The organism is Nocardioides sp. PD653-B2 (genome assembly GCF_002117935.1).
Classification (GTDB): Bacteria; Actinomycetota; Actinomycetes; order Propionibacteriales; family Nocardioidaceae; genus Nocardioides.
The window spans coordinates 1-50,227 of sequence record NZ_BDJE01000029.1 but is presented as its reverse complement, the minus strand read 5'-3'; the positions used below and the strand labels follow the sequence as shown (position 1 = coordinate 50,227).

The following is a 50,227-nucleotide window of genomic DNA, read 5'->3' as shown; positions in this document are numbered from 1 at the left end:
CTCGAAACCCCGGGGACCCAGACAGGCGCATGGGCTGCGGGGGTTTCGAGACGGTTGCTGCGCAACCTCCTCAACCACCGATGCTCTCTCGAAACCCCTGTGGACAAAGGCGAAACACTGTTACCAGACCGTGACCCCAGACCCCCGATATCCACAGGAAGTCAGGGCCTGACTGTCGGTGGTCCCTGGTTGAGTGATGCGTATGGCGACCAGCACGCACAACCCACCACGACACGTGATCTCCCGTGCCGTGGTGTCGATGCGAGCCCAGGTCGCCGACCTCACCGACGCCAGCGTCTGGTCGATGGACCGCGACGAAACCGCATCAACTCTCGTGGCCTGCACCGAGCTCGAAGCCATGGTCACCGAGCTGAAGCTCCGCGTCGCCGCGCACGCCGACGAAGCCGCCGTGGGCGAGTCCTCCGGTGCGACCTCAACCGCGGTGTGGTGGGCGCACGCCACCAACCAGACCCGGCGCGACGCGATCCGGCAGATGGGTCTCGCCGCCGCGTTGAGTGCTGGTCACGAACCGGTCCGGGTCGCTCTCGCCGCCGGTGATCTCGTGGTGGAGCAGGCGCAGGTCATCGTGGCCGCGGTCGAGCAGCTCCCCGCCGACCTCGACACCGGGTTGGTCGAGCAGGCGGAGCGTCACCTGGTCGCCGAAGCCGCCCACCACGACGCGAGGACGCTGCGGATCCTGGGGCGGCGGCTGTTCGAGGTCATCGCCCCCGAGGAGGCCGACGAACGCGAAGCGAAACTGCTGGAACGCGAAGAACGCGCGGCCCAGGAGTCGCTCCGGTTCACGATGGCCGAGGACGGCCACGGACGGGTGCACGGCCGGTTCACCCTCGACGCCCTCACCGGCGCCATGCTCAAGAAAGCACTCCTCGCGATCGCCGCACCCAAGCACCAAGCCACCCAGGGCCCCCTCGGTGAGCGACGACCGGGACCTGAACGCATGGGCCGGGCGTTCGCCGAGCTCATCCAGCGCTACCCCGTCGACCAGCTCCCGAACACGGGCGGCCTCAACGCCACCGTGGTCGTGACCATGACCCTCGAGACCCTGGAGGGCCGCCTGCAGGCCGCCCACCTGGACACCGGCGAACACCTCTCCCCCGGACTCGCCCGACGCCTGGCCTGCGAAGCCGGCATCATCCCCGCCGTCCTCGGCGGACCCTCCGAGGTGTTGGACGTCGGCCGCAAGACCCGCTTCCACACCACCCCCATGCGCATCGCCATGGCCCTCCGAGACCAGGGCTGCACCGCCACCGGCTGCGACTGGCCACCCGGACTCTGCCACGCCCACCACGACCACCCCTGGTCGAAGGGCGGAGGCACCAGCGCCAAGGACGGCAGGCTGCTGTGCCCCAAACACCACACCCGCGCCCACGACCCGTCGTTCACCACCACCCAGCAACCAGACGGGAAGATCAGCTTCACCCGACGCATATAGGCCGACCTACCGCCGCCCCGTTGCCGGCCTGTCGGCGCGCCACCCGAGGCCGCCTGCAGCCCACCGGGAGCGGTCAGGAGTTCCAGTGCCGCAGGACCGGCGACTCGCGCTCGTAGGCGAGGACGGAGATGGTGGCGGTGTCCAGCTGGAGGTGCCGGCCGCTGACGACCTCCAGGCCGAGCCACCGGGCGGCGAGCGCCCGCAGGGAGTGGCCGTGGCCGAAGGCGAGGGTCGCGCCCTCGACCGCGTGCACGCGCTCGATGACCCGGTCGAGGCGGGCGGAGACCTGCTCGGCCGTCTCGCCTCCGGGCGTCGGGTGCGTCCAGATCGTCCAGCCCGGGTCGGTCTCGCGGATCTCGTCGGTCGTGATGCCCTCGTAGTCGCCGTAGGCCCACTCGGCGAGGTCGTCGTCGACCTCCGCGTCGGGGTAGCCGGTCAGCTCCGCCGTACGGCGGGCCCGCAGCCGGGGGCTGGTCAGCACCAGCGCGAAGTGCTCGCCGGCGAGCCGCTCGCGCAGGGCGACCGCGACCTCCTCACCCTCGGGCAGCAGCGGGACGTCGGTGGTCGAGGTGTGCCGGCCGTCGGCGCTCCACCGGGTCTTGCCGTGCCGGACCAGCCAGAGCTCGTTCACCCCGCCATTCAAACAGCAGCCCGTGCTCAGTCGTCGGCGAGGACGACCACCCGGTCGCCGGGCAGCACCCGGAACGTCTCCGACTTGGCCGGGTTCACGCGGACGCCGAACGACACGTCGCCCTCCGCGAGCGACTCGGACTTGTAGCCGATCGCGGTCTCGTTGCGCCGGATCGCGCCGGCCACGATCGTCGCGAAGCTGACCTCGGCGCCCGGCTCGACGTACCACTCGGCGGGGCGCAGGTAGATCTCGCTCCCCTCGTTGCCGAGCAGCTGGCCGAACACCGCCTCGAGGCGGTGGTCCTCGGAGAGCTGGGTGACCAGCAGGCTGACGATCTCGCCGCTGACGACCACGTCGTCGACGTGGGCGACCTGGGCCAGCACCCGGTTGCGGTCGTCGAGCATCTCGCTGACGACCGGCGTCGGTGAGTCGTAGCGGGACAAGATGTCGCGCACGTGCAGGAGCGTCACCAACGTGCGGGCGTCGGCCGCCTGCGGCTCGAGGTCGTCGGAGTAGCAGAGCACGATCACCTGGTCGAGGCCTGCGAGCACGTGCTCCTCGAGCGTGGCCCGGTCGGTCGTCGGACCCGGCGCGACGGTGACCTCGAGGTTGCGCAGGCCGGGCACGGCCGGGACGCCGAACGACGTGAGCACGGTGAGGCTCGATCCCGGGGGCGCGTAGTGGTCGAGCTCACGGAGCACGATCGGCGCCCGCTCGTTCCAGCCGATCAGCAGTGCCTGGGTCGGGTGCTCCTCCTCCCCGGCCCCGGTCCCGAGCTGGTCGAGGTCGGGCACGGTCACGGAGTTCGGCTCGCCGGCCAGCGCCGAGTCGTCCTCGGCGACCACGATGAGCGTGTGCCCGTCGATCCGGGTGTCGGGCAGCGGGTTGAGCTCGGGTCCGTCCGGCGAGATCAGGCCGATGACCGAGGCCTCCTCGAAGGCCTGCAACACCTCGCCGTACGTCTTGCCGTCCAGGGAGTGCTCTTCGAGGAAGTAGATCTCGTCGCCGTCGTAGTCGAACAGCTCGGTGTAGACGGCCGCGGCGCCCGACTGGCGCGAGGTCTGTACGACGAGCTTGGCCACCGTCTCCCGGATGTCGAGCAGCACCGTCCGGTCGGCTCCGACCAGGCGGGCGGCCTCGAGGTTCGTGGGGTTGCGGATCTCGGCGACGATGCGGGGCGTCTCGGCGCCGCCGTGCGTCAGCGCGAGCAGGGTCTTGATGACCTCGCTGTCGGGGTCCTGGGAGCCCTCCGGGGCGAGCAGGATCACCGAGCGGGCGCTCTGGTGGCTGCTCAGCGCGAGGTCGTCGAGATCCATCGGCGAGCCGGACCGGCAGATGACGCGGGTGCCGCGGAAGTCGTCGACCTTGGCCCGCAGGTCCTCCTCCATCTCGACCTTGTCGCGGTCGGCGAGGATCACGACCACCGGCTTGCGGCGGCTCTCGTTGGCGACGGTCAGCTCGCGCACGATCGTGAAGATCGAGTCCGACCACCCGAGGATCACGGTGTGGTCCTTCTCGAGGACGATCGACCGGCCGCGCCGCAGGTCGGCGAGCTTGGTGTCGATGCCCGCTGCGATCACACCGATCAGGGCGCTGACGACGAACAGGCCGCCGATGGTCAGCACCAGCATGGTGAGCTTGAAGTCCCAGCCGCCGCCGTCGCCGCCGATCGTGCCCGGGTCGAGAGCGTGCAGCAGGTTGCCGAACATCGACGTCCCGAAGTCGCCCTGCTGCTGCTTGTTGAGGCCGAAGAGCGTGACGATGACCGAGAAGACCAGGATCAGCACCAGCGTGACGACACACAGCCAGGCGATCAGCGCCGGCGTCCCCCGCGCCATGCTGTTGTCGAAGCGGTAGCGCAGGCGGTCGCCCAGCCCGGACTTCGGCGTCGTGGCCGGCCGAACAGGGCCGGACCCCGCCGTCTTCGGCTGAGCCATCGCCTTCGCCGTCCGCTGCCGCATCTGCTGGCCCGTGCGTGCCATCGTCCCCTACTCTCCGCGCGACGCTCGCGCTGGGTGAATGCTCCCGCACGGCGGCCACCGGGACACGGCTTTTGGACGGACCGGAGCCCGACCCGGGGCACCCGTGCCACGATGCCGCCCATGGACATCTCCCGGGCCCGCGTCGCCGTGGCGGCCGGCTTCCTCACCCAGGGACTGATCCTCCTCAGCCTGACGACCCGGCTGCCGGAGTTCACCGACAAGTGGGACCTCTCCGACGCCACCCTGTCGCTGATCCTCCTGATGATGATCCTGCTCGCCGGCGCCGGTTCGGTGGCCGCCGAGGCACTCGCCAAGCGCCGCGACAGCGCCTCGCTGCTGCGCGCCGGCCTGGTGGTCGTCGCGATCGGCGTCCCGGTGCTCTGCACCGCACAGTCCGCTGCGATGTTCGTGGCCGGGATCGGCGTCTACGGCTTCGGCCTGGGCGTCGTCGACGCCACCACCAACATGCAGGCGGTCGCGCTCGAGCACCGGTACGACCGCCCGATCCTGCCGTCCTTCCACGGCGCCTGGACTCTCGGCGGCGTGATCGGCGCCAGCGTCACCCTCGCCACCACCGACCTGCCCCTGGCGGCGACCGCCGCGGTCGCGGTGATCCCCCTGGCCGTCGCCTTCGGGCCGCTGCTCCCGCGCGACCACGGCCCGACGGAGCTGGCCACGCAGGTCGCCGTGCCGTGGCGTCCGATCCTGCTGGTCGGCCTCGGGATGGTGCTCTTCTACATGGTCGACACGGCCGTCCAGACCTGGGGACCGCTGTTCCTCGACCACACCTTCGCCACCCCCGAGCGATACGTCGCGCTCGCGGCCCTGCCCTACCTCCTGGCCAGCGGGCTGGTCCGGATGGCCGGCGACGGCATCGTGGCGCGGTACGGCGCGGTCCCCGTGCTGCGGGTCGGCGCCCTGATGGGCGCCGCGGCCCTCGCCGTCGTGGTCTTCTCCCCCACCTGGCAGGTCGCGGTCGTGGGCTTCACGGTCCTCGGCGCCGGCGTCGCGGTGGTCGCGCCGCTGAGCTTCTCCGCGGCCGCGAAGATCGCGGGCGGCGAGGGGTTCGACCCGGCTGTGCGGCAGGCGCGGGTCGACGCGGTCATCGCCCGCTTCAACCAGTTCAACTACGTCGGCGCGCTGCTCGGCTCGGTGCTCACCGGCCTGGTCGGCTCGGGCTCGCTGCGGATCGGCTTCGCCGTACCGATGATCCTGGTGCTCGGCATCATCCCGCTCGCCCCCGCCTTCGCGGCCAAGGTCGGGGTCGGTGCACCCCGGCCGTCAGCCTCCTGACCGGCCGGACGCACACCCGGAGCAGGACTCCGGCCGGTGACGTCCCTCGGGACCAGCCCGGACGAACAGGTCTCGCACGCTCGCTGGTGCTCGCTGCCCGAGCACCGACCTAGGTCTGGGGGCCGCTCCAGTTCTTGTCCGGCTGCGGCACCGGGCGGCCGGGCTGCTCGCCGCCGCGCGACTCGAGGTAGCTGTTCTTCGGCACCATCACCTTGCGCCGGAAGATGCACACGACCTTGCCGTCCTGGTTGTAGCCGATGGTCTCGACGTACACGACGCCCCGGTCGTCCTTGCTCTTGCTCTCGGTCTTGTCGAGCACGGTGGTCTCGCCGTAGAGCGTGTCGCCGTGGAACGTCGGCGCCACGTGGCGCAGCGACTCGACCTCGAGGTTGGCGATCGCCTTGCCGGAGATGTCGGGCACCGACATGCCGAGCAGGATCGAGTAGACGTAGTTCCCGACCACGACGTTCTTCCCGAACTGCGTGGTCTCCTCGGCGTAGTTCGCGTCGAGGTGCAGGGGGTGGTGGTTCATCGTGAGCAGGCAGAACAGGTGGTCGTCGTACTCGGTGACCGTCTTGCCGGGCCAGTGCTTGTACGTCGCGCCGACCTCGAACTCTTCATAGCTTCGACCGAATTGCATGCGCCCATGCTGCCCGTACTCACGTGGGACCGGAACCGGCACGCACCCAATCGGGTGCGTGCCATTTGTCACGACCCGCCGCCGCCGGCCTTCCGGCGGTGCAGCTTCGGTGCCCCACCGACGACCTCGGAACCGTGGGCCTTCTCCTTGAGCGGGCCGTCCTCGTGGACGCCCTTCTCCCGGGAGTTCTTCCGGTCGAGGGCCTCGCGCATCTTCGCCTTGAGGTCGTCGTTGGCGTTCGATTCGGTCATCGTTCCTCCTGGTGCGGTCGAACGGGGACAGTCCACCCAGCCTTGCACGCCGGACAACCGATCCGCCACGCAGTTCGTCCGCAGGGCCCTCAGCTCGGCACGTTCGGCGTCGGGCTGCCCGTGGGGGTGGGCGTCGGGGTCGGCGTCGGGGTGGGCGTCGGCGTGGTCGGGCAGTCCGGCGGCGTGATCACCGGCGGCAGCTCGGCCTGGGTGATGATCATCGGGTGGTCCGTCGACTTGCGGACCTTCGCGCTGCGGAAGGCCTCGTAGCCGGTGAAGGTCGTCTCGGGCGAGCCGAAGATCCAGTCGATGTACGTCGGCCGGGTCGGACCGCAGCTGCCGCCCTCGTTGTAGCCGCCGTTCGCCGCGAGCATGTCGGTCCCGGCCGTCATCCGGCAGAAGTACTCGTCGCGCTCGTTCATGTCACCGGTGACGAAGACCGGCAGCCCGCTCGAGGTCCGCAGGCGGTTGACCATGGCGATCTCGAGGTCGGTGGCCTGGTCGCGCCACTTCTCCGCCTTGCCACGAGCGTCGGCGGGGTTGTGGAAGGACGAGTAGTAGACCTGCTGGCCGGTCTGGATGTTGCGCAGCAGGACGACCGGCATCCGCAGGATCGTGCCGTGGAAGTACGGGATCTTGACCCAGCTGCCGCTCACCAGCTCCCACTGGTCGAGGCGCCAGGCGACCGAGTTGCGCATGCCCTTCTTGCCCCAGAGCAGCCCGGGGTAGGTGCCGAACTCGTCGCCGAGCTCGGCGACGAAGGTCTGGTACTGCGGGTACTGGAACTCCTGAAGCCCGATCACGTCGACGCTCTTGGCCTGGATCACCTGGGTCAGCCACTTCATCCGCTGCGCGCCGGTGGCCCAGCCGTGCTTGTTGCCACCCGCGTCGGTGTGGTCGGCACCGAGCACGTTGAGCGAGCTCGCGGTGAACCGGGTGGGGACGCCGGGCGTGGTCGGTGGCGGTGTCGTCGTCGGGGAGGGCGACGTGCCGGCCTTGCCCTCCGCCAGGCGCGCTCCGTCGTCGGGTGAGCCGCTGCCGGCGAGGCGCAGGGCACCGGCGCCGAGGACGATGCCCAGGAGCAGGGCCGCGACGACGGTCAGGCGGGCACGGGAACGGGGGTCGGACAGCATCGGGTCCTCCGGGGAAGGCGGCGATGGCACCCGACCACCACCTGTGGTGACAGGAGCACTCTAGCGTCACTCCCGTCACACACGCCCCATTCCCGGAGGCGCGCGCGTCAGCCGGCGGGCCTCAGCGGAGCTGGTAGTCCTTCAGCAGGCTGCGGCCGATGATCATCTTCTGGATGTCGGAGGTGCCCTCGCCGATGAGCATGAACGCCGCCTCGCGGTAGAGGCGCTCGATCTCGTACTCCTTGGAGTAGCCGTAGCCGCCGTGGATCCGGAAGGAGTCCTGGACCACCTCGTTGCAGTACTCCGCGGCCACCATCTTCGCCATCCCGGCCTCGACGTCGTTGCGCTCGCCGCGGTCCTTGATCCGCGCCGCGCGCACCATCATCGCGTGGGAGGTCTCGACCTTGGTCGCCATCTCCGCGAGCCGGAAGAGGATCGCCTGGTGCTCGGCGATCGGCTTGCCGAAGGTCTCGCGCTGCTGGGCGTAGGCGATACCGAGCTCGAAGGCGCGGTTGGCGATGCCGACCGCGCGGGCCGCCACGTTGACGCGGCCGACCTCGACGCCGTCCATCATCTGGTAGAAGCCCTTGCCCGGCTCACCGCCGAGGATCTGCTCGGCGGAGATCTGGTGGCCCTCGAAGACGGCCTCGGTCGTGTCGACGCCCTTGTAGCCCATCTTGTCGATCTTGCCGGGGATGGTCAGGCCCGGCGCGGTCTCGCCGTACCCGACCTCCTTCTCCACCAGGAAGGTCGTCATGTTCTTGTAGACCGAGTCGGCGCCCTCGTCGGTCTTGACCAGCACCGCGATCAGGTTCGACGTGCCACCGTTGGTCAGCCACATCTTCTGGCCGTCGATCGTGTAGTTGCCGTCGTCGCCCTTCACGGCCTTGGTCCGGATGGCCGCGACGTCGGAGCCCAGCGACGGCTCCGACATCGAGAAGGAGCCCCGGATCTCGCCGGTCGCCATCTTCGGGAGGTACTTCTGCTTCTGCTCCTCCGTGCCGTGCTGCATCAGCATGTACGCCACGATGAAGTGGGTGTTGATCACGCCCGAGACGCTCATCCAGCCGCGCGCGATCTCCTCGACGCACAAGGCGTAGGTCAGCAGCGACTCCCCCAGGCCGTCGTACTCCTCGGGGATCATCAGCCCGAAGATGCCCAGCTCCTTGAGCCCGTCGACGATCTCCTGCGGATACTCGTCCGCGTGCTCCAGCTCGGTCGCGACCGGCAGGATCTTCTCCTCGACGAAGGTCCGCACCGCCTTCAGGATCTCGCTCTGGTCCTCGCTCAGGCCCTCGGTCTCACACAGGCGACCCATGACGTCCTCTCGATCGGCGGCATCCCGCTCCCGCAGGAGCGAACTCGCCAGTAACTTACTTGGTCCTGCGGCTCTTCGAGTACGTGAGATCGCGCACGGCGTGCGCGAGCCCGCGGACGGCGGCCTCCAGCTGCTGCTCGACCGAGACCGCGGCGGGCTGGACACCGGCCACGGGGTACGACGTCAGCTCGTCGAGGTCACCCACCACCGGGCAGCCGAGCCTGCGCAGGGCCGCGATCTGGGCGGCGGAGCGTTCGTAGACCCACGGCTCGTCGAGCCCGAGGGTCGGCTCGTCGGCGCGGTGCCGGGCCATCCCCTGCTTGGCGAGCACCCGCTTCACCTTCTGGTGGTAGGCGCTCCGGGCGAGCGGGTCTCCGGCGAGCTCCTCGTTGAGGGCGCGCAGGACCATCGTCGAGGCGAGCCCCAGCGAGGGGTTGGCGGGCACGTCCTGGCTGCACGACGCCGGGTCGACGCCGAGCAGACCGGCGTACCGGTTCCAGAGCAGGTCGCGCGGGGCGCCCTTCGGCGGGGCCGTCAGGACCACGACGTTCTCCGCGCCGACGACGTCGGCCCAGCGCCGGGCCATGGACGCGACTCCCTGCTGGCGCCAGAAGGAGTCACCGACCGGGTCGCCGCGCTTCTGGGCGCGCACCGCGCGCAGGTAGTCCTCCCAGGTGGTCTTGCCGCCGTTTTGGACCGACTCCTGCCACATGCTCGGGATGGTCCGGGCCAGGTCGCGGGCCGTGAACACCACGGTGACCCGGCTCTCGCCCAGCGAGGCGACGATCTGCTCGATCTTGGTGGCCTTGCGGGCGCCGAAGAACTCGACCGAGAAGAGCGCGGTCTGCGGCCACTCCTCGATCTCACGGACGATCCGCGACCAGGGCCCGTCGGGCGACAGGGCGGGCTGCTTCTCCCCGCCGTGCTCGATCGCGTCCTGGGCGGCGGTGATCTGGTCGCGCCACCGACGACCCACGAAGCTGACGCCCTGGGCGCGCAGCGGCTCGCGGTTGGCCGACACGACGTTCTGCAGGAAGGTCGTGCCGGACTTCATCGTCCCGACGTGCAGGACCACCCGCTCGGCCACGCGATCAGTCGCTCTCCCAGTACGCGCCCGAGAACCTCAGCGGGTCGGGCTGCGTCGCGCGAGCCCCGGTCCGCGCCGCGGGGGCCGTCTGCTCGCAGTTCGGCGGGGTCGGGTAGTAGCCCGGACCGGGGCTGGCGCCGACCGGCCGGGACCGCTGGTTCCAGATGAAGTCGAAGTTCTTGTTCCACTGCTTGACCAGGTTGGGGCCCTGCGCCCGCAGGATCAGCTCGTCGCCGCTGATGCCCGACGGGGTCCAGTTGCTCGAGCCGGTGAAGACGTACGACGCGGAGCGGTCGTCGCCGTAGTGGCCGGAGATCGTCAGGTACTTCTGGTGGCTGTACATGTCGACCTCGTGCAGCTCGTCGCAGTCGGTGTTGTAGCCGTCGGCGTGCCGAGGGGCCTCGCCACGGGGCGTGCTGCGGCCGAGGACGTCCTTCATGCCGGAGCCGCCCAGTGCCCACATCACCCGGACGTCGCAGCCCTGGGCGTAGAGGTTGCGCAGCCGGCGCGCGATGTAGGTGCCGCGCTCGCCGTTCCAGGAGTGCATCGAGACCCGGATCTTGGTCCGGCCGGAGGTGCCGGTGCCGTCGTTGGCCCCCTGGCACTGGACCGGGCGCAGGATGTCCATCATCGGGTCGTTCTTGATCGTGTTGCGGGGGTGCGGCATGACCCAGAGCTGGTAACCCGGGATCTCCTTGTGCTCGTAGGGCCGGACGGCCTGCTTGTCCTTCTTCAGCTCCCAGAAGAGCTTGAGCATCATCCGGTAGTAGTCCGGGTCGTCGGCCTTGATCAGCAGGTCGTTGAACTGGTGGATCGCGGCGTTGCCGGTGAGGTTCGCCGACCCGGTCATCACGACGTCCTTCGCGCCACCCGTGTGCTCGAAGAGGTAGATCTTGTCGTGCAGGACGCCCTGGTGGCTGCGGCAGCCGGTCTTGCAGGTGTAGTCCCAGCTCTGGTGGCCGCGGTTGGTGCCGAGCCCGCGCTTCAGCATCTTCATCGCGGTCGTGTACTGGTGGTCGTTGTGCAGGACCTGCACCTGGACGCCGCGCTTGTGAGCGTTGAGGAGGGCCTGGGCGACGTTCACGCGGTCGAACGAGTAGACCGCGATCTGGATCTTCGAGCCCTTCCGCGCGTGCTGGATCGCCGAGACGATCTGCTTCTCGATGCGGAACTTGGACTCCGTCGGGCCCCAGGGGTCGTTGAAGTGCCCACCGGTGTCGGGCATCCACGGCGTCTTGTCGCCGGAGCCGGCCGACGCATCGGAGCCGTCACCGGCCTGAGCCGGGACCACAGCCGCCATCAGGGAACCCGTCAGCGCCAGAGCACCGAGCAGCGCCACGAGCTTCGCCCTCACACCCACACCCTTCGTCCTACCCACAGCTGCGAACGACCTCGCGCCAACGACCTCTGCTCGCCGACACGCACCCGAGAATGAACCGGTCACGAGGCGGGTGCTGTCTTCGTCGAGCGACGCGCACGTCGAGAGGTCGTGCCCCCGGACATCTCACGAACGTCGGCGAGCATAACAGCGACCAGCTTGCCGGCGGCATCGACGAGTTCCGCGTCGGAGACCGAGCTCACCAGTCGCTGCGCGGGCAGCTCGTCCGGGACGAGGAGGGCGTCCAGGTCCCCGACGACGTCGTACCCGCGGCGCCTGATCAGCCGCACCGCCCGCTCCGAGCGCTGCCGGCAGTCGGCGACGAGGTCGTCGTCGAGCCCGAACGGCTCGCCCGGCTGGCCGGCCAGCTTCTCCTCGGCCAGGTAGCCGCGGATCCACCGGCCCCGGTCGGTCGGGCCCCGGAAGGCCTCGAGCTCGCCGTTGACCCGGCGCAGCAGCTCGACCTGGACGACGCCGAGCGACTGGTTGGCGGCCCGCTCCGGCAGCGGGTAGTCCGACGTCAGCCCGATCACGCCGGCGAAGTTGCGCCAGTGCCGGTCGGCCGGCTCGCCCTTCCGCGGCATCGGCAAGACGTGCACGCGCTCCGGGGGGACGACGTCGCCCCAGCGCTTGAGGACCCCGTGCAGGTCCCAGGTGCGCCAGCTGAACTCCGACCCGGCGCCCTTGCGGTGCGGGATCTCGTCGAGCCGCGCGGTGCCGCCGTTCTTCACCATCTCCTGCCAGCCGGCGGCGAGCATCCCGGCGGCGTGCCGGGCGGTGACGACGACGTGCACCTCCGCCGGGGCCAGCTCGGCGACCAGGCGCTGGGCCTGCTCGCGAGACGCGCCGCAGAAGAACTCGTGGGTGATCAGGCCGGTGCCGGTCGCCGCCGCGAGCTCGTCGCGCAGCCGCGCCCACGCACCGGCGGCACGCGGGCTGCGCCTGCGGAGGTTCTTGCGCTCCTGGAGGTCGAGGGCGGCCCAGAGGTGCTCGCGGTGGCCGACCCCCGGGAGCAGCACGCCGTCGCGCCGGACGACGTCCCGGTTGTCCCACAGCACGCCCTGGAGGTACGTCGTGCCGGTCTTCGGCAGACCGATGTGGACGAAGACCCGGTCGGCCACGACCTCAGAGGCTCTCTTGGTACTTGACCAGCGTCTCCCGCAGCGCCGCCTCGTCACCACGCGAGAGCGGCACGAGCAGGTCCGTCACGATGTCGGTGAGCTCGGCGAGCCGCAGGTTCAGCTGACGGCACTCCTGCACCTCGGCCTCGAGGGCCGCGACCCGCTTGCGGAGGTCGTTCGTCGCCGGGGCCTTCAGCCGCCCCACGATGCTCTTCATTCCCATGTCGCCACCATCCGGCAGATCTTTGCCGGCGACCGGCCGGTCCGGTCGCCACTGGGCAGTCGTACGACGTCGCGCTCGACGATTGTGGCACCCAGGGAGCGCAGCTCCCGGGCGATCATCCGCGACGTGCGGACCTGGGCCTTCTGGCGCTTGGCCAGGTCGCCGTCCCCGCGCTGGACGAGGAACTCGACGTAGAGCCGGCCGCCGTCGTGCAGCACCATCCGCGCCAGCCGCCAGGCGTTCAGGCGGGCCCGGCGGGACACGCCGTCCGCCAGGTGCCGGGCGAGGACGACCCGCGGGCCGCGGTCGGCGGCGAGCAGCGCACCGGTGCCGAGCACCGACCGCAGCTCGAGCAGGTTGCAGACCAGGAAGCGGGCGTCGACGCCCTCGGCGGTGGCCTCCGCCTCGGCGCGCTCGAATCCCTTGCGCACGAAGTCCAGGCCGGTCGCCGGCGTGCCCTGCCGGGCGAACCACAGCACGTCGGTGCCGGTGCCGCAGCCGAGGTCGACCACCGGGGTCGCGGGGTCCTCCCGGCTCGCTGCCCAGCGAGCCAGCTCGCTGGGCTCGGCGGCCGGGCCGGGCCGGCGGGCGTAGACGCGGTCCCAGAGCGGGCGGCGGACGCGGATGCCGCGGAACCAGCCGTCGAAGCGGCGATGGGTCGAGCGGGGGGTCGCGAAGTGGAAGGCCGGGTCCGGCACCCGCCACGACTTCCCGTAGGTCGCCGCCAGGAACCGGTCGGTGTCGGCCGGCACGGGGAACGCGCGACCCTCGAGCGAGGCGGTGCCGAGCGGGGTGACCCACTCCCGCTTGAACGGGGTGCGGATCTCGCCCATCAGGTGGAGGTACCCGTCGCGCATGAAGCCGCCGAACACGTCGAGCCCGCGCACGACGCCGTCGCTCTCGACCACGTCGACCTTGAACGCGAGCGCGGAGTAGCGAGTGATCCGGTAGCCCATCTCCACCAGCGCCCGCTGGACGTGGAAGGACTCGCGGATCGCGTCGACGGGGTGCTCGTGCTTGCTGACGTAGCCGAGGTCGGCGTCGCTGTCGTGGCCGATCAGCCCGCCGTCGCGCACCGCGCCGAGCAGCGTGCCGTAGGCGAGGAACGCCTGGATACCGGCCCTGTCGAGCCCCGTGAGCACGTGGTCGATGGCGTCGAGGAGCGGGCGGACGTGCTGCTCGCTGCGGGTGTCGAAGGTCTGCACCAGCCTCAGTGACTTGTCGAGGCTGAGCGGCTGGCCGGCGGCGTTGACGACGGCGATCCGGTCGGTGCCGTCGCGGAAGGTCACCTCCTCCTCGAACACGACCTGCTGCGTCTCGTGGACGGTCAGCGAGAGCCGCGTGGTGCCGGAGAGGAAGCGCTGGAGGCTCTGGGGCCACGGCACGAGCCAGGTGTGCGGCACCGACGTGCGCCGGCCGTCGCGGTGCAGCCAGAACGAGTGGATCCGGCGGCCGTCGAAGGAGACGTCGAGGACCACCTCGCGGCGGGACCGGGCGGTGATCCCCTCCGCGTCGACCGAGACGGAGGAGACCTGGGCGCCGGGCCGAGGGAACAGTCGCCTCACAGGCGTCGGTCTCCTGAAGTCGGTGCGGTCATTCGGACGGGTCATCGTAACCAGGCACCCGCGCCGCACCCGCGCCGGTCAGGCCGAGGATGGCGGCTCCCGCGCCTCCGTCAGGCGTGGTCCCACATCCAGGCGAACCGGTCGGCGTACCGCTGCGCGTCCGCCGGGTCGTTGATCTGGACGATCAGGTCGTCGCGCTTCGCGGCCTTGTCGCTCCAGTTCTGGGACCCCGTCCAGGCACGCACGGTGTCGAGGTCGTCGCCGAAGGCACCGTCGACGATCAGCACCTTCTGGTGGGTGCGGATGCCGGGCGTGTGGCCCTTGCGGAGCTGGGCGCCGTTGTTCGTCAGGATCGACCGCACGGCGGCGCCCATGCCGGTGCCGTAGAAGACCTGGACCCGGCAGCCCGCCTCGCGCAGCCGGACGACCTGCCAGGCGATCCGCTTGCCGCGCTCCTCCCCCCACGCGTGGGTGCTGATGAAGATGTCGGTCGCGACGACCTCGTCGGGTGTCTTGCTGTCGGGGTCGAGCTCGCCCATCGTCACCTCGCACCGGACCTTGGCCAGGGCGTCGGCGATCGGGTCGGTGTCGACCTTCAGGTCGAGCGGGGTCATCCGGATGTCGGCCGCCGCGGTCGCCTTGTGGAGGTACGCCCGGGCCACGGGCCGGTCGTCCTTGAGCTGGCCGAACCAGCGGCCGTAGGCCCGGAAGTACGGCTTGTCGCCGACCCGCGTGTAGAGGTCGTTCCACTGGTCGAGCGCGTTGTACTGCGTCAGGTTGACCGAGCCGACCATGGTGACCCACCTGGCGGCGCCGGCCCTCGTGAACGAGAAGTACTTGGCATGCATCTGCCCCTTCTCGCCGCGACAGCTGTTCTGGCAGATGACAACGTACGACGCCTTGGTGGTGTCGGTGCCGATCCCGTCGCGGAGCCGGGCCATCGCCGGGTAGACGTTCTCGCCGGCGAAGACCAGCTTCACGATCACGCCGCGGTGGTAGGCCGCCAGCAGCGCGTCGGCGGTCCGTGGGTCGCCGAACGAGAAGACCGCCATCCGGATGGTCGAGCCGCTCGGGGCGCTGTTGGTCGTGCGGATGACCTGCCGGAGCAGCTTGCGCTGCTGCGCCGGCGTCCCGGTCGGGTTGTTGAAGTTCGGCCCCGCCGGAGGTAGGTAGCCGCTGACCCGGGCTGTCGGCTTCGCGGCGGGCGCTCCGGGCGCCGACGAGGCCGGGGACCCCGCTCCGGGGACCAGCGCGACGGCGGCCAGCAGGGCGCCGGCGAGCATCGCCGTACGCGCGCGACGGAGGATGGGACGGACAGTCGGGACGCTCACGAGACGGCTCCTTGCCGGGGTGGACTGTTCACCATTGTCACACCAGCACCGCGAGCCACAACCCCTCCGCGGGCGGGAACCCGTCAGCGGCCGAGCTCGGGAAGGGCCGGGATCATCGCGTCGGACATCACGAACGGGTGGTCCGTGGCCCGCGGGACGACCCCGGCCTTGGTGCTGAGGAAGCCCGAGAAGACGATGCCCGTGGAGCCGAAGATCCAGTCGACGTCCATGTCCGGCGGCGGCGCGCACCCGGGTCCGACCGAGCCGCCGTTGGCCGCCGTCATCGCGCCGGAGGCGGTCATCTTGCAGAACGCCTCGTCGCGCTCGTTGAAGTCACCGGTCATCACGACCGGGAAGCCGGCCGCATGCAGGTCGTTGATGTGGTTGATCTCGATCGCCGTGGCGACGTCGCGCCAGCGCTCGTTGTTGCCCCACCGGCCCGTGGTCGCCGGGTTGTGGGTGTTGACGAAGTAGACGTCCTGGCCGGAGGCGAGGTTGCGCAACCGCACGGACGGGATCGGGACCCTGCTGCCGTGGAAGTAGGGGATCTGGATGGTCGACGCGGAGACCAGCTCCCAGGTGTCGGTGCGCCACGCGATCGAGTTGCGGACCGCCCGCGGGTCGCCGCTCAGGCCCGGGTAGACGCCCCACGCGCCGCCGGTCTGGCCGACGAACGAGCGGTACTGCGACTCCTCGAACTCCTGGAGGCCGACCACGTCGACGTCGTAGGTCCGCAGGACGGACACGGCGTACGACATGCGGGTCGGCGCGGACGCCCAGCCGCGCTTGTTGCCGCCGGCTCCGGTGTGGGAGGCGCCCAGCACGTTGAAGGTGCTCACGCGGAACTGGGTCGGGACCTGCTGGACGACCTTCTCGGTCTTGTGCCGCAGCGCCCGGCCGACCTTGCCGACCTTCTGCGGCTTGATCATCGGGGCCCTGATCACCCGCTGGCTCTCGGGGGCCGAGGGACCGCTCGACCGGTCCGCGCTCGCCTGCGGCCTCGTCAGCGCGACGTCGGCCGCCGCGTCCGAGGGGCTGCGGTCCTGGGGATGGAAGATCGCGAGGACCGACACCACGACGCCGAGGATGCCGACCACGGCGATCGTCGCGATCGCCGCGCCGGTGCGCTCGTCGGGATCGCGCGAGTCGGCGTGCTTGGACATGCCTCGCGGTCCTTCCGAGGAGTGGTGAGCGTCGCCAGAGGGCCTCTGAGCTGCTCGAACTCTACCCGAGCAGGGGTGGTCTCAATCACGCCGCCGGCCCCGACCGGACCACCACGGCCGGCGCGCGGCCGGGTCGTGGCCAGGCTCTGCGGAGGACCCATCGGCAGGCGCGGCGGCGACCTGAGAGATCAGCTGGGCCGCGACCTCTGCCGGGTCGTCGACGAGCTCGACCCGGTCCGGTCCCGGGTCGCCGGGCCCGGCCAGGACCGGGGCCAGGTCGGCGGGGTCGCCGTGCAGCCGGTGCCCGGCGGCGAGGACGTCGCTCACCCAGCGGTCGCTGGCCGTCCGCAGCGTGTCCCCCAGGTCGTCGGGCGCGCGCGGCCGCGGCCCGGGGCGCGCGGCCAGCACGCCCTCGGCGTACGCCCGCTTGACGACCCGGTTGTAGGTGGCGGGGTCGAGGCGGCCGCCGGGCGAGGCCGCGAGCCGGGCGTTGACCGCGCGGAGCAGCGCGACCTCGGCGGTGCCGAGCGACGGGTTGGCCGGCGGGGCGGACGAGGCGTCGACCAGGCGCGCGTCGATGCCGGCGGCGTCGGCGAAGCGACGCCAGAGCTCGTCGGCGGGCGCCCCGGGCGGCGGTCCGACCACGAGGTGGGCGCGGTCGGCGGGCAGGCCGGCCGACCAGCGGCGCAGGCAGTCGGCGAAGTCCTGGGCGTGCCAGAAGTGCGGTCGGACACCGCCCGCGTCGGGCCCGGCGTCCGGCCCGGTGTCGGCACGGAGCTGGTCTCGCTCGAACTCGGCGAAGGAGAAGGTCGCGCCGAGCTTCACCTCCTCCTGCCAGTGCGCGGTCGCCTGGCGGCCGAGGTCGCGGGCGGTGACGACGACGTGCACCTCGAGCCCGGCGAGCGGGGCGAGCGCGGCCGCGACCTGGCCGGGGGTCGCACCGGCCAGCACCTCGTGGCTGAGGACCGTCGTACCGGCGAAGCTCCGGGCGCGGTCGCACAGCGCCGCCCAGGTGCCCGCGACCTCGTCCGCGGTCAGGCCGAACTTGGCGTGGCTGCCCCGGATCTCGACGGCCCCGTGGAACATCGCACCGGGCCGGACGAAGGGGTAGAGCACGCCCGCGGTGCGCAGCCGGTCGCGGTTCTCGGCGAGCAGTCCCTGGAGGAAGGTGGTGCCGGTCTTGGGCAGCCCGACGTGGAGGACGACGCGAGGGGGGTGCACCTCTCCAGAATCCGGCACGGGGACATGGTGCCACCGTGCGGGCCGCACACCCCTCCGGCCGGTAGCGTGTGGGGACGTGAGCACCGCCCCTTCCCGCGTCTACGCAGCCCGCCTGGTCGGGCTGCCGATCTTCGACCCCCAGGGGGACCAGGTCGGCAAGGTGCGAGATCTCGTGGTGGCGGTCCGCTCGGAGGTCCAGCAGCCGCGCGTGCTCGGCCTCGTGGCCGAGGTCTTCGGCCGGCGCCGGATCTTCGTGCCGATGACCCGGGTCACGAACATCGACAGCGGGCAGGTCTACACGACCGGCCTGCTGAACATGCGCCGCTTCGAGCAGCGCCCCACCGAGACCCTGGTGATCGGGCAGATGCTCGACAAGACGGTGTTCGTCCCGAGCACCGGGATCACGGGCACGGTCTACGACGTCGCGATGGAGCAGGCCCGCAACCGGGACTGGGTGCTCAGCCGGGTCGCGCTCCAGGAGCCGGCGAAGGCGCTGCGGCGCCGCGGCCAGACCTACGTGTGCGAGTGGCGCGACGTCGAGGGGCTGACCCAGCGCGACGAGACCCAGGGCGCCACCCACCTGATCGCCTCGCTGAACGAGATGCGAGCGGCCGACGCCGCCAACATGATCCACGACCTGCCCCCCGAGCGCCGCCGTGCGGTCGTCGCGGCCCTCGACGACGAACGGCTCGCCGACGTCCTCGAGGAGCTGCCCGAGGAGGACCAGGTCGAGATCCTCGAGCACCTGGACTCCGAGCGCGCCGCCGACGTCCTCGAGGAGATGTCGCCCGACGACGCCGCCGACCTGATGGCCGACCTGCCGCCCGAGACCGCGGCCGCGCTGCTCGAGCTGATGGAGCCCGAGGAGGCCGACGACGTCAAGCGGCTGATGTCGTACGTCGAGAACACCGCCGGCGGCATGATGACCCCCGAGCCGGTGATCCTCGGCCCGGACGCGACGATCGCCGATGCGCTCGCCCACGTGCGCAACCCGGAGCTCACCCCGGCGCTCGCCGCGCTGGTCTACGTCTGCCGCCAGCCGCTCGAGACCCCGACCGGGCGGTTCCTCGGCGTCGCCCACATCCAGCGGCTGCTGCGAGAGCCTCCGTCGACGCTCGTGGCGGGCGTCCTCGACGACTCCATGGACCCGCTGCGGCCCGAGGCGACCATCGACCAGGTGGCCGCCCACCTGGCGACGTACAACCTGGTCGCGGCGCCGGTCGTGGACGACCACGGGCACCTGCTCGGCGCCGTGAGCGTCGACGACCTGCTCGACCACATGCTCCCGGAGAACTGGCGCGACCGGGCGATCCGCTCGACCGACCGGTCGCAGGGGGTGCGCCGTGGCTGAGGGACGTCCGCCCCGCGCCCGCCTGGACACGCCGAAGGAGACCCGGCGCCCGCTGGTCCGGCGCCCGTCCTACGACGCGGACGCCTTCGGCAGCTTCGCCGAGCAGTTCGCGCGCTACATGGGCACCGCCAAGTTCCTGATGTGGATGACGGCGTTTGTGGTGGTCTGGTTCTGCTGGAACCTCCTCGCGCCCGAGGAGATGCGCTGGGACGACTACCCCTTCATCTTCCTGACGCTGATGCTGAGCCTGCAGGCGTCGTACGCCGCACCGCTCATCCTGCTCGCCCAGAATCGGCAGGAGCAGCGCGACAAGGTCGTCGCCGAGCAGGACCGGCAGGCCAACCTCCGCGCCCACGCGGACATGGAGTTCCTGGCTCGCGAGGTGGCGTCGCTGCGGATGGCCGTCGGCGAGGTCGCGACCCGCGACTTCCTCCGCTCGGAGCTGAGGTCGCTGCTCAGCGACCTCGACGAGCGCGCCGAGCTGGCTGAGCGTGCCCAGAGTCACGCGGGCGGCGACGAACCAGAGACACCCAGCGCCTAGACTCGGGGATCATGAGCACTCCTCTTCTCGAGCAGGTCAACGCCGCTCTCGCGACCGTCAACGACCCCGAGATCAAGCGGCCGATCACCGAGCTCGGCATGGTCGACTCCGTCGTCATCGACGACGACGCTCTCGTGCACGTGACCGTGCTGCTCACCGTGGCCGGCTGCCCGCTCAAGGACACCATCACCCGCGACGTCACGGGTGCGGTCGGCAAGGTCCCCGGGGTCACCGGCGTGGACCTCCAGCTCGGCGTGATGACCGCCGAGCAGCGCGCCGGCCTCAAGGAGACGCTGAGCGGCGGCCAGGCGCAGCGGGAGATCCCGTTCGCGCAGCCGGGCAACCTGACCAAGGTGTTCGCGATCGCCAGCGGCAAGGGCGGGGTCGGCAAGTCGTCGGTGACCGTCAACCTCGCGCTGGCGATGGCCAAGCAGGGCCTGCGGGTCGGCATCGTCGACGCCGACATCTACGGCCACTCCGTCCCGGCGATGCTCGGCGTCGCCGACCACCGGCCCACCCAGGTCGACGACCTGATCATGCCCGTGCCGACCTCGAGCGGCGTCTCGGTCATCTCGATCGGGATGCTGAAGCCGCGCCGCGACCAGGTGGTCGCCTGGCGGGGTCCGATGCTCGACCGGGCACTGGTCCAGATGCTCGCCGACGTCTACTGGGGCGACCTCGACGTGCTGCTCCTCGACCTGCCGCCGGGCACCGGCGACGTGGCGATCTCGCTCGGCCAGCACCTCCCGGGCGCCGAGGTCGTCGTGGTGACCACCCCGCAGGAGGCGGCCGCCGAGGTCGCCGAGCGGGCCGGCACGATGGCCTCGATGATGCACCAGCGGGTCGTGGGCGTCGTCGAGAACATGAGCTTCCTGCCCTGCCCCCACTGCGCCGAGACCGGCACCGAGCACCGGCTCGAGATCTTCGGCAGCGGCGGCGGCGACCGGGTTGCCGACACCCTCTCCACCCGCTTCGGGTACGACGTGCCCGTCATCGGCCGGATCCCGATCGACGTCTCCCTCCGGGAGGGTGGCGACGCCGGCAAGCCGATCGTCGACTCCGACCCCACCGCCCCCGGTGCGCTCGAGCTCACCGCGATCGCCGAGAAGCTGAGCGGGCGTGGTCGCGGCCTGGCCGGCATGCAGCTCGGCTTGACGCCGACGAGTAAGTTCTAGCCCGTGTTCGGGATCGGCCTGCCGGAGTTCGCAGTCATCGCGTTCGTGGCCGTGCTCGTCTTCGGCCCCGACAAGCTGCCCGACCTCGCGCGCCAGGCCGGCCAGCTGGTCCGCAAGGCCAAGATCCTCGCCAACAACGCCCGCGACGAGCTGCGCGCCGAGCTCGGCCCGGAGTACGCCGACCTCGAGCTCAGCGACCTCGACCCGCGCACCATCGTGAAGCGCCACATCGCCGAGGCCCTGGAGGACACGGACGAGCCCCCGAAGCGGACCACGCGACGCGGGCTGCGGCCGATCGTCGACGGCGAGATCCCGCCGTACGACGCCGACGCCACCTGACCCTCCGCCGACCCGGCGCCAGTTTCCCCGCGGGACCCGCCGAGTCGGCGCCAGTTTCCCCGCCGGGACCCGCCGAGTCGGCGCCAGTTTCCGGCAACGTGCCGAGTCGACCCTGTTCTTGAGGAAACTGGCGCCGACTCGACCTTGTTCTGGGGGAAAGTCACCCCGGCTCGGCGATCACTCCCGGCTCTGCACCGCCGCGAGGGCGGCGAAGGGCACCAGGACGGGATGACCCTCCCCTACCGTGGCCTCCACGAAGTCGGCGCCGACCCTGCGCAGGACGGCGTCGTGGGCGGTGCCGTCGACGAGCCGGAGCACGCAGCGCTCGCCGGTGTCGGCGATCCGACGCAGCGCCGAGCCGAGGCCGAGCCTCGAGACCGGCGACCACGCAACCTCGGGCAGTGAGCGGGCGGAGGCGCCGCGGACGACGGTCACGGCGTCCAGGCGGATCACCCAGTCCTGGTCGCCGGTGCCGACCAGGCACCACCCCGCGGCCACGCGGTCGAGCGTGCCGCTGACCGGACCGACGCCGAGCACCTCGAGCCGGACCGGCAGGTCGACGGACGCCATCAGCCGGCTGGCGAGGCCGACCTGCTGGTACTCCGCGCGGCTGCGGTCCGCCAGGTCCGCGTCCCGTTCGGCGTCGTAGAGCGCCTCGGCCTGCTGCTCGAGGTCGTCGAGCACCGCGAACAGCTCTTCCTCCCACGCCATGGGCCGACCCTGCCACGCCTCCCCCGACCAGGACAGTGGCCGATCTCCACTGTGGAGAAACTGTTGACTACCAAGGTAAAAAGGCGTTTCCTGAAGCAAATAGAAGCAAACACACGGATTGGCTCTCGGGATGATCGCTCGCACTGCGTCCACCGCCCGCTGCGCGGCGGTGTGGACCATCGCCACAGCGGCCGCCGCGCTCGCAGCCCGGCTGCTGGTCAGCGTGCTCAGTGAGGCGGGTGGCGCGCTCACCGCGCCGGAGCCGCCCTTCGACCGGTTGCTCCTCCTCGTCTGCGCGGGCGCCGCACTGGTGGCGGTCGCCTGGCTCTGGCTGGTGACCTCGATCGTCGTCGTCGAGGCGCTCCGCGGGCTCCCCCGGCCCGTCCCCGGCGTGCCCGGGCCGCTGCGCCGCCTGGTCCTCACGGCCTGCGGGGTAGCGGTCCTCGCCGGCCTCGCCGGTCCGGCGCACGCCTCGACTGCTGAGGACCACCGCGACCACACGCCCCAGACGGCGGCCGTCGTGATCGCCGGCCTGCCGCTCCCGGACCGGGCGGTCGCACCGAAGCGGCCGGCGGTGGAGGTGGTCGAGGTAGCGCCCGGCGACACCTTGTGGGCGATCGCTCAGCGCGAGCTCGGGCCGACGGCCGACGACGCCGCGATCACCGCCCGGTGGCACGAGATCTACGAGCTCAACCGCGCCGTCATCGGGGCCGACCCCGATCTGATCCGACCCGCCCAGCGACTCCGGCTGCCCACCGGGTGACCCGTCGCGCCATCTCGGAGGTACCACCATGACCCAGCACGGCTCCGCCCGCGTCGTCCCGCTGCGGGCACCGGCCCCGCTCGCCAGCGTCCAGGGCACCCTCGCCCTCGACCTCCAGCCGCGGCACGACCCGCCCGAGCCCGACCACACCCCCGGCCGGGCGGCCGCGGACATCATCGCCATCGAGCTGCCGCTGCGCCGCGGCATCGAGCAGTGGTCGCGCCGCTACGCCCAGGCCGCGGTCGAGATCGTCGGCGGTGACCGCCCGGTCACCCAGCTGCTGCGCTGGAGCTCGCGCGACGTCTACCTCGACCTCGAGCGCCGCGCCCAGCTCGTCGCCCGCGCCGGGCGGCACCAGCCCGGCCAGGGGCGCGTGCAGCCCGTCCGGCCCAAGGTCCTGGGCGTGCACACCTGCTTCCTGAGCCGTCAGGTGGTCGAGGTCAGCGTGCACGTGCGGTACGGCGAGCGCTCGCGCGCGCTCGCCGCCCGTTTCGAGAACACCGACCGGCGGTGGTGCTGCACCGCCCTGGAGTTTGCATAGAGACAGACCAGGGCGGTGACCACCGATGGTGGTCACCGCCCTGCCTTCACGTCAGGTGGTTTCGAGGCTCAGGCGCAGAACGCCCTCGCACCTCAACCACCGGGCGTCACGAGATGCGAGCCGTCAGCCCCGTGGGTCCGCCGGGGCGGCCGTGGCACATCTTGTACTTCTTGCCGGAGCCGCACGGGCACTTGTCGTTGCGACCGACACCGGCGAACTCGTCGTCCTCGTCGGTCGCGGTGACGCCCTTGACCTCGGCCTGGCCGTCCTCGGACGGCGCGGTGTAGGTCAGGTTCTGCGGAGGGTTCGGGCGGTCGAGACCCTTGGCGTGGATGTGCGGCGCCTCGCGGGTGAGGTTCTCACCGGACGGCACGGCCTGGCGCATCGGCTCGAGGACCTCTTCCTCCTCGATCTCCTCGACCTCCTCCTCGACCTGGACGTCGAGGTTGAACAGGAAGCCGACGGCCTCCTCCTTGATCCCGTCCATCATCGCGGAGAACATCTCGAAGCCCTCGCGCTGGTACTCGACGAGCGGGTCGCGCTGCGAGTAGGCGCGCAGGTAGATGCCCTCGCGCAGGTAGTCCATCTCGTAGAGGTGCTCACGCCACTTGCGGTCGAGCACGGAGAGGACCACGCGACGCTCGAGCTCGCGCATCACGGTCTCGCCGATCTCCTCCTCGCGACGGTCGTACGCCGCGTGGGCGTCGGCCTTGAGCGCCTCGATGAGGTCGTCGCGGTCGAGGTTGGCGCGACCACCGTGCTCCTCCTCGATCGCCGTGTAGTCCAGGCTGACCGGGTAGATCTGGCGCAGTGCGGTCCACAGGGCCTCGAGGTCCCACTCCTCCGCGAACTCCTCGGTCGCGCCCATGACGTAACCGGTGACCGTGTCGTCGAGGAACGTGCGGATCTGCTCCTGCATGTCCTTGCCCTCGAGGACCTCGCGACGCTCGGCGTAGATCACCTTGCGCTGGCGGTCCATCACGTCGTCGTACTTGAGGACGTTCTTGCGGGACTCGAAGTTCTGCGACTCGACCTGGCCCTGGGCGTTGGCGATCGCGCTGGTGACGCGCTTGTTCTCGATCGGGACGTCGTCCGGGATCTTGAGGACCTGGAGCACCCGGTCGACCCAGTCGGACTTGAAGAGACGCATCAGCTCGTCCTGCAGCGACAGGTAGAACCGGGACTCGCCCGGGTCACCCTGACGGCCGGAGCGACCGCGGAGCTGGTTGTCGATCCGGCGCGACTCGTGGCGCTCGGTGCCGACGACGTAGAGGCCGCCGAGCTCGCGCACCTCGTCGTGCTCGTTGCCGACCTGGGCCTTGATCCGCTCGAGCGTGGTCGGCCACTCGGCCTCGTACTGCTCGGCCGTCTCACCGGCCGGGAAGATGCCCTTCTTGCGCAGCTCCTCGTCGGCGAGGAACTCCACCGAGCCGCCGAGCATGATGTCGGTGCCTCGACCGGCCATGTTCGTGGCGACCGTGACGGCGCCCTTGTGGCCGGCGAGCGCGACGATCTTCGCCTCGTCGGCGTGCACCTTGGCGTTCAGGACGGAGTGGGGGATGCCGCGCTTGCGGAGCTGCGCCGAGAGGTGCTCGGACTTCTCGACCGAGACGGTGCCGACCAGGATCGGCTGGCCCTTCTCGTGCCGCTCGGCGATGTCGTCGACGACCGCGTCGTACTTCGCGTCCTCGGTCCGGTAGACGAGGTCGGGCTGGTCGACGCGGCGCATCGGCTTGTTGGTCGGGATCGGGACGACGCCGAGCTCGTAGATCTTGTCGAACTCCGAGGCCTCGGTCATGGCCGTACCGGTCATGCCGGACAGCTTCTCGTAGAGGCGGAAGTAGTTCTGGAGCGTGACGGTCGCGAGCGTCTGGTACTCCTCGCGGACCTCGACGCCCTCCTTCGCCTCGATCGCCTGGTGCAGGCCGTCGTTGTAGCGACGACCCGCCAGCATCCGGCCGGTGTGCTCGTCGACGATGAGCACCTCGCCGTTGATGACGACGTACTCCTTGTCGTTGTGGAAGAGCTCCTTGGCCTTGATCGAGTTGTTGAGGAAGGAGATCAGCGGGGTGTTCGCGGACTCGTAGAGGTTCTCGATGCCGAGGTGGTCCTCGACCTTCGTGATGCCGTCCTCGAGCACGGAGATCGTGCGCTTCTTCTCGTCGACCTCGTAGTCCTCATCCCTGACGAGGGTGCGGACGAGCCTCGCGAACTCGCCGTACCACTTCACCTCGTCCTGCGTGGGACCGCTGATGATGAGCGGGGTGCGGGCCTCGTCGATGAGGATCGAGTCGACCTCGTCGACGACGGCGAAGGCGTGACCGCGCTGGACGCACTCCTCGATGGAGCCGGCCATGTTGTCGCGCAGGTAGTCGAAGCCGAGCTCGTTGTTGGTGCCGTAGGTGATGTCGCAGTTGTAGGCGAGGCGGCGCTCGTCGGGCCGCATGTCGGGGAGGATCACGCCGACGGTGAGGCCGAGGAAGTGGTGGATCCGGCCCATCATCTCGGACTGGAACTTGGCCAGGTAGTCGTTGACCGTGACCACGTGGACGCCCTTGCCGGCGAGCGCGTTGAGGTACGACGGCATCACGGCGACGAGGGTCTTGCCCTCACCGGTCTTCATCTCGGCGATGTTGCCGAGGTGGAGCGCAGCCGCGCCCATCACCTGGACGTCGAAGGGACGCATGCCGGTGACGCGCTTCGAGGCCTCGCGGACGGTCGCGAACGCCTCGGGCATCAGGTCGTCGAGCGTCTCGCCGTTGGCGAGGCGCTCCTTGAACTCGGCAGTCATGCCCCGGAGCTCGTCGTCGGTCATCGCGACGAAGTCGTCCTCGATGGCGTTCACGGCCCGCGAGATGGCCTCGAGCTGGCGCAGGATCTTGCCCTCGCCGATGCGGAGGAGCTTGTCGAGAATGGCAGGCACGGGTGGGTGACTCCTAGGTATGGGACAGCGGCGCCACTCTACCCAGCGCGCGAAGCGGGCCCTAACCCAGAGCAGCTCCGGCGCCCACCAGGGCCGCCAGCGCCGGAGCGAGGTCCCCGCGGGGTTCGACCGTGATCGAGGCGAGGTCGAGCCACCCCGCCAGCTGGCGGAGCTCGGCAGCGAGCTCCTCGGCGGCGTCGGCGGGCGCACCCGGCTCGGCGTACGCCGCCTTGACGACCAGGCGGCCCGCTCCTGCGTCGAACTGCCGGTCGGCCTTGAGGTCGACCCGGCCGACGATCCGGTCACGGAGCAGGAACGGGAGGACGTAGTAGCCGTGGACGCGCTGCGGGGCGGGCACGTAGATCTCGATCCGGTAGCGGAAGTCGAAGAGCTCCTCGGTGCGTCGCCGCTCCCACACGACCGGGTCGAACGGGCTGAGCAGCGCCCGGGCGTCCACCCGGCGCGGGAGGCGGGCGTCGCGGTGGAGGTACCCGGGCCGGGTCCAGCCCTGGACCTGCACCGGCAGCAGCTCGCCCTCCTCGACCAGCTCGGCCACCGCGGCCGCCGCCGCCGCGACCGGCATCCGGTAGTAGTCGCGCAGGTCCGGGCCGGTGGCGACCCCGTGGGAGCGGGCCGCGCGGCGGATCAGCTCGCGGCTCGCCTCCTCGACCGACGGGGTCGGCAGCGCCAGGATCTCGGGCGGGATCACCCGCTCGGGGAGGTCGTAGAGGATCTCGAACTGGCTGTTGCGCCCGGCGATGGCGAGCTCACCGGCGGTGAAGAGGTAGTCGAGCACCCGCCGGGTCTCCGACCAGTTCCAGCCCCAGTTGTCCTTGCTGCGCGGCAGCCCGTCGTCGAGGGAGCGCGCGGTGGAGGCGCCGCGGTCGCGGACCTCCGCGATCAGGTCCGCCTCGAGCCCCGGCTTCTCGTCGACGGTCCCCCACTTGCCGCGCTTCTCCCGGTAGGACGCCATCCGGTGCCGCATCACCGGCCACAGCTCGACCGGCATGTAGGCCTGCACGTGCGCCCAGTACTCCACGATCCGGCGCGGCCGGCGCTCGGCGGCCCGGCGCAGCAGCTCGACGTCGTAGGGCCCCATCCGCGAGTAGAGGGGCATGAAGTGCGCCCGCTGGAGCACGTTGACCGAGTCGACCTGGAGCACACCGGTGCGCTCGAGCGTGCGCTGGAAGGTGCGCATCGTCGGCGCTGCGTGCCGCTTGTCGAGGAAGCCCTGGGCCGCCAGGGCCACCCGGCGGGCCTGGGCGACGCTCATCGACTCGACCACGGGGAGACTCAATCACGAGCCGCCGACAGTGGCCGCTCGTCGGTCGAGTAGCGAGCGCCAGCGAGCGTATCGAGACCTCCTCAGGTCCCGGCCCTGCTTCTCGTCCCGCCGCTGTCTCGATACGCCGATCGCGACCTCGTTCCTCGGTCGCGCGGCTACTCGACCTGGCTGCTGCGTCTGAGCGCCGGCAAGCCGGCGCTACGGCAGCTCGAGCAGCTTCTCTTTCACGGCGTACATCACGGCCTCCATGCGCGAGTGCAGCTGGAGCTTCTCGAGGATGTTGCGCACGTGGTTCTTGACGGTGTTCTCGCTGATGAAGAGCTCTTTGGCGATCTCGCGGTTGTTCATGCCCGTGGCGACCAGGCGGAGCACCTCGAGCTCACGCTCGGTCAGGCGGAGCCCGGGCACGTGGTCGCGCTCGGGGCGCGACATCTGCTTGAACTCGTCGATCAGCTTGACCGCCATCGACGGGCTGATCAGCGACTGCCCGTCGGCGACCACGCGGACCGCCTGGGCGACCTCCTCGATCGAGGAGTCCTTGAGCAGGTAGCCGGAGGCGCCGCTCTTGACGGCCTCGTAAAGGTCGGCCTCCTCGTCGGAGACGGTGAGCATGATGATCTTGGCCGACGGGACCGCGTCCTTGATGGCCAGGCAGGCCTCGATGCCGGTGCGCTTGGGCATCCGGATGTCGAGGAGCACGACGTCGGGGGCGGTGCTGGATGCCAGGGTGGTGCCCTCGACGCCGTCACCGGCCTCGCCGATGACCTCGATGCCGGACTCGATGGCCAGCAGCATCACCAGACCGCGGCGGAACAGCTCCTGGTCGTCCACGACGAGCACGCGAATCGCCTCGCGCTCGGCGTCGGTCGTCTGCTCGGCCACGTGGGCATCATGGCACGATCGGGCCCCCGGATGCGCGCGCCCGGGCGGCGACATGGACAGGTGGGGTGGCCCGAACGGGCCACCCCACCTGTGCGTTCGATGCCGGAGACGGCTCAGTCAGCCGCTCCGAGGTCCAGCGAGATCACGCCGTAGTCGTAGCCGCGACGCCGGTAGACGACCGCCGGCCGCTCGCTCTCCTTGTCGACGAACAGGTAGAAGTCGTGACCCACGAGCTCCATCTCGTAGAGCGCCTGGTCGAGGGTCATCGGCGTGGCCGGGTGGGTCTTCTCGCGCACCACCAACGGCCCGTCGCCGGTCACGTCGATCGGCCCGACCTGGCGGTCGTGCGTCACGACGTCGTCGCGGTCCTCGCTGTCGTCGACCGACCCGGCGGCCAGCGCCTGGCCGACGGACACCGGGGTGTGCCGCCCGTGGTGCACCCGGCGACGGTCGGACGCGCGCCGCATCTGGGCGGCCATCTTGTCCAGGGCCAGGTCGAGCGCCGCCATCTTGTCGGCGGCGCAGGCCTCGGCGCGGATCACGGGACCCTTCGACATGGCGGTCAGCTGCAGTCGTACGGCGCGGTCCGCTTGGCGCGGGTTGCGCTCGCACTCGACCTCCACGTTGACGCGGATGATCCGATGGTCGTGCTTCTCGAGCCTCGACAACTTCTCTTCCACGTGACTGCGGAACCTGTCCGACAGCTCGCAGTGTCGACCCGTGACCACAACTTCCATGTGAACCTCCCGTTGCAACAGTTGGTCTCTCGTTGAATCAGCTCCCGAGCACGCCCTCCACGGGGCAGGCCGTTGCCCCGGATCCCGGTGGGGACCCGGCGCTCGGGTGAGATGGAGTCCGTCCGGCCGACCTGGTCTTCGACCCCACAATCGCCTGCTGAGGCTCTCGCAGCTTGAATGCCACTACTGACCTTCTCCCGACCGCCGCCGCATCTGGCGACGGGGCCGAGGCAGGACTTACGTCTAAGCCGCACCGTGATCGTCCCCCCAGCGGGGCGGACCCCCCTGGTGGCGACTTACGTGGACCGTTTCGCCTGCGACTGGCATCGGCTTGCCGACCTGGCACCCGGGCGGACCGGGGCACCCTGACGACGCAACCACGGACCCGGACGGACTCCATACACAGACGTTAGTCCCTCGACCGAAACGGCGACAGGGTCACGGGTCCGCGGATTGGGACATCACCGCACGTGTCGGCGGGATCAGGCGGCGCGTCGCCGCGACCACGGCGATCGCGGCCACCTGGAGGCCGACGGCCTCGAGCGCGCGCTGTGCCTCGCGGGCCGTCGCGCCGGTCGTCAGGACGTCGTCGCACACCACCACCCGGGCCCGACGACGTCGACCGGCGAGGCGGCGCAGCGCGTCCGGCGGGCAGTGCATCGACCCGTCGAGGTTGGCCGCCCGCTCCGCGGCCCCCAGCCCGGCCTGGTCGACGACCCCCGGCCGGGTGCGCAGCATCGCGGCCGTCAGGACGTCGTGGCCACGGCCGCGGAGTGCCCGGCCGGCGCCGCGTGTGATCGAGCCCGTGGGGTCGTGGCCGCGACTGCGCACGCTGACAGGGCGAGACGGCACCGGGACCAGCACCGTCGGACCGGGCGGCAGCTCGCGGAGCGCCGCCGCGACCGCGGTCGTCAGCTGGTCGGCCAGCGGGCGGCTCAGGGCGAGCAGCCGGTGCTCCTTGTGCTCGACGACCATCGCGCGGGTCGTGCCGGCGTACTCCCCCGCAGCCCAAGGGGTCGCGAGGCCCGGCGGCGGCGGGACCGGCCACGCCGGGCGGGCCTCGACCGGCAGCAGCGCGGCGCAGCCGCGACACAGGAGCCGGCCGGGCCGCCCGCAGCCGACGCAGCTGGCACCGAGGAGCAGGTCGAGCGACCCGTCGAGGAGGTCCCGGAGCATGGGGCGATGCCAGCAGCCGCCCGGACGGTCGGCAACCCGTCGCCCGCGGCCTGTGGATCAGCCGACGTAGACGACCTCGGTGATGCTCTCGTCGATCGGTGTGATCCGTCGGTCGGCGCCGAAGAGGACGATCAGCGAGTTCGAGGTCACGCCGTACGTCTCCTCGCCGGCGGCCGGCGACCCGGCGATGTCACGCAGCCGGCCCTCGACCGTCGACGACGAGCTGTCGCTGCCGACCGGGGAGCCGTCGACCGAGGCGAGGCGCACCTGGGCGACCGACGGCGTGAAGGGACTGAGCACCGCGATGCTCGTCGGCGTCCGCCAGGCGATCGCCCGGATCGGCAGCTGGATCTCGCCCTCGACGGAGAGCTCCTCGGCCCGGGTCGCTCCGACGACCCGACCGGCGCTGCCGTGCTCGATCCGGCTGACGACGAGGGTGTAGGTCCCGGACCTCCCACGCAGCAGGGCGACCAGACGGGTCCCGTCGCGCGACACCAGGAAGGACCGGACCCGCTCGCCCGTGATGCCGGGGACCCGGAGGCTGGACACGGTGTCGTCCTCGACGTACGACACCCGCGCGCCGCCCTCGGCGCGATCGACCAGCCAGATCCGGTCCGCGAGGTCCCAGGCCGGTCGCAGCAGGTCGGTCGCTCCGGAGACGACGGTGTCCACCCGCCCGTCGTCGCCCTCGGTCAGCGGTCCGGTGAGGAGGGAGGTCCCGCTGGTGGCCACGGCCGCCACCCGGGACGCCTCCAGGTTCACCCCGATGGAGCGGACGCCGTAGTCGTCGTTGCCGAGAGGCCCGTCGACCGGGCCGAGGGCGTTGGCGGTGCCCGACACGAGCCGCCCGTCCTGCAGCCCGTAGAGCAAGGGGCTCGCCTGGAGGCCGGCCGGGTCGTACTCGGCACCGCCGTCGACCCGGTACGACGTGGCGCCGCCGGGCAGCGGCACCGGGGCGCCGTCGATCGAGACCCGGATGGCCTCGATCGTCGGGTCCTGGCGCAGCGTCCACGCGAACTGCGCCATCATCAGCGAGACCGCGTTGGAGGTGAGCGGTCCCGCGTCGCCGATGAGCGGGATGTCGGCGATGCCGTCGTCGGAGACCGCGACGCCCACCGAGACCTTCAGGCCGCGCGGGACGAAGCTCTGCGTGACCCGTTCCAGGCGCCCGGCCGGGCCCATCAGCAGCCCCCGGGTCAGCGTGGTGGCGAGGGCCTGGCCGGTGGGCACGTAGACCGGCTCCGGCACCAGGGTCGACGCGGTGGGGTCGAAGAAGTAGAGCGACTTCTGCCGGTAGTTCCGCTCGAACCAGGTCTCCGGGAGGATCAGCGCGTCGGGGGCGCTGTCGATGCGCCACTGCCCGTCCTCCATCGACATCGGGAAGGCGATCGTGCGGTCGTCCTCGGGCAGCGCTCCCTGCCAGGCGCCGCGGCTGTCGAGCACGTCCGCGCCCGTGAGCGTCAGCGAGACACCGTTCGCGGTCTCGCGGGGCGTGGGCGTCAGGGCGTAGGTGATCGTGCGCTTCTGCGGGTCCCACGCCGCGTCGGCGTCCGCGGTGAGGAACTCCCGCGCCCGCGTCGTCCGGATCGGCGTGGCGGTCATCGCGTTGATGAACCCCCGGACGATGTCCGAGCGGGAGTCGCCGTCCTGCGGGGGTCGCGGGTCGAAGTAGATGCCGGAGTCGGAGGAGATGTCGCCCTGCGACCGGGTCTGCACGACAGGCCCGCTGTCGGGCACGCCCACGCACGCCGCGGTCGTGAGCGCCAGGAGGAGCAGCACGGCGCCGTAGCGCGCCCTCACGAGACCGGCTCCGACACGTCGGCCGGCACCAGCGGCAGCGGGCTCTGGCGCAGCACGGCGCCGACCCGGCGCGGCAGCGTCAGGCGGAACTGCGCACCCTCGCCCGGTCGGCCCCAGGCCTGCAGCCAGCCGCCATGGAGGTGGGTGTCCTCGAGCGAGATCGACAGGCCGAGCCCGGTCCCGCCGCTCGTGCGGGCGCGGGCCGGATCGGCGCGCCAGAACCGGTTGAACACCATCGACGACTCACCCGGCGCCAGCCCGATGCCGTAGTCGCGCACGGCGATCGCGGCCGCGTGGTCGTCGCCGGCGACGTGCACCACGATGCCGGCGTCGACGCCGCCGGCGGCCGCGTGGTCGATGGCGTTGGTGACGAGGTTGCGGACGATCCGCTCGACCCGCCGTACGTCGGCCTCGGCCAGGCAGGGGTGGTCGGGCGCGTCCACGACGACCCGCACATCGCGCTGCGCGGCGAGCGGACGGGTGGCGTCGACGATCCGGTGCGCCACGTCGACGAGGTTGACGTCGTCGACCTCGAGGAGGGCGGCGCCGGCGTCGAAGCGGCTGATCTCGAGCAGGTCGGCCAGCAGCGTCTCGAAGCGGTCGAGCTCCTTCTGGAGCAGCTCGGCGGCCCGGGCGGTGGCGGGGTCGAAGTCCTGGCGGGCGTCGTGCAGGACGTCGCCGGCCATCCGGACCGTGGTGAGCGGCGTGCGGAGCTCGTGGGAGACGTCGGAGACGAACCGGCGCTGCACCCGGCTGAGCTCCTCGAGCTGGCGGATCTGGCGCTGGAGGTTGCTGGCCATCTGGTTGAACGACGTGGCGAGGCGGGCGAGGTCGTCCTCGCCGGAGACCTTCAGCCGCTCCTGGAGCTGGCCGGCCGCGAGCCGCTCCGCGACCTGGCGCGCCATCCGGATCGGCGTGACGACCTGCCGGGTCACCAGCCAGGTCATCCCGGCGACCAGCACCAGCAGCAGCACGGCGGCGGCGAGCAGGGCGCGGGTGACGAGGGCGAGGGTCTCCTGCTGCTCGACGAGCGGGAAGAGGTAGTAGAGCGTGTAGGTCTCGGAGTCGGAGGGCAGCTCGACCTGCGACCCGACGACGACGCCGGGCTGCTCGACGACCGACCCGCTCGCGTCGGTGGTGCGGATGGTCGTGTACGTCCAGGCGGTCGCCGTGGAGCCGTCGAAGTGCCGCTCCAGGGACACCGGGACGCTGCTGGTGTCGAGACCGGCTGTGAAGTTCGCGCCGCCGTCGGCGATCCGGCCCCCGCCCTCGGAGGGGCCGAAGAGGACGGCGGAGAAGCCGCGGGTCTCGCCCCGCTGGATGATCGTCGCGGCCAGGTTGCTCTGCTGGGTGACGGCGTCGCTGTCGGTGCCGGGCGCCGAGCTCAGCAGGTCGCGCGCGGCGGCCGTCTCGTCGTTCGCCTCGGCCACGACCACGTCGACCCGGTGCTCGAGCAGGCCCTCGCGGGTCTGCTGGATGAGGAACCAGCCGACGACGCTGATGACGGCGGCCGACAGCAGCACGGTGCTGGCGACGACCCGGGCCTGGATCGAGCGGCGCCAGAAGGTGAGGCCCCGGCGGATCGACTCCGGGAGCCTGTGGGAGCCCGTCGCGGAGCGCAGCATCGGACTCCTACGCGGTCCCGGCCTTGTAGCCGACGCCACGGACCGTCACCACGATCTCGGGGTTCTCGGGATCGTGCTCGACCTTGGAGCGCAGCCGCTGCACGTGCACGTTGACCAGGCGGGTGTCGGCGGCGTGGCGGTAGCCCCAGACCTGCTCGAGGAGGACCTCGCGGGTGAAGACCTGCCACGGCTTGCGGGCCAGGCAGACGAGCAGGTCGAACTCCAGCGGGGTGAGGCTGATCGGCTGGCCGGCGCGGGTCACCGAGTGGCCGGCCACGTCGATGGCGAGGGACTCCTGCGCCGGGGTGTCGAAGCGCCGGATACGCGCGCGGATCCGGGCCACCAGCTCCTTGGGCTTGAACGGCTTGACGACGTAGTCGTCCGCGCCGGACTCCAGGCCCACGACGACGTCGACGGTGTCGCCCTTGGCGGTGAGCATCACGATCGGCACGCCGGACTCGGCGCGGATCTCCTTGCACACGTCGATGCCGTCCTTGCCGGGCAGCATCAGGTCGAGCAGCACGATGTCGGGGTGGTAGTCGCGGAACTCGTCCATCGCGATGTCACCGCGCGCGACCATCCGGCTGTCGAAGCCCTCCTGCCGCAGGACGATGGTGAGCATCTCCGCCAGGGAGGCGTCGTCGTCGACCACGAGGATCCGGCCCTTGCCGGTCTGCTCGGTCAGGGGGCCGGACGGTGCGCCGGCGGGCTCGCTCATGCGCTCCATCATGACAGTTGGTTGGTGGTCGAGTAGCCGTCGTGGGCAACGAGCGACGGCGTATCGAGACCACAGGTCTCGATACGCCGGTCGCGGCTACTCGACCCAGGGCGTGCTTCCTGAGCCTCGCCAGCTCGGCTCAGGCGCTCTAGTACCGGTACTGCTCGGACTTGTACGGGCCCGCGACGTCGACGCCGAGGTAGGACGCCTGCGCGTCGGTGAGGGTCGTGAGCCGCACGCCGAGGGCGTCGAGGTGGAGTCGGGCGACCTCCTCGTCGAGGTGCTTGGGCAGCACGTAGACGCCGACCGGGTACTCCTCGGGCTTCGTGAAGATCTCGATCTGCGCGAGCACCTGGTTGGTGAAGGAGTTCGACATCACGAACGACGGGTGGCCGGTCGCGTTGCCGAGGTTCATCAGGCGCCCCTCGGAGAGGACGATGATGGCGCTCTCGCCTCGCTCCTGGCGAGCGGGGAAGGTCCACACGTCGACCTGCGGCTTGACGTTCTTGCGGACGATGCCGTCGAACGTCTCGAGACCGGCCATGTCGATCTCGTTGTCGAAGTGGCCGATGTTGCCGAGGATCGCGTTGTGCTTCATCTTCGACATCTGCTCGACCGTGACGACGTCCTTGTTGCCGGTCGCGGTGATGATGATGTCGGCGACGTCGAGGACGTCGTCGAGGGTGGCGACCTGGTAGCCGTCCATCGCCGCCTGCAGCGCACAGATCGGGTCGATCTCGGTGACGATGACGCGGGCGCCCTGGCCGCGCAGCGACTCGGCGCAGCCCTTGCCGACGTCGCCGTAGCCGCAGACGACCGCGACCTTGCCGCCGATGAGGACGTCGGTGGCGCGGTTGATGCCGTCGATCAGCGAGTGGCGGCAGCCGTACTTGTTGTCGAACTTCGACTTGGTGACCGAGTCGTTGACGTTGATGGCCGGGAAGAGCAGCGAGCCTTCCTTCATCATGTCGTAGAGGCGGAGCACGCCGGTCGTGGTCTCCTCGGTGACGCCCTTGATCTCGCCGGCGATCTTCGTGTAGCGGTCCTTGCTCTCGGCGAGCGAGGCGTTGAGGACGTCGAAGACGATCTTCTGCTCGTGGCTCTTGGCGGTCGCGGGGTCGGGCGCCTGGCCGGACTTCTCCGCGTCGACACCGAGGTGGACGAGCATCGTGGCGTCGCCACCGTCGTCGAGGATCATGTTCGCGAACGTGTCACCGGGCCAGTTGAGGATCTGCTGGGTGCACCACCAGTACTCCTCCAGCGTCTCGCCCTTCCAGGCGAAGACCGGGACGCCCTGCGGGTCCTCGGGAGTGCCGTTCGGGCCGACGGCGATGGCCGCGGCGGCGTGGTCCTGGGTGGAGAAGATGTTGCAGGACGCCCAGCGCACCTCGGCGCCGAGAGCCACGAGGGTCTCGATCAGCACCGCAGTCTGGATCGTCATGTGGAGCGAGCCCGCGATCCGGGCACCGGCGAGCGGCCGGTCCGCGCCGTACCGCTCACGCATCGCCATCAGGCCGGGCATCTCGTGCTCGGCGAGCTGGATCTCGGTGCGGCCGAAGTCGGCCAGGCTGAGGTCGGCGACCTTGAAGTCCATGTCTGCTCCTGGGGTCTGGCGAGGGATGCTTCCGGGAATCCGAGATTAGATCGCGGGGCGCCCGGAGGAAGAATCCTCGACGCACACTGGGCCGACGCTCACGGAGCGAGGGCGGCGGCCAGCGCCGCCTGGGCGTGGATGAGCGTCGTCGGGAAGACCGGGACGGGGCTGTTGTCGGCCCCGACCAGCAGCTCGATCTCGGTGCACCCGAGGATGACGCCCTGCGCCCCGCGGTCGACCAGCGCCGCGATGACCTGCTCGTACGCCGTGCGCGACACGTCGCTCACGACGCCCAGCACCAGCTCGTCGTAGATGATCCGGTGCACCAGCTCCCGCTGGTCGGGCTCGGGGACGATCACCTCGACGCCGTACGACGCGATCCGGTCGACGTAGAAGTCCTGCTCCATCGTGAACCGGGTCCCGAGCAGGGCGACCCGTGCCAGGCCCGCCTCGACGACCGCACGGCCCGTCGCGTCGCCGAGATGGAGGAACGGGATCGACACGGCGGCGGTGATGTCGTCGGCCACCTTGTGCATGGTGTTGGTGCACAGCACCAGCAGTTCGGCGCCCGCGGCCTCCAGCCGTCGCGCCTCGTCGGCGAGCACCTCGCCGGCCCGGGCCCAGTCCCCCGTGTGCTGGAGCTCGGCGATCTCGGCGAAGTCCACCGAGCTCATCAGCACCCGCGCGGAGTGCAACCCGCCCAGCCGCTCCTTGGTGAGCTCGTTGAGCAGCTCGTAGAACAGCGCCGAGCTCTCCCAGCTCATCCCGCCCAGCAGTCCGATGCGTCGCACGCGTCATGCCTACCACCACCGGTGGACGAGGAAGGCCGCCCCGGGGCAGCGAACCCGGGACCGGCCCCAACTGCGTCAGTGCCCGGCGGGTGCGGGCGGCTCCGGGCGGTCGGCCGGGACGTGGTCGGCGCGGAAGATGTCGGGCTCCAGGTAGATCTGCTGGGCGGTCGGCTCCGCGGCCCGGATCGCGACCTCCGCCGCGTCGATCGCGGCCGCGACGGCGTCCGCGTCGCTGCCGCCCGGCACGCCGATCTTCGCCGCGACGAGCAGCTCCTCCGGGCCGAGGTGGAGGGTCTTCATGTGGATGATCCGCTCCACGCCCTCGGTGCCGCTGATCGCGTCGGCGATCCGCTGCTGGGCCTCGAGGCTCGCGGACTCACCGAGCAGCAGGCTCTTGGTCTCGATGGCGAGCGTGATCGCGACGACGACGAGCAGGACACCGATCATCGCCGTGCCGGCGACGTCGAAGTACTGGTTCTCGGTCACCAGGGTCAAGGTGACCGCGATGAACGCGAACGCGAGACCGAGGAGCGCGGCGAAGTCCTCGAGCAGGATGACCGGCAGCTCGGGCTGCTTGGCCCGCCGGATGAACTGCGGGTACGACGCCGAGCCCTTGACCTTGCTGGTCTCCTGGATCGCGGTGCGGAAGGACAGCGACTCGAGCACGATCGCGATGCCGAGCACGACGAGGGGGACGAACCGGACCCAGCCGCCTTCGAGGTGCGCGTGACCGGAGTGGATCTCGTGCCACTTGTGGTAGGCCTCGTAGAGCGCGAAGAGCCCGCCGACGCTGAAGAGCACGATCGCGACGATGAAGCTGTAGATGTAACGCTCCCGGCCGAAGCCGAACGGGTGCTCGGGGGTGGCCTCCTTCTTGGCCTGCCGACCGCCGAGCAGCAGGAGCACCTGGTTGCCGGAGTCGGCGACCGAGTGGATCGCCTCCGCCAGCATCGAGCTGATGCCCGTGAGCGCGAAGGCGATGAACTTCGTGATCGCGATGCCGGTGTTCGCCAGCAACGCGGCGACCACCGCCTTGTTCCCACCATCAGTCGACATGGCGCAGAGGCTATCTGGCGGTGACGTCCTCCTGGGCCGGCGCATGCAGTCCGGCGTCGACCCCGGCCTCGACCTCGGCCTGCACGTCGGGCTGGACCTGATCCTTGGCAGCGGTCAGGTGCACGGCGTCCTTCAGGTGCCGCTCGCCGTAGCCGAGCGGGTCGACGAAGTTCGTGAGACGGGTGGCCACCGGCCGCCACGCCAGGAACAGCGCGACCAGCACCGCGGCGACGGTGGTCACGCCGAAGGAGAGCACGGCGTGGTCATCGGCCCAGCCGCCGTAGCCGGCGTACGACGCGCTCTTCACGACGAAGCCGTGGAAGAGGTAGACGACCAGCGTCCACGCGCCCATCCGCGTGAACCAGCCGTGCAGCCGCGGGACCAGGGCGAGGAAGGACCACGCACCCAGCGTGCCGAGCGCCAGCACGAGCGCCCGGGTGAGCAGCGCCACCAGGTCGTCGGCGTAGCCCATCTCGTCGTAGCGGGAGCGGTAGTAGAGCCACTCGGTGCTCGCCCACACGTCGGTCCAGGTCGTGATGATCCACAGCGCGACGAAGACGCAGACCGCCGTGACCTGCGCGGGCTTCCTGCGCAGCAGCTCGAGCCGCTCGGGGGTGGCCTTGAGGCCCATCACGAAGAACGGCAGCAGACCCAGCACCCGGGCGATGTCGAGGGTGTCGCCGGCGTACATGCCGGCGACCAGGCTGACGGCGACCGCGACCGCGAGGCCGCCCCACATCGGCCGAAAGACCGGGGTCAGCAGCCGCCAGAAGAACAGCGCCGCGAGGTACCACATCGGCCAGTGCGGGTCCTCGAAGAGGTTGGCGAGCTCCTCGCCGCCGACGTAGACGCGGAACAGCCCGAGCGCGCACTCGAAGACGACGTACGGGACCACGACCGTGCGGACCAGCTGCCACATGCGCACCCGCGTGTAGGCGAACGAGCGCGAGAGGTAGCCGGTGACGAACACGAACGCCGGCACGTGCCAGGCGTAGAGGAAGTCGTAGAGGTGCTCGATCACCGGGGTGTCGGGCAGCAGCGTCCACGAGTGGCCGACGACCACTAGGGTGACCAGCGCCATCTTGGCGTTGTCGAACCAGGGGTCGCGGGCAGCCTTCGTGGGCGTCGAGGTCTGGGACGGCACGTCTCCGGTCTACCCGGTCGGCGGTGAGTTCAGTCCTCCACCAGACCGAGTCGGAGGTACTCCGCCGCGTAGGTGCCGCTGAGCAGCAGCGAGGCGTAGCGGGCGACCTCCGTCGGCGCCTCCGCGGTCACCGTCTCGACCCGGACCCCGCGGCCGGCAGCGGCCGCCTGGAGGCGGCCCCGGTGCTCGCGCACGACCGGGTCCTCGGCGCCGTCGTCGAGCACGAGCAGCATCGGGCGCAGCTCCCCCGCGCCCTCCGCGAAGGGGTCGTCGAAGACGTCGCGGGTGCGGGTGGCCTCGATCACGGGCAGGAGGTGCTCGGCGTCGCCGGCCAACGCCGTGCGACCGCTGGCCCGACGGATCGACTCGGCCACCCGGCGCGCGGCCCGCGCGGCGAGCACCGAGCCGCCCCAGACCACCGGGTTGGTGTCGGCGAGGGCGATCGCCAGCATCTTCGCGGGGTTGACCGCGAGATCGCGGTGCGGCGAGCAGGCGATCGCGACCGCGTCGAGCGCCTCGGCCACCTGCTCCGCGTCGGCCCGCGGGCCCAGGGTGACCTGCTCGAGGTACTCGAGCACGACGACCGCGGTGGCCAGCTGGTCGCGGGTGGTGGTCGGCAGGATCGCGCTCCAGCGACCCGCGGCGTGGTCGGCCACCAGCGAGGACGGCGGGCAGGCCACGACGACCTGGCAGCCCCGGCGGACCGCCTCGGCGACGGCCGAGGCCGTGCCCGTGTCGGCGCCGTCGGGCGCGAGCACCACGACGAGGTCGAGGCTGCCCGCCCAGCCGGGAAGGGCGGGCCCGGGCCAGGCCACGAACGGCACCGGGCACCACGGCTCGAGCACCGCGCGGAGCAGCCGTGAGTCGGGTCCTGCGGCGATCACCGCACGGGGCCGGGCCAGTCCCTCGGCACGCGCCACGGCGTCCGCGATCGCCTCGGCCGCGTCGCCCGCCGCCAGGCGGACCCGCGCCCCGGACTCGGCGAGCGCACGGAACCGGTCGTCGGCGGCCTCCAGGACCGCGGCGTCGTCGAGCCGGGACTCGTCGAACCAGGTGGCCATCAGGCGGGCTTGCGTGCCTCGTCGACGAGCAGCACCGGGATGTCGTCGCGGACGGGGTAGGCCAGGCCGCACCCCGTGCACACGAGCTCCTCGGCGACCACCTCGAGCGTGGACTTGCAGGACGGGCAGACGATGATCGCCATCAGGGCGGGGTCGATGTTCACGGGGCTTCTCTCCTGATCTGGGCGAGGACGCGGTCGCGCACCTCCACCATCGTGGCCCGGTCGCGCCCCTCCGCGTTGAGGCGGAGCAGCGGCTCGGTGTTGGACGGCCGGACGTTGAACGTCCAGTCGGCGTGGCTCACGGTCAGCCCGTCGAGGTCGTCGGTGGTCACGCCGTCGGCGCCGGCGTACGACGCCTCGATCTCGGCCGTCACCGCGGCCTGGTCGGCGACCTCCGAGTTGATCTCGCCGCTGACGACGTACCGCTCGTACTGCGCCAGCAGCTCCGAGAGCGTCCGGTCGGTCTCGGCGAGGGCGGCCATCGCGTGCAGCGCGGCGAGCATGCCGGAGTCGGCGCGCCAGAAGTCGCGGAAGTAGAAGTGGCCGCTGTGCTCGCCGCCGAAGATCGCGTTGGTCTCGGCCATCGTGGCCTTGATGTAGGAGTGGCCGACGCGGGTGCGGACCGGGGTGCCGCCGAGCTCGGTGACGATCTCCGGCACGGCGCGGCTGGTGATCAAGTTGTGGATCACGGTGGCGCCCGGCTCCTTGGCCAGCTCGCGGGCGGCGATGAGGGCGGTCAGGGTCGAGGGCGACACCGCCTCGCCACGCTCGTCGACGAGGAAGCAGCGGTCGGCGTCGCCGTCGAACGCCAGGCCGAGGTCGGCCTTCTCCTCGACCACGCGGCGCTGGAGGTCGACCAGGTTGGCGGGCTCGATCGGGTTCGCCTCGTGGTGGGGGAAGGTCCCGTCGAGCTCGAAGTACATCGGGACCAGCTCGACGGCGTCGCCGAGCCGGCCGAAGACGGCGGGGGCGGTGTGGCCGGCCATGCCGTTGCCGGCGTCGGCCACGACCTTGAGCCGTCGTCCGGTGACCGGCGCGAGCGTGAGCAGGTGGGCGGCGTACGCGTCGAGGACGTCGTGCTCGGAGATCGCGCCGGAGGGGCCGGTCACCCGCCGCGGCTCGAGCACCAGGTCGCGGATGTCGGCGAGCCCGGTCTCCATGCCGACGGGCTGGGCGAACCGGCGGCACATCTTGATGCCGTTGTACTGCGCCGGGTTGTGGCTGGCGGTGAACATCGCGCCGGGGTGGCCGAGGTGGCCGGAGGCGAAGTAGAGCTGGTCGGTCGACGCGAGCCCGATCATCACGACGTCGGCGCCCGCCTCGCTGGCCCCGGCCGCGAAGGCACCGGCCATGCCGGGCGAGCTGGGCCGCATGTCGTGGCCCACCACGATCGTCGAGGCGCCGACCACCTGGGCGAAAGCCCGGCCGGTGGCCCGGGCGAGGGTCTCGTCGACCTGGTCGGGCACGGTGCCGCGGACGTCGTACGCCTTGAAGATCGCGCGCACGTTCGCAGGATCGAGGGTGTCGGCCATGCCTCGAAGAGTAGTGGGGACGCGCCGGCGGACCCACCGACGGTGGTCGAGCAAGCGACGGAGCGTGTCGAGACCGGGCGGCTCAGTCGCTGCTGAGGACCCGCAGGTGGCCGCGCCGCGTGGTCTCGCGGCCGGTCTCGTCGACCGGGGCGACGCGCGCGACGGGTGCCGGACGGCCGGCCTCGCGGACCGCGTCGGCGAGGGCGAGCAGGTCGTCGGTCGACGGTCCCTGCGCGCCCGGGTCCGGAGCCAGGCGCAGGACCTCCCAGCCGCGGGGCGCCGAGAGCCGTTCGCTGTGGGTGTCACAGAGGTCGTAGGCGTGCGGCTCGGCGTACGTCGCGAGGGGCCCGAGCACCGCCGTCTGGTCCGCGTAGACGTAGGTCAACGTGCAGATCGCCGCCCGACTGCAGGCGGTGCGCGAACAGCGGCGGGCAGGACTCACGCGGCAGACGGTACCCGCCGGGCAGGCCGTGTCCGATTAGGCTCGCGGCGTGGACGACACCAGGCCCGAGGGCGGGCCCGCGAAGCGTCGGGTGCGGGACCGGCGCGGCCGGGGCATGCGCGGTCCGGCGGTCGTCCCGGCGACGCCCGGAGTGCCCGAGCTGCGCACCGCCCGGGAGCGGTTCGACGACCTCGCGCTCGGGATCGTGACCGAGATCGAGGAGCGCTGGCAGGACCGGCTCGGCCTGGTCGAGTACGCCGTCGAGGACGCGCCGCAGATCCCCGACGACTGGACGGCCGGCACCGTCCCGCTGTCGTCGCTGGTCCGTGGCACCGGCGCGAACCCGACCCGGATCGTGCTGTTCCGCCGTCCCATCGAGCACCGCTGCGAGAGCCGCACCGACCTCGAGGCGATGGTGCTGACCATCGTGGTCGAGCAGGTCGCCGAGCTGCTCGGCATCGACGCCGACCTGGTCGACCCGCGCTACGACAGCGGCGACTAGGAGCGGCTAGGGAAGACCGGGCCGTACGGCGGGGATCAGGCCGCTGAGCACCGGCCGGCGCAGCGGCAGCACCGCGGCACCGGACCGGCCGCTGACCATCGCGCTGCCCGTGACGACGGTCCGCGCCGGCGTGATGGTCACGAGCACCGCGCCGTCGGGCAGCGGCACCACGACGCCGCGGTTCGGCGAGATCTCGACCTTGGTGCTGTCCAGCTCGGCACCCGACGCGCTCCGCGACGTGACCGTCACGTCCCCGGCGTTGGTCGCCCCGGCGAGGAGCACGGACTTCTCGTCTCCCTTCGCGCCCTCGGGCAGCAGCACGGTGGCCGAGGTCTCGACGACGTCGGCGGGCACCGCGTGCGACAGGTCGTGCCCGACGTAGGACCGGAGGGTGGCGGTGATCGGCCCGGAGGAGGCCAGCCGGACCCCGATCGCGCCGTCCTCGACGGCCGGCCCCAGCTCGCTCGACAGCGAGACCCGCTGCACGCTCTGGGGCGCGATCCGGATTTCGGGCACGCCCTCGGGCGCGAAGACCGACTCCTCGGTGACGACCTGCAGCCGGGCGCGCACCTCGTCGTCGCTGCTGTTCGCGAGCACCAGCGTGCGCCGGCCCTGGCCGGGGGCCAGGCCCATCAGGGTGGTCGAGGTCGCGGGGCCGGCCTGCGCGGGGAGCCAGTCCTGGGTCAGCTCGGCGGCGCCGACCTCGTCGTAGCGGTCGAGCACCGTCGAGCCGAGCCGCCCGCGGGAGGCCACGACCTGGATGGCCAGCTCGTCGCGCCGCGGCACGATCGACGCCAGGTCGAGCCGCACGCTGGTGCCACCGGACACCGAGACGCCGCGCAGCTGGGGGACGTCGATGACACCGGCGCGCCCGTAGACGGTGATGTCGGCGACGGCGGTGCCGGAGTCCGGGTTGACCAGCTCGAGCACCGAGGTGTGTCCGGCGCCGGCCCCGACACCCGTGAACCACGAGACCGGTGCCGGCGCGACGCAGCCCATGGCCGCCGTCTCGCGGTCGCCGAACCGGGCTGCGGCCAGCCCGGGAGCCGTCTCGTCCTCGCCGACCACGGCGGCCGGACCGTCGCCCCGGCCGACGGTGGTGACCTGCCCCGAGGTCACCCGGGCCCTGGTCGTCTTGTCGCCGAGGCCGACCCGGACGTCGCCGTCGACCCCGTCGGCACTGCTGGTCAACGCCACGTCGGGCGCCCCCTCCATCGGGGCAGGACACACGACGGTGGCCGTCGTCAGGTCGGTGCGGGTCGGCGGGCCGGTGGTCTCGCCGGTCGCGCCGGGGCGCACGGAGACCAGCGCGAGCGCCGTCAGCACCGGGAGCACGACGGCCAGCAGGGTGGTCGGGTTGAAGCGGGTGCGCCGGGTGGCGGAGCGGCGCCCGGGAGCGGCGTGGCTCATGACTCTCGCCTCCGGTTCGTGGTGGGCAGGCAGAGCACGGCGACCACCACGACCCCGATGCCCTGCAGCACCAGGAGCACCACGCGCAGCCACGAGGTCGCACCGTCGAGGCTCGACCCGTCGAGCGGGCGGTCGACCTGCCAGGCCCGGGTGGTGCGGTCGGCGGCGCTCGCCTGGACGAGCCCGGCCGCTGCGTCGAGCACCGACGCGACCTCGCCGTCGGCGGGCGAGGGCAGCACGACGTACTCGATGCCGCTCGCACCCAGCGCGTCGACCACGTCGGGGGTCGGGCGCGACACGAGCGCACGCACCTCGGCCGTGAAGGACTCGTCCTGCGCGGTCAGGGCGAGGATCTCGTCCTCACCGAGGGTGACGCCGTCACCGCGGCGCACGGAGTAGGTCAGGCCCTCGTCCACGCTGCCGCGGACGACCAGGATCCCGTGGGCGGGTCCTTCCTCGGAGGTCTGCACCATGTAGACGGGGATGTCGGTGTCGATGCCGTCGGCGATCGCGTCGTCGGGGCCGGCGACCCACCAACCCAGGCCGGCGAGGGGGACCACGGCCGCCGCGGCCACGAGGGCCGCGGCCACGACGCGTCGCCAGGAGTGCAGATCGCGGGCCATGCCGACCGCACCCAGCGTCGCCGCGACGACGAGCGCACCCTGGAGCACGACCACGAGCGCACCCAGCCCCGCGTCGACCGTGGCCGCCGCGAGCGCGACCGACACGGTGCCGAGACCGGCGGCGAGCACCGCCGCCACGAGGGCGACGATCCAGCACACCAGGACGGGGATCCGGGTCGTCCGTGGGAGCAGGGCGAGCAGCGCCAGGACGGCCACGACGGCGCCGAGCCACCACGGTGCGCCCAGCTCGGCGAGCCGGCCGGTGGCGAGGTCGAGCGCGTCGATGTCCGGCATCGGCAACCGGCCCACGTCGAGCACGAGGCCCTCGGCCGCCCCGCGCTGGATCGCCGGCATCCACCACGGCGACAGGAGGAGCGGCCCGAGCGCCAGGGCGAGCGCGGGCGGACCCCAGACCGAGCGGTCGCGGACCGCGCCGCGCACGACGGCCGCGGCCGCACCGACGACGACCAGCCCGAGCAGCGCGGCGAGGATCCACAGGACGGGGGCGAACGCCGCGGCCAGGGTGAGCAGCAGACCCGCACGCCAGGCGGCCCGCCACCGGCGGTCCGGGTCGGGGTCGGCGAAGCCGAGGGAGGCGTGCGCCAGCCAGGGCAGCGCCGCGGCCACCGCGACCACGCCGAACCTGCCGTCGCCCCACGCGCCGCTCACGACCGGCACGAGCGCCCAGGTGGTCGCGCCCCACAGCAGCGCCCAGCGCGGCGCACCGGCCGGGGTCGCGAGCCGGCCGACCACCCGCAGGAACCGCCAGGCGCCCCAGAGGCCGAGCGGGACGGCCAGCACGAAGAGTGCCGACACCGCGGCCGACGCGCTCCCGCCGAGCAGGGTGGCCAGCAGCGCGAGCGGGGCGACGTACGCCGGAGCCGGCACGGCGGTCCCGGTGCCGAGCGGGTGCCACGTCTCGACGTGGAGGCGCCACCAGGTGGCGGCATCGGCAGGCGCCGGGGACAGCCCGCCGCCGGAGATCGAGTCGAAGGCACCACGGGCCGCGACGAACGCGAGCACCACGACGAGGGCCAGGGCCAGCGCGACCGGGTTGGTCAGGAAGCGGGCGACGAAGCCGGTGTCCTCCGAGAGCAGCTCGTCCTCGTCGGTGCGCGGTCGGCTCGCCGCGCTCGCCGGAGCGTGCTCGGCGGCCGCGGCCCGGCGGCGCTCGGCGACGTCCTGGGCCTGGTTGGTGGCCGCGGCCACCAGGTCACCGAGGAAGTCGAGCCCGTGCCGGTAGGGCACCCACCACGGCGAGAGCAGCCGGCGTACGTGCTCCTGGTCGGCGCGCTCGAGCGCGCGGCGCTCGCGGCGGGCGGCGCGGATCTGGCCGGGGCGCGAGTAGAGGGAGAGCAGCGCCGCCAGGTCGTCGAGCGCCTCGCCGACCGACCGGACGACGAGGAAGCCGAGCATCCGCAGCAAGGTGCCGAACACCAGCCGGACCACCAACCAGGGCAGCGACCGGCGGCGGGCGTTGGCGAGCAGGGTGTAGAGCGCGGCGCGGCGCTCCTGGTAGTGGGTGTGCCGACCGGTCAGCGGCGTACGCCGGGCGCCGCGGTGGGCGGCCTCGGCGTGGAAGACGACCGCGGCCGGGACGATCAGCGTGCGGTGGCCGGCCGTGGCGGCCCGCCAGCCGAAGTCGAGGTCGTTGCCGAAGATCGGCAGCTGGGCGTCGAAGCCGCCGAGCTCCTCGAGCACGGACCGGCGCACGAGCATGCCGGCGGTGTTGACCGCGAGCACCTCGCGGACCTCGTCGTGCTGGCCCTGGTCGTACTCCCCGCGCTCGAGGCCGGTCTCGCGCCGACCGGTGCCGGAGATGGTGACGCCGAGCTCGAGCAGCCGCTTCAGCGACGGCCACTCGCGCAGCTTGGGCCCGAGGACGTCGGCGGTCGGGTCCGACTCGGCGGCCGCGAGCAGGGCCTCGAGCGCGCCCGGGTCGGGGTTGGCGTCGTCGTGGAGGATCCAGACCCACGCGCTGGTGGAGCCGTGGTCGCGAAGGCGACCGAGGGCGATGTCGACGGCGGCGGGGAAGGACGTCGAGGCCGGCACCCGGGCGACGTCGCCGAACGCCTCCTCGAGGAGGTTCGCGCTCTCGTCCTTGCTGCCGGTGTCGACGGCGACGACCGCGTCCACTGGGACCCGCTGCGCGCGCAGGCCGTCGATGACGGCGGGGAGCCAGCGACCACCGTCGTGACTGACGAGCAGTGCCGACACCGAAGAAACCACGATCCCGAACAGTAACCGGGCGCGGGTGAGAAGCCGACTTGACGCGGAACCGTCCTCGGCGAGGGCGTCCCGACACGAGCGGGACGCCTTCGCCGGTGGCGGTCAGTCGTGCGTCAGACGGCGCGCTTCTTCAGCTTGCGGCGCTCCCGCTCGGAGAGACCACCCCAGATGCCGAACCGTTCGTCGTTCATGAGTGCGGACTCGAGACAGTCGTCTCGGACCTCGCACGTGAGGCAGACCTTCTTGGCCTCCCTCGTCGACCCTCCCTTTTCGGGGAAGAACGCCTCGGGGTCGGTCTGTGCGCACAGCGCACGGTCCTGCCATCCCGCTTCCTCGGCGTCCCCGTCGAGGAGAAAGAGTTCTCTCACGGCACTCGCCCTTTCGACCCGGTTGTTGCTCCCACATCCGCGTTTGTCGTCGCGACCCGGACCCCCGGGGAATCGGGACCGACCTCGTCGCGTGGAAAACGTGAACGACACTGTGGGAATTACATGCCTGTCGTACCCCGAAAGTCAACCCCGCATCTGCTATGGCGGTCTCCCTCGGACCGCCTCCCCCTCCCGAGCGGCACGCAGGCGTGCGGCAAGGTATCCGCATGCAGAACATCACGGTGCTCTCGGGAGGGATGGGCGGCGCCCGGTTCCTCCAGGGCCTCCTGCACGCCATCGCGACCGGTCGGCTGCCCGGTGCCGGGCCCGACGCCGCGGTCACGGTGGTCGCCAACACGGCCGACGACATCTGGGTCCACGGGCTCAAGGTGTGCCCCGACCTCGACACCGTGATGTACACGCTCGGCGACGGCATCGACCTCGAGCGCGGCTGGGGACGCCGCGACGAGACGTGGAGCGTCAAGACCGAGCTCGCGGCGTACGGCGTGGAGCCGACGTGGTTCGGCCTCGGCGACCGGGACATCGCCACGCACCTCGTGCGGACCCAGATGCTCGACGCCGGGTTCCCGCTCTCGCAGGTCACCGAGGCGCTCTGCAACCGCTGGCAGCCGGGCGTCCGCCTCCTGCCGATGACCGACGACCGGGTCGAGACCCACGTCGCGATCGCCGACCCCGAGTCGCCCAGCGGGCGCCGGGTCGTGCACTTCCAGGAGTACTGGGTGCGGTTGCGCGCGGCCGTCCCCGCCGAGACCGTGGTGGTGGTCGGTCTCGACGAGGCCACCCCGGGTCCGGGGGTGATCGATGCGATCACCGACGCCGACCTGGTGATCCTGCCGCCGTCCAACCCCGTCGTCTCGGTGGGCACCATCCTCGGAGTGCCCCGGGTGCGTGAGGCGCTGGTCGCGACCCGTGCCCCGGTCGTGGGCCTCTCCCCCATCGTGGGCGGCACGCACGTGCGCGGCATGGCCGAGCAGATGCTCACCTCGATCGGCGTCGAGGTCAGCGCCGCCGGGGTCGGCCTCCACTACGGCGCGCGCTCGGACGGCGGGGTCCTCGACGGCTGGCTGGTCGACGAACGCGACGCCGACCAGGTCGACCGGGTCCGCGCGGGCGGGATCGCCTGCCGCGCCGTGCCGCTGATGATGACCGACCACGACGCCACCGCCGCCATGGCCGCCGCCGCCGCCGAGCTGGCCCGCGGATGACCCGGATCGAGGTCGTGGCACCCGACGGGGCGCCCGACATCCAGGCGGACGACGACCTGGTCGAGCTGATCCTCCCCCTCGTCGAGCTCGCCGACGGCGACATCGTCGTCGTCACCAGCAAGGTCGTCAGCAAGGCCGAGGGACGGGTCCGCCCCGGCACCCGCGACGACGCGCTGGCCGGCGAGACGCTCCGGGTCGTCGCCCGTCGCGGCGCGACGCAGATCGTGCGCACCCGTCACGGGCTCACCCTGGCCGCGGCCGGGATCGACAACTCGAACGTCGAGCAGGGGTCGGTCGTGCTGCTGCCCGAGGACCCCGACGCCTCCGCCCGGGCGATCCGCGCCGGGCTGCACCGACGCTCCGGGCGCAACGTCGCGGTCGTCGTCACCGACACCGCTGGCCGGGCCTGGCGCGAGGGACAGACCGACATCGCGATCGGAGCCGCCGGTCTCGTGGTCGCCGAGGACTTCGCGGGCCGCACCGACGGGCACGGCAACGAGCTCGCCGTGACCGCCCCGGCCGTCGCCGACGAGATCGCGGGCGTCGCCGAGCTGGCCCAGGGCAAGCTCGGCGGCCGGCCCTTCGCCGTGCTCCGCGGCCGCGCCGACCTGGTGCTGCCGCCCGGCGACGACGGGCCCGGTGCCGGCGCACTGGTGCGACCGGAGGGCGGTGACCTGTTCGGCTACGGCGCCCGCGAGGCCGTCGTACGCGCTCTCAAGGGCGACCCGGCCGACCGCGCGCCCTTCGGGGCGCCCGCAGCGCCGGAGGAGCTGTCGGCCGCGATCACCGAGGTGCTCGTCCTGCGCGCATCCCGGTCCGGGAGGAACGGCGAGGACCTGGTCGTGACCGTCCCGCCGGGGATGGCCCGTCCGCTCACGGCGCTCGCCTTCGCCCACGGCTGGGCCGTCCACGCGACGGATTCGCCCAACGATCTCCGGTTGCGGCCTGCTCACCTGTGACCCACCCGTAGACTTTGCCGCTGACCAGCCTTGAGCACCGCACGATCGAGGAATGCCGACTGTGGCCAAGCCCGCAAAGTCCGACCGCCAGGCGGTCATCGACCAGATCCGCAAGAAGCAGAAGAGCGCCGACCAGAAGCGCGGCTTCGCCATCGTCGGGGTCTGCCTGCTGATCGCCGTCCTCATCGTCGGCGCCGCGGCGTACAAGCCGATCAAGGACTGGTGGGACGGACGAGCCCTCGACAACCTCGCGCTCAGCGACATCGGCGCCCCCGCCTCGGTCTGCCAGAAGATCACGACCAAGAAGGCCGAAGGCAACCAGAACCACGTGCCGTACCCGACCACCGTCGACTACCAGCAGGCCCCGCCGGCCTTCGGCGCGCACTGGAACGAGGCCGGGGTCGCCCCCGCCCCGTTCGCGCGCAAGTTCTACAGCGACGACGACCGGCCCGCGCTCGAGGCGCTCGTCCACAACCTCGAGCACGGCTACACGATCCTCTGGTACGACGACACCGTCAGCGACTCGGACGTGAAGGAGATCCGCGGCATCGCGGAGAAGTTCTCCGGCGGTGGCGACGACCTCCGCGACAAGTTCATCGCCGTGCCGTGGACGTCGGACGACGAGGGCGGCGCGAAGTTCCCCGACGGCCAGCACATCGCCTTCACGCACTGGTCGATCGGCGGGCAGGGCGAGACCGACACGTCCAAGCAGGTCGGGGTCTTCCAGTACTGCTCCGAGGTCAGCGGCGCCGCGCTCAGCTCCTTCATGGAGAAGTACCCCTACTTCGACTCCCCCGAGCCCAGCGCCCTGTGAGCGAACGTCGCCCGGGCTCCCTCGGGTGACGCTCTCTGCCCCGGGGGGCGTCCGGGGCCGTCCGAATCGCGCAATTGCGCTGTTCTGACACCCCCGGGCCGCCCCCCGTCCCAAACC

46 protein-coding genes are annotated in these 50,227 nt (G+C 71.7%); 12 read left to right on the top strand and 34 right to left on the bottom strand.

Going from position 1 to position 50,227, the window contains the following annotated elements:
* Nucleotides 1-202: 202 nt before the first annotated feature.
* The gene (locus tag PD653B2_RS13455) at nucleotides 203-1,453 is read left to right on the top strand and encodes an HNH endonuclease signature motif containing protein (RefSeq protein ID WP_085872898.1); all 1,251 of its coding nucleotides are present in this window, start codon (nucleotides 203-205) and stop codon (nucleotides 1,451-1,453) included.
* A 73-nt stretch (nucleotides 1,454-1,526) separates the two neighbouring features.
* Here PD653B2_RS13455 and PD653B2_RS13450 read toward each other — a convergent pair whose 3' ends face one another.
* Complete coding sequence (locus PD653B2_RS13450) at nucleotides 1,527-2,084, bottom strand: histidine phosphatase family protein (RefSeq protein ID WP_089503965.1); 558 nt, start codon at nucleotides 2,082-2,084, stop codon at nucleotides 1,527-1,529.
* Between the two features lie 26 nt (nucleotides 2,085-2,110).
* Nucleotides 2,111-4,066, bottom strand: a complete 1,956-nt coding sequence (locus tag PD653B2_RS13445) for a CASTOR/POLLUX-related putative ion channel (RefSeq protein WP_085872896.1) — start codon at nucleotides 4,064-4,066, stop codon at nucleotides 2,111-2,113.
* A 120-nt stretch (nucleotides 4,067-4,186) separates the two neighbouring features.
* On the opposite strand from PD653B2_RS13445, the gene PD653B2_RS13440 reads away from it, so the two are divergent.
* Nucleotides 4,187-5,359 carry an MFS transporter gene (locus tag PD653B2_RS13440; RefSeq protein WP_085872895.1) on the top strand — a complete coding sequence of 391 codons (1,173 nt, stop codon included), beginning with the start codon at nucleotides 4,187-4,189 and terminating at the stop codon, nucleotides 5,357-5,359.
* Nucleotides 5,360-5,468: 109 nt separating this feature from the next.
* Here the strand turns inward: PD653B2_RS13440 and PD653B2_RS13435 are convergent, their stop codons facing one another.
* The 12 genes from PD653B2_RS13435 to PD653B2_RS13380 form a co-directional block, all read right to left on the bottom strand.
* Nucleotides 5,469-5,999, bottom strand: coding sequence for a MaoC family dehydratase (locus tag PD653B2_RS13435; protein WP_085872894.1), 531 nt, complete (start codon nucleotides 5,997-5,999; stop codon nucleotides 5,469-5,471).
* A 68-nt stretch (nucleotides 6,000-6,067) separates the two neighbouring features.
* Nucleotides 6,068-6,250 (bottom strand): DUF5302 domain-containing protein, encoded by a 183-nt coding sequence (locus PD653B2_RS13430; RefSeq protein WP_085872893.1) that lies wholly within the window; start codon nucleotides 6,248-6,250, stop codon nucleotides 6,068-6,070.
* A gap of 89 nt (nucleotides 6,251-6,339) precedes the next feature.
* On the bottom strand, nucleotides 6,340-7,383 hold the full coding sequence (locus PD653B2_RS13425; RefSeq protein ID WP_085872892.1) for an endonuclease/exonuclease/phosphatase family protein: 1,044 nt from the start codon (nucleotides 7,381-7,383) through the stop codon (nucleotides 6,340-6,342).
* A gap of 121 nt (nucleotides 7,384-7,504) precedes the next feature.
* Nucleotides 7,505-8,701 carry an acyl-CoA dehydrogenase family protein gene (locus PD653B2_RS13420; RefSeq protein WP_085872891.1) on the bottom strand — a complete coding sequence of 399 codons (1,197 nt, stop codon included), beginning with the start codon at nucleotides 8,699-8,701 and terminating at the stop codon, nucleotides 7,505-7,507.
* Between the two features lie 55 nt (nucleotides 8,702-8,756).
* Entirely contained in the window at nucleotides 8,757-9,788 is a 1,032-nt protein-coding gene (locus PD653B2_RS13415; RefSeq protein WP_085872890.1) for a hypothetical protein, read from the bottom strand.
* 4 nt (nucleotides 9,789-9,792) lie between these two features.
* Nucleotides 9,793-11,142 carry a phospholipase D-like domain-containing protein gene (locus PD653B2_RS13410; RefSeq protein ID WP_242665276.1) on the bottom strand — a complete coding sequence of 450 codons (1,350 nt, stop codon included), beginning with the start codon at nucleotides 11,140-11,142 and terminating at the stop codon, nucleotides 9,793-9,795.
* An 86-nt stretch (nucleotides 11,143-11,228) separates the two neighbouring features.
* Nucleotides 11,229-12,287 (bottom strand): hypothetical protein, encoded by a 1,059-nt coding sequence (locus PD653B2_RS13405; RefSeq protein WP_085872889.1) that lies wholly within the window; start codon nucleotides 12,285-12,287, stop codon nucleotides 11,229-11,231.
* Nucleotides 12,288-12,291: 4 nt separating this feature from the next.
* Nucleotides 12,292-12,510: a DUF6752 domain-containing protein gene (locus tag PD653B2_RS13400; RefSeq protein WP_085872888.1), complete on the bottom strand. Its 219-nt coding sequence runs from the start codon at nucleotides 12,508-12,510 to the stop codon at nucleotides 12,292-12,294.
* Nucleotides 12,501-14,075: a class I SAM-dependent methyltransferase gene (locus PD653B2_RS13395; RefSeq protein WP_165763466.1), complete on the bottom strand. Its 1,575-nt coding sequence runs from the start codon at nucleotides 14,073-14,075 to the stop codon at nucleotides 12,501-12,503. Before PD653B2_RS13395 ends, PD653B2_RS13400 begins: the two co-directional genes overlap by 10 nt.
* 110 nt (nucleotides 14,076-14,185) lie before the next feature.
* Nucleotides 14,186-15,406 (bottom strand): phospholipase D-like domain-containing protein, encoded by a 1,221-nt coding sequence (locus PD653B2_RS13390; RefSeq protein ID WP_133059022.1) that lies wholly within the window; start codon nucleotides 15,404-15,406, stop codon nucleotides 14,186-14,188.
* An 83-nt stretch (nucleotides 15,407-15,489) separates the two neighbouring features.
* Nucleotides 15,490-16,569 carry an endonuclease/exonuclease/phosphatase family protein gene (locus PD653B2_RS13385; RefSeq protein ID WP_085872885.1) on the bottom strand — a complete coding sequence of 360 codons (1,080 nt, stop codon included), beginning with the start codon at nucleotides 16,567-16,569 and terminating at the stop codon, nucleotides 15,490-15,492.
* A gap of 81 nt (nucleotides 16,570-16,650) precedes the next feature.
* Nucleotides 16,651-17,790, bottom strand: a complete 1,140-nt coding sequence (locus PD653B2_RS13380; RefSeq protein ID WP_085872884.1) for a hypothetical protein — start codon at nucleotides 17,788-17,790, stop codon at nucleotides 16,651-16,653.
* Between the two features lie 76 nt (nucleotides 17,791-17,866).
* Here PD653B2_RS13380 and PD653B2_RS13375 point away from each other — a divergent pair, with 76 nt between their 5' ends.
* From PD653B2_RS13375 to PD653B2_RS13360, 4 genes are read left to right on the top strand one after another with little or no spacing between them, the layout of a single operon-like run.
* A complete protein-coding gene (locus PD653B2_RS13375) occupies nucleotides 17,867-19,141 on the top strand; it encodes a magnesium transporter MgtE N-terminal domain-containing protein (RefSeq protein WP_085872883.1) in 1,275 nt (424 codons plus the stop codon).
* Complete coding sequence (locus PD653B2_RS13370; RefSeq protein ID WP_085872882.1) at nucleotides 19,134-19,682, top strand: DUF1003 domain-containing protein; 549 nt, start codon at nucleotides 19,134-19,136, stop codon at nucleotides 19,680-19,682. Before PD653B2_RS13375 ends, PD653B2_RS13370 begins: the two co-directional genes overlap by 8 nt.
* Before the next feature lie 11 nt (nucleotides 19,683-19,693).
* Nucleotides 19,694-20,857, top strand: a complete 1,164-nt coding sequence (locus PD653B2_RS13365) for an Mrp/NBP35 family ATP-binding protein (protein WP_085872881.1) — start codon at nucleotides 19,694-19,696, stop codon at nucleotides 20,855-20,857.
* 3 nt (nucleotides 20,858-20,860) lie between these two features.
* Nucleotides 20,861-21,196, top strand: coding sequence for a sec-independent translocase (locus tag PD653B2_RS13360; protein ID WP_085872880.1), 336 nt, complete (start codon nucleotides 20,861-20,863; stop codon nucleotides 21,194-21,196).
* Nucleotides 21,197-21,373: 177 nt separating this feature from the next.
* Here PD653B2_RS13360 and PD653B2_RS13355 read toward each other — a convergent pair whose 3' ends face one another.
* Complete coding sequence (locus tag PD653B2_RS13355; RefSeq protein WP_085872879.1) at nucleotides 21,374-21,907, bottom strand: hypothetical protein; 534 nt, start codon at nucleotides 21,905-21,907, stop codon at nucleotides 21,374-21,376.
* 130 nt (nucleotides 21,908-22,037) lie between these two features.
* On the opposite strand from PD653B2_RS13355, the gene PD653B2_RS13350 reads away from it, so the two are divergent.
* Nucleotides 22,038-22,670, top strand: coding sequence for a LysM peptidoglycan-binding domain-containing protein (locus tag PD653B2_RS13350; protein ID WP_085872878.1), 633 nt, complete (start codon nucleotides 22,038-22,040; stop codon nucleotides 22,668-22,670).
* Between the two features lie 28 nt (nucleotides 22,671-22,698).
* Nucleotides 22,699-23,211 (top strand): Rv3235 family protein, encoded by a 513-nt coding sequence (locus tag PD653B2_RS13345; protein ID WP_085872877.1) that lies wholly within the window; start codon nucleotides 22,699-22,701, stop codon nucleotides 23,209-23,211.
* Between the two features lie 106 nt (nucleotides 23,212-23,317).
* Here the strand turns inward: PD653B2_RS13345 and secA are convergent, their stop codons facing one another.
* From secA to PD653B2_RS13265, 16 genes are all read right to left on the bottom strand, one after another.
* Nucleotides 23,318-26,134, bottom strand: a complete 2,817-nt coding sequence (gene secA, locus PD653B2_RS13340) for a preprotein translocase subunit SecA (protein WP_085872876.1) — start codon at nucleotides 26,132-26,134, stop codon at nucleotides 23,318-23,320.
* A gap of 61 nt (nucleotides 26,135-26,195) precedes the next feature.
* Complete coding sequence (locus PD653B2_RS13335; RefSeq protein WP_085872900.1) at nucleotides 26,196-27,407, bottom strand: winged helix-turn-helix domain-containing protein; 1,212 nt, start codon at nucleotides 27,405-27,407, stop codon at nucleotides 26,196-26,198.
* 210 nt (nucleotides 27,408-27,617) lie between these two features.
* The gene (locus tag PD653B2_RS13330; RefSeq protein ID WP_242665275.1) at nucleotides 27,618-28,301 is read right to left on the bottom strand and encodes a response regulator; all 684 of its coding nucleotides are present in this window, start codon (nucleotides 28,299-28,301) and stop codon (nucleotides 27,618-27,620) included.
* A 113-nt stretch (nucleotides 28,302-28,414) separates the two neighbouring features.
* On the bottom strand, nucleotides 28,415-29,038 hold the full coding sequence (hpf, locus tag PD653B2_RS13325; RefSeq protein ID WP_085872874.1) for a ribosome hibernation-promoting factor, HPF/YfiA family: 624 nt from the start codon (nucleotides 29,036-29,038) through the stop codon (nucleotides 28,415-28,417).
* Nucleotides 29,039-29,476: 438 nt separating this feature from the next.
* Entirely contained in the window at nucleotides 29,477-30,214 is a 738-nt protein-coding gene (locus PD653B2_RS13320; RefSeq protein ID WP_085872873.1) for a ComF family protein, read from the bottom strand.
* A 57-nt stretch (nucleotides 30,215-30,271) separates the two neighbouring features.
* The gene (locus PD653B2_RS13315) at nucleotides 30,272-32,014 is read right to left on the bottom strand and encodes an LpqB family beta-propeller domain-containing protein (protein ID WP_085872872.1); all 1,743 of its coding nucleotides are present in this window, start codon (nucleotides 32,012-32,014) and stop codon (nucleotides 30,272-30,274) included.
* On the bottom strand, nucleotides 32,011-33,639 hold the full coding sequence (mtrB, locus tag PD653B2_RS13310; protein WP_085872871.1) for an MtrAB system histidine kinase MtrB: 1,629 nt from the start codon (nucleotides 33,637-33,639) through the stop codon (nucleotides 32,011-32,013). Before mtrB ends, PD653B2_RS13315 begins: the two co-directional genes overlap by 4 nt.
* Before the next feature lie 7 nt (nucleotides 33,640-33,646).
* Entirely contained in the window at nucleotides 33,647-34,357 is a 711-nt protein-coding gene (gene mtrA / locus PD653B2_RS13305; protein ID WP_085872899.1) for an MtrAB system response regulator MtrA, read from the bottom strand.
* Between the two features lie 148 nt (nucleotides 34,358-34,505).
* Complete coding sequence (gene ahcY / locus PD653B2_RS13300; RefSeq protein ID WP_085872870.1) at nucleotides 34,506-35,951, bottom strand: adenosylhomocysteinase; 1,446 nt, start codon at nucleotides 35,949-35,951, stop codon at nucleotides 34,506-34,508.
* 98 nt (nucleotides 35,952-36,049) lie between these two features.
* Nucleotides 36,050-36,742: an aspartate/glutamate racemase family protein gene (locus PD653B2_RS13295; protein WP_085872869.1), complete on the bottom strand. Its 693-nt coding sequence runs from the start codon at nucleotides 36,740-36,742 to the stop codon at nucleotides 36,050-36,052.
* Between the two features lie 75 nt (nucleotides 36,743-36,817).
* Complete coding sequence (locus PD653B2_RS13290) at nucleotides 36,818-37,798, bottom strand: cation diffusion facilitator family transporter (RefSeq protein WP_085872868.1); 981 nt, start codon at nucleotides 37,796-37,798, stop codon at nucleotides 36,818-36,820.
* Between the two features lie 10 nt (nucleotides 37,799-37,808).
* Nucleotides 37,809-38,942: an acyltransferase family protein gene (locus PD653B2_RS13285; RefSeq protein WP_085872867.1), complete on the bottom strand. Its 1,134-nt coding sequence runs from the start codon at nucleotides 38,940-38,942 to the stop codon at nucleotides 37,809-37,811.
* 29 nt (nucleotides 38,943-38,971) lie between these two features.
* The gene (locus tag PD653B2_RS13280; protein ID WP_085872866.1) at nucleotides 38,972-40,003 is read right to left on the bottom strand and encodes an SIS domain-containing protein; all 1,032 of its coding nucleotides are present in this window, start codon (nucleotides 40,001-40,003) and stop codon (nucleotides 38,972-38,974) included.
* Nucleotides 40,003-40,161: a Trm112 family protein gene (locus PD653B2_RS13275; RefSeq protein ID WP_207559426.1), complete on the bottom strand. Its 159-nt coding sequence runs from the start codon at nucleotides 40,159-40,161 to the stop codon at nucleotides 40,003-40,005. Before PD653B2_RS13275 ends, PD653B2_RS13280 begins: the two co-directional genes overlap by 1 nt.
* A 2-nt stretch (nucleotides 40,162-40,163) precedes the next feature.
* Complete coding sequence (locus PD653B2_RS13270) at nucleotides 40,164-41,537, bottom strand: phosphomannomutase/phosphoglucomutase (protein WP_085872864.1); 1,374 nt, start codon at nucleotides 41,535-41,537, stop codon at nucleotides 40,164-40,166.
* An 82-nt stretch (nucleotides 41,538-41,619) separates the two neighbouring features.
* Entirely contained in the window at nucleotides 41,620-41,979 is a 360-nt protein-coding gene (locus PD653B2_RS13265) for a DUF3499 domain-containing protein (protein WP_085872863.1), read from the bottom strand.
* Between the two features lie 49 nt (nucleotides 41,980-42,028).
* Between PD653B2_RS13265 and PD653B2_RS13260 the strand changes: the two genes are divergently transcribed.
* Nucleotides 42,029-42,481 carry a metallopeptidase family protein gene (locus PD653B2_RS13260; protein ID WP_085872862.1) on the top strand — a complete coding sequence of 151 codons (453 nt, stop codon included), beginning with the start codon at nucleotides 42,029-42,031 and terminating at the stop codon, nucleotides 42,479-42,481.
* A gap of 6 nt (nucleotides 42,482-42,487) precedes the next feature.
* Here PD653B2_RS13260 and PD653B2_RS13255 read toward each other — a convergent pair whose 3' ends face one another.
* The 3 genes from PD653B2_RS13255 to PD653B2_RS13245 form a co-directional block, all read right to left on the bottom strand.
* Nucleotides 42,488-43,891 (bottom strand): DUF5719 family protein, encoded by a 1,404-nt coding sequence (locus PD653B2_RS13255; protein ID WP_085872861.1) that lies wholly within the window; start codon nucleotides 43,889-43,891, stop codon nucleotides 42,488-42,490.
* Complete coding sequence (locus PD653B2_RS13250) at nucleotides 43,888-46,731, bottom strand: glycosyltransferase family 2 protein (protein WP_133059021.1); 2,844 nt, start codon at nucleotides 46,729-46,731, stop codon at nucleotides 43,888-43,890. The genes PD653B2_RS13255 and PD653B2_RS13250 overlap by 4 nt, the downstream gene beginning before the upstream one ends.
* A gap of 125 nt (nucleotides 46,732-46,856) precedes the next feature.
* On the bottom strand, nucleotides 46,857-47,111 hold the full coding sequence (locus PD653B2_RS13245) for a WhiB family transcriptional regulator (RefSeq protein WP_056154191.1): 255 nt from the start codon (nucleotides 47,109-47,111) through the stop codon (nucleotides 46,857-46,859).
* A 227-nt stretch (nucleotides 47,112-47,338) separates the two neighbouring features.
* On the opposite strand from PD653B2_RS13245, the gene cofD reads away from it, so the two are divergent.
* From cofD to PD653B2_RS13230, 3 genes are all read left to right on the top strand, one after another.
* The gene (gene cofD, locus PD653B2_RS13240) at nucleotides 47,339-48,337 is read left to right on the top strand and encodes a 2-phospho-L-lactate transferase (protein WP_085872859.1); all 999 of its coding nucleotides are present in this window, start codon (nucleotides 47,339-47,341) and stop codon (nucleotides 48,335-48,337) included.
* Nucleotides 48,334-49,296 carry a coenzyme F420-0:L-glutamate ligase gene (locus tag PD653B2_RS13235; protein WP_085872858.1) on the top strand — a complete coding sequence of 321 codons (963 nt, stop codon included), beginning with the start codon at nucleotides 48,334-48,336 and terminating at the stop codon, nucleotides 49,294-49,296. Before cofD ends, PD653B2_RS13235 begins: the two co-directional genes overlap by 4 nt.
* Before the next feature lie 61 nt (nucleotides 49,297-49,357).
* Nucleotides 49,358-50,110: a DUF3105 domain-containing protein gene (locus PD653B2_RS13230; RefSeq protein ID WP_085872857.1), complete on the top strand. Its 753-nt coding sequence runs from the start codon at nucleotides 49,358-49,360 to the stop codon at nucleotides 50,108-50,110.
* Nucleotides 50,111-50,227: the final 117 nt, after the last annotated feature.

Coding starts and splice junctions, on each gene's coding strand:
- PD653B2_RS13455 (WP_085872898.1), top strand. CDS start 203: ATGGCGACCAGCACGCACAACCCACCACGACACGTGATCTCCCGTGCC.
- PD653B2_RS13445 (WP_085872896.1), bottom strand. CDS start 4,066: ATGGCACGCACGGGCCAGCAGATGCGGCAGCGGACGGCGAAGGCGATG.
- PD653B2_RS13440 (WP_085872895.1), top strand. CDS start 4,187: ATGGACATCTCCCGGGCCCGCGTCGCCGTGGCGGCCGGCTTCCTCACC.
- PD653B2_RS13435 (WP_085872894.1), bottom strand. CDS start 5,999: ATGCAATTCGGTCGAAGCTATGAAGAGTTCGAGGTCGGCGCGACGTAC.
- PD653B2_RS13430 (WP_085872893.1), bottom strand. CDS start 6,250: ATGACCGAATCGAACGCCAACGACGACCTCAAGGCGAAGATGCGCGAG.
- PD653B2_RS13425 (WP_085872892.1), bottom strand. CDS start 7,383: ATGCTGTCCGACCCCCGTTCCCGTGCCCGCCTGACCGTCGTCGCGGCC.
- PD653B2_RS13420 (WP_085872891.1), bottom strand. CDS start 8,701: ATGGGTCGCCTGTGTGAGACCGAGGGCCTGAGCGAGGACCAGAGCGAG.
- PD653B2_RS13400 (WP_085872888.1), bottom strand. CDS start 12,510: ATGGGAATGAAGAGCATCGTGGGGCGGCTGAAGGCCCCGGCGACGAAC.
- PD653B2_RS13385 (WP_085872885.1), bottom strand. CDS start 16,569: ATGTCCAAGCACGCCGACTCGCGCGATCCCGACGAGCGCACCGGCGCG.
- PD653B2_RS13365 (WP_085872881.1), top strand. CDS start 19,694: ATGAGCACTCCTCTTCTCGAGCAGGTCAACGCCGCTCTCGCGACCGTC.
- PD653B2_RS13355 (WP_085872879.1), bottom strand. CDS start 21,907: ATGGCGTGGGAGGAAGAGCTGTTCGCGGTGCTCGACGACCTCGAGCAG.
- PD653B2_RS13350 (WP_085872878.1), top strand. CDS start 22,038: ATGATCGCTCGCACTGCGTCCACCGCCCGCTGCGCGGCGGTGTGGACC.
- PD653B2_RS13345 (WP_085872877.1), top strand. CDS start 22,699: ATGACCCAGCACGGCTCCGCCCGCGTCGTCCCGCTGCGGGCACCGGCC.
- PD653B2_RS13335 (WP_085872900.1), bottom strand. CDS start 27,407: ATGAGCGTCGCCCAGGCCCGCCGGGTGGCCCTGGCGGCCCAGGGCTTC.
- hpf (WP_085872874.1), bottom strand. CDS start 29,038: ATGGAAGTTGTGGTCACGGGTCGACACTGCGAGCTGTCGGACAGGTTC.
- PD653B2_RS13320 (WP_085872873.1), bottom strand. CDS start 30,214: ATGCTCCGGGACCTCCTCGACGGGTCGCTCGACCTGCTCCTCGGTGCC.
- mtrB (WP_085872871.1), bottom strand. CDS start 33,639: ATGCTGCGCTCCGCGACGGGCTCCCACAGGCTCCCGGAGTCGATCCGC.
- mtrA (WP_085872899.1), bottom strand. CDS start 34,357: ATGAGCGAGCCCGCCGGCGCACCGTCCGGCCCCCTGACCGAGCAGACC.
- ahcY (WP_085872870.1), bottom strand. CDS start 35,951: ATGGACTTCAAGGTCGCCGACCTCAGCCTGGCCGACTTCGGCCGCACC.
- PD653B2_RS13290 (WP_085872868.1), bottom strand. CDS start 37,798: ATGTCGACTGATGGTGGGAACAAGGCGGTGGTCGCCGCGTTGCTGGCG.
- PD653B2_RS13280 (WP_085872866.1), bottom strand. CDS start 40,003: ATGGCCACCTGGTTCGACGAGTCCCGGCTCGACGACGCCGCGGTCCTG.
- PD653B2_RS13270 (WP_085872864.1), bottom strand. CDS start 41,537: ATGGCCGACACCCTCGATCCTGCGAACGTGCGCGCGATCTTCAAGGCG.
- PD653B2_RS13255 (WP_085872861.1), bottom strand. CDS start 43,891: ATGAGCCACGCCGCTCCCGGGCGCCGCTCCGCCACCCGGCGCACCCGC.
- cofD (WP_085872859.1), top strand. CDS start 47,339: ATGCAGAACATCACGGTGCTCTCGGGAGGGATGGGCGGCGCCCGGTTC.
- PD653B2_RS13235 (WP_085872858.1), top strand. CDS start 48,334: ATGACCCGGATCGAGGTCGTGGCACCCGACGGGGCGCCCGACATCCAG.